Origin of the sequence: Micromonospora sp. NPDC005205, assembly GCF_040608275.1 — a bacterium.
Lineage (GTDB): Bacteria > Actinomycetota > Actinomycetes > Mycobacteriales > Micromonosporaceae > Micromonospora.
In genome coordinates this window covers 1-43,757 of the sequence record NZ_JBEXHV010000032.1, presented here as the reverse complement: position 1 = coordinate 43,757, position 43,757 = coordinate 1, and the positions used below count along the sequence as shown (strand labels likewise).

At 69.2% G+C, this 43,757-nt stretch carries 31 protein-coding genes, 2 tRNA genes and 1 pseudogene; 25 read left to right on the top strand and 9 right to left on the bottom strand.

Annotated features, from left to right (window positions below):
- The first annotated feature begins 226 nt into the window (after window positions 1–226).
- The 3 genes from ABZU43_RS32245 to ABZU43_RS32235 all read left to right on the top strand — a co-directional run bounded on the left by ABZU43_RS32245 (window position 227) and on the right by ABZU43_RS32235 (window position 2,456).
- Window positions 227–1,690: an amidase gene (locus ABZU43_RS32245; RefSeq protein WP_355010143.1), complete on the top strand. Its 1,464-nt coding sequence runs from the start codon at window positions 227–229 to the stop codon at window positions 1,688–1,690.
- A gap of 75 nt (window positions 1,691–1,765) precedes the next feature.
- Window positions 1,766–2,062 (top strand): hypothetical protein, encoded by a 297-nt coding sequence (locus ABZU43_RS32240; protein WP_196930456.1) that lies wholly within the window; start codon window positions 1,766–1,768, stop codon window positions 2,060–2,062.
- Window positions 2,049–2,456 carry a DUF5130 family protein gene (locus ABZU43_RS32235; RefSeq protein WP_355010142.1) on the top strand — a complete coding sequence of 136 codons (408 nt, stop codon included), beginning with the start codon at window positions 2,049–2,051 and terminating at the stop codon, window positions 2,454–2,456. Before ABZU43_RS32240 ends, ABZU43_RS32235 begins: the two co-directional genes overlap by 14 nt.
- A 64-nt stretch (window positions 2,457–2,520) precedes the next feature.
- Here ABZU43_RS32235 and ABZU43_RS32230 read toward each other — a convergent pair whose 3' ends face one another.
- Together ABZU43_RS32230 and pepN are read right to left on the bottom strand one after the other, a co-directional pair.
- Complete coding sequence (locus ABZU43_RS32230) at window positions 2,521–3,084, bottom strand: Uma2 family endonuclease (protein WP_355010141.1); 564 nt, start codon at window positions 3,082–3,084, stop codon at window positions 2,521–2,523.
- A gap of 83 nt (window positions 3,085–3,167) precedes the next feature.
- Complete coding sequence (gene pepN / locus ABZU43_RS32225) at window positions 3,168–5,717, bottom strand: aminopeptidase N (protein ID WP_355010140.1); 2,550 nt, start codon at window positions 5,715–5,717, stop codon at window positions 3,168–3,170.
- A gap of 221 nt (window positions 5,718–5,938) precedes the next feature.
- Between pepN and ABZU43_RS32220 the strand changes: the two genes are divergently transcribed.
- From ABZU43_RS32220 to ABZU43_RS32205, 4 genes are all read left to right on the top strand, one after another.
- Window positions 5,939–6,565, top strand: coding sequence for a DsbA family protein (locus ABZU43_RS32220; protein ID WP_355010139.1), 627 nt, complete (start codon window positions 5,939–5,941; stop codon window positions 6,563–6,565).
- Between the two features lie 180 nt (window positions 6,566–6,745).
- A complete protein-coding gene (locus ABZU43_RS32215) occupies window positions 6,746–7,261 on the top strand; it encodes a hypothetical protein (RefSeq protein ID WP_355010138.1) in 516 nt (171 codons plus the stop codon).
- 89 nt (window positions 7,262–7,350) lie between these two features.
- Complete coding sequence (locus tag ABZU43_RS32210; RefSeq protein WP_355010137.1) at window positions 7,351–8,550, top strand: DUF1015 family protein; 1,200 nt, start codon at window positions 7,351–7,353, stop codon at window positions 8,548–8,550.
- Window positions 8,551–8,637: 87 nt separating this feature from the next.
- A complete protein-coding gene (locus tag ABZU43_RS32205) occupies window positions 8,638–9,105 on the top strand; it encodes a ribose-5-phosphate isomerase (RefSeq protein ID WP_355010136.1) in 468 nt (155 codons plus the stop codon).
- A gap of 11 nt (window positions 9,106–9,116) precedes the next feature.
- Here ABZU43_RS32205 and ABZU43_RS32200 read toward each other — a convergent pair whose 3' ends face one another.
- Window positions 9,117–9,458 carry a hypothetical protein gene (locus ABZU43_RS32200; protein ID WP_355010135.1) on the bottom strand — a complete coding sequence of 114 codons (342 nt, stop codon included), beginning with the start codon at window positions 9,456–9,458 and terminating at the stop codon, window positions 9,117–9,119.
- A 139-nt stretch (window positions 9,459–9,597) separates the two neighbouring features.
- Here ABZU43_RS32200 and ABZU43_RS32195 point away from each other — a divergent pair, with 139 nt between their 5' ends.
- Window positions 9,598–10,143 carry a hypothetical protein gene (locus ABZU43_RS32195; protein WP_355010134.1) on the top strand — a complete coding sequence of 182 codons (546 nt, stop codon included), beginning with the start codon at window positions 9,598–9,600 and terminating at the stop codon, window positions 10,141–10,143.
- 172 nt (window positions 10,144–10,315) lie between these two features.
- Here ABZU43_RS32195 and ABZU43_RS32190 read toward each other — a convergent pair whose 3' ends face one another.
- Complete coding sequence (locus ABZU43_RS32190) at window positions 10,316–11,080, bottom strand: class I SAM-dependent methyltransferase (protein ID WP_355010133.1); 765 nt, start codon at window positions 11,078–11,080, stop codon at window positions 10,316–10,318.
- 70 nt (window positions 11,081–11,150) lie between these two features.
- Between ABZU43_RS32190 and ABZU43_RS32185 the strand changes: the two genes are divergently transcribed.
- From ABZU43_RS32185 to fxsT, 3 genes are read left to right on the top strand one after another with little or no spacing between them, the layout of a single operon-like run.
- Window positions 11,151–11,582 (top strand): CU044_2847 family protein, encoded by a 432-nt coding sequence (locus ABZU43_RS32185; protein ID WP_355010132.1) that lies wholly within the window; start codon window positions 11,151–11,153, stop codon window positions 11,580–11,582.
- Window positions 11,583–11,639: 57 nt separating this feature from the next.
- Window positions 11,640–12,614 (top strand): trypsin-like peptidase domain-containing protein, encoded by a 975-nt coding sequence (locus ABZU43_RS32180; protein ID WP_355010131.1) that lies wholly within the window; start codon window positions 11,640–11,642, stop codon window positions 12,612–12,614.
- The gene (gene fxsT, locus ABZU43_RS32175) at window positions 12,611–15,820 is read left to right on the top strand and encodes an FxSxx-COOH system tetratricopeptide repeat protein (protein ID WP_355010130.1); all 3,210 of its coding nucleotides are present in this window, start codon (window positions 12,611–12,613) and stop codon (window positions 15,818–15,820) included. The genes ABZU43_RS32180 and fxsT overlap by 4 nt, the downstream gene beginning before the upstream one ends.
- Before the next feature lie 25 nt (window positions 15,821–15,845).
- Here fxsT and ABZU43_RS32170 read toward each other — a convergent pair whose 3' ends face one another.
- The 3 genes from ABZU43_RS32170 to ABZU43_RS32160 form a co-directional block, all read right to left on the bottom strand.
- Window positions 15,846–16,946: an HEXXH motif-containing putative peptide modification protein gene (locus tag ABZU43_RS32170; protein ID WP_355010129.1), complete on the bottom strand. Its 1,101-nt coding sequence runs from the start codon at window positions 16,944–16,946 to the stop codon at window positions 15,846–15,848.
- A gap of 86 nt (window positions 16,947–17,032) precedes the next feature.
- Window positions 17,033–17,227: a hypothetical protein gene (locus ABZU43_RS32165; RefSeq protein WP_355010128.1), complete on the bottom strand. Its 195-nt coding sequence runs from the start codon at window positions 17,225–17,227 to the stop codon at window positions 17,033–17,035.
- Between the two features lie 144 nt (window positions 17,228–17,371).
- Window positions 17,372–19,522: a M14 family zinc carboxypeptidase gene (locus tag ABZU43_RS32160; RefSeq protein WP_355010127.1), complete on the bottom strand. Its 2,151-nt coding sequence runs from the start codon at window positions 19,520–19,522 to the stop codon at window positions 17,372–17,374.
- Between the two features lie 340 nt (window positions 19,523–19,862).
- Here ABZU43_RS32160 and ABZU43_RS32155 point away from each other — a divergent pair, with 340 nt between their 5' ends.
- The 8 genes from ABZU43_RS32155 to ABZU43_RS32120 all read left to right on the top strand — a co-directional run bounded on the left by ABZU43_RS32155 (window position 19,863) and on the right by ABZU43_RS32120 (window position 36,763).
- Window positions 19,863–26,333 (top strand): carboxypeptidase regulatory-like domain-containing protein, encoded by a 6,471-nt coding sequence (locus tag ABZU43_RS32155; RefSeq protein ID WP_355010126.1) that lies wholly within the window; start codon window positions 19,863–19,865, stop codon window positions 26,331–26,333.
- Window positions 26,334–26,716: 383 nt separating this feature from the next.
- The gene (locus ABZU43_RS32150) at window positions 26,717–32,716 is read left to right on the top strand and encodes an RHS repeat-associated core domain-containing protein (RefSeq protein ID WP_355010125.1); all 6,000 of its coding nucleotides are present in this window, start codon (window positions 26,717–26,719) and stop codon (window positions 32,714–32,716) included.
- Window positions 32,656–33,426 carry a hypothetical protein gene (locus tag ABZU43_RS32145; protein WP_355010124.1) on the top strand — a complete coding sequence of 257 codons (771 nt, stop codon included), beginning with the start codon at window positions 32,656–32,658 and terminating at the stop codon, window positions 33,424–33,426. Before ABZU43_RS32150 ends, ABZU43_RS32145 begins: the two co-directional genes overlap by 61 nt.
- 183 nt (window positions 33,427–33,609) lie before the next feature.
- A complete protein-coding gene (locus ABZU43_RS32140) occupies window positions 33,610–34,236 on the top strand; it encodes a DUF4304 domain-containing protein (RefSeq protein WP_355010123.1) in 627 nt (208 codons plus the stop codon).
- Between the two features lie 59 nt (window positions 34,237–34,295).
- Window positions 34,296–34,736 (top strand): hypothetical protein, encoded by a 441-nt coding sequence (locus tag ABZU43_RS32135; RefSeq protein WP_355010122.1) that lies wholly within the window; start codon window positions 34,296–34,298, stop codon window positions 34,734–34,736.
- 143 nt (window positions 34,737–34,879) lie between these two features.
- Window positions 34,880–35,389, top strand: coding sequence for a SigE family RNA polymerase sigma factor (locus ABZU43_RS32130; protein WP_355010121.1), 510 nt, complete (start codon window positions 34,880–34,882; stop codon window positions 35,387–35,389).
- Window positions 35,386–36,216, top strand: coding sequence for a hypothetical protein (locus ABZU43_RS32125; RefSeq protein WP_355010120.1), 831 nt, complete (start codon window positions 35,386–35,388; stop codon window positions 36,214–36,216). Before ABZU43_RS32130 ends, ABZU43_RS32125 begins: the two co-directional genes overlap by 4 nt.
- A 175-nt stretch (window positions 36,217–36,391) precedes the next feature.
- Window positions 36,392–36,763 (top strand): hypothetical protein, encoded by a 372-nt coding sequence (locus ABZU43_RS32120; protein WP_355010119.1) that lies wholly within the window; start codon window positions 36,392–36,394, stop codon window positions 36,761–36,763.
- Between the two features lie 119 nt (window positions 36,764–36,882).
- Here ABZU43_RS32120 and ABZU43_RS32115 read toward each other — a convergent pair.
- A tRNA-Gly gene (locus tag ABZU43_RS32115) sits at window positions 36,883–36,956 on the bottom strand.
- A gap of 349 nt (window positions 36,957–37,305) precedes the next feature.
- Between ABZU43_RS32115 and ABZU43_RS32110 the strand changes: the two genes are divergently transcribed.
- The 6 genes and pseudogenes from ABZU43_RS32110 to ABZU43_RS32085 all read left to right on the top strand — a co-directional run.
- Window positions 37,306–37,379, top strand: a tRNA-Pro gene (locus ABZU43_RS32110).
- Between the two features lie 138 nt (window positions 37,380–37,517).
- A complete protein-coding gene (gene tig, locus ABZU43_RS32105) occupies window positions 37,518–38,864 on the top strand; it encodes a trigger factor (protein ID WP_355010118.1) in 1,347 nt (448 codons plus the stop codon).
- A 249-nt stretch (window positions 38,865–39,113) separates the two neighbouring features.
- On the top strand, window positions 39,114–39,755 hold the full coding sequence (locus ABZU43_RS32100) for an ATP-dependent Clp protease proteolytic subunit (protein ID WP_007464111.1): 642 nt from the start codon (window positions 39,114–39,116) through the stop codon (window positions 39,753–39,755).
- Window positions 39,756–39,765: 10 nt separating this feature from the next.
- Window positions 39,766–40,428, top strand: a complete 663-nt coding sequence (locus tag ABZU43_RS32095) for an ATP-dependent Clp protease proteolytic subunit (protein ID WP_030333536.1) — start codon at window positions 39,766–39,768, stop codon at window positions 40,426–40,428.
- A 210-nt stretch (window positions 40,429–40,638) separates the two neighbouring features.
- Window positions 40,639–41,934: an ATP-dependent Clp protease ATP-binding subunit ClpX gene (gene clpX / locus ABZU43_RS32090; RefSeq protein WP_355010117.1), complete on the top strand. Its 1,296-nt coding sequence runs from the start codon at window positions 40,639–40,641 to the stop codon at window positions 41,932–41,934.
- Window positions 41,935–42,077: 143 nt separating this feature from the next.
- Window positions 42,078–42,872 (top strand): annotated as a pseudogene (locus ABZU43_RS32085) (carbon-nitrogen hydrolase family protein); the annotation flags it as partial.
- A 6-nt stretch (window positions 42,873–42,878) separates the two neighbouring features.
- On the opposite strand, the gene ABZU43_RS32080 reads toward ABZU43_RS32085, so the two are convergent.
- The gene (locus ABZU43_RS32080) at window positions 42,879–43,103 is read right to left on the bottom strand and encodes a hypothetical protein (RefSeq protein WP_355010144.1); all 225 of its coding nucleotides are present in this window, start codon (window positions 43,101–43,103) and stop codon (window positions 42,879–42,881) included.
- Window positions 43,104–43,757 lie beyond the last annotated feature (654 nt).

Below are 43,757 nucleotides of genomic sequence, written 5' to 3'. Positions count from 1 at the left end.
GGACCTACACCACCCTCACCCGAGCAGCCTGATCAACAACACATGACACATCTATCGGGACTTCCCCTTGACACATGTCTCGGGACACGACAGTTCGAGCGTGACGGAAACTGTCCAAGATCTGCGGCTCGACACGTCAAGCGTGCGGTGGGCATCCGGTTGGTCCGTTTCCGGTCTCCGGCGCGTGTCGGCTGCGCGAAGGGCCGACTGCCGGCAGGATGGCGTAATGGCCGAGCCGCACGACCTGACCGCCTTGGAACAGGCCGCCGCGATCACCCGCGGCGAGCTGTCCAGCGTCGACCTGGTCGAGCATTCCCTGCGCCGGGTCGCGGCGCTCGGCGACACCGTGGGCGCGTTCGTCACCGTCACACCGGACCTCGCCCGGCAGGCCGCGCGCGCCGCCGACGCGGCGCCTCACGAGGAGCGCGGCCCACTGCACGGCGTGCCGACCGCGATCAAGGACCTGACGCTCACCGCCGGGGTCCGCACCACCTTCGGTTCGGCCGCCTTCGTCGACTTCGTCCCGCCTGTCGACGCCGACGTGGTCCGCTTCATCAAGGCCGCCGGTCTGGTCAGCCTGGGCAAGACGACCACCTCCGAGCTGGGCTGTTCGCTCTACTCCGAGGGCCGGGTCGCGCCGCCGGCCCGCAACCCGTGGCAGCTGGCGTACACGGCGGGCGGTTCCAGCGGCGGCTCGGCGGCGGCGGTCGCGGCCGGGCTGGTCCCGGTCGCACAGGGATCCGACGGCGGTGGGTCGCTGCGCATCCCGGCGTCGCTCTGCGGCCTGGTCGGCTACAAGCCCAGTCGGGGCCTCGTCTCCGGCGGGCCGATCGGCTCCGGCGCGTTCGGCCTGCCCATCGCCGGCCCGCTCGGGCGGACGGTCACCGACGTCGCCGCACTGCTCGACGTCATGGCCGTTCCCGTCCCCGGCGAGCCCTACCTGCCGCCGCCCGCGCCGCCCGGCGGCTACCTGGCCGTCGCGCGCCGGGCCGAGCCCGGCCCGCTGCGGATCGGCCGGTTCACCACGCCGATGCTCGCCGAAGAACCTGTGCATCCCGACTGCGTGGCCGCCGTGGACCGGGCCGCCGCGCTGCTCACGGCGGCCGGCCACGAGGTGGTCGAGGTGCCGCCGCCGCTCGGGCCGGCGGTGTGGCCGCTGTTCGAGACTCTCTGGTACGTGCTGGCGCTCGCCCCGGTGCCACCGCAGCGGGAGGCGGAGCTGCTGCCGTTGACCCGGCTGCTCCGGGCCCGGGGCGCTGAACTCTCCGCCGGCACCCTGACCGCCACCCTCGGCGAGTTGCAGGCGCAGGTGCGCCTCGGTGCCCGCCGCACCGCCGGTTGTGACCTGCTCCTGTGTCCCACCCTGGCCACCCCGCAGGCACCCGTCGGCTGGTTCACCGCCGACGCTGACCCGGCCGCCGACTTCGACCGGCAACGCCGGTTCTCGCCCTACTGCGCCATCTTCAACGTCACCGGCGATCCCTCCGTCTCCCTGCCACTGGGTACCACGACCGACGGACTGCCCGTCGGGGTGCTGCTCACCGGCCGGTACGGCGACGACGCGCGGCTCATTGCTACCGCTGCGCAACTGGAGAACTGCAGTGACGGATGGGATCGGCACCCCGCAATCTGGCGGGCCGTCGACTCCGCTAACGTGAATGGTGACGGAGTCGGGCGGTCGGCAGAGTGATCGTCCATCCGACCCGGTTTTTCACTGTCGTCCTTCTTCCGCCTGGGGGCGTTGGGATTGTCTGTTACCGAGACGTTGCTGGTCTTCGTCGGCATCCCGTTGGCCGCGGTGCTGGTCATCGCCGGCCTGTCGTACGCCGGTAGCCACGGTGGTGCCACCGGCGGTGGCGGTGGTGCCAAGCGCTACCGCCCGGGCCGGCCCTTCGACTTCACTCCGGTCTGGTTCCTGGGCCGTCCGGAGCAGCTGGCCGATTCGGCCGGCACCGCGCTGACGGCGGGGGCGCAGGCGCCCGCGCTGACCAGCCACAAGCTTGAGCAGGCCAGCGTCGAGGCGCCGGCCGGTGGAACCGGAGGCGCAAGTGACCGTTGGTGAAAAGCAGGCCGGGTCGGAAAATCCGCCCGAGGTGCTCGACGGGCCGTTTTCGACCCGCCAGCTGCTGCGCATCGACGAGGCGTTGCGCCTGGCCGACAGGGGCACCGGTCTGGTCTTCTCGGTCTTCGTCGGTGGTCTCGACGAGCCGATCCGTGAGCACGCCCAGCGGCTGCACCGTCAGCTCGCCGAGCCCGACAAGTCGGTGCTGATCGCCGTGTCGCCCAACCAGCGCCAGCTGGAGATCATCACCGGGCGGTACGCCCGCAAGCGCATCCCCGACACGTACGCCAAGCTGGCCGCGCTCTCCATGGTCGGCGCGTTCAGCGGGGGTGACCTGGCCGGGGGCATCATCAACGGCCTCGACCAGCTCGCCAGCCACGCCGGCAAGGGCTGACCCACACCCACGACAAAGCCCGGCCCGCTGAACGCGGGCCGGGCTTCGGTGTGTCCGGGTTGTCTCAGCGGGGCCAGGCCGAGGGATCGAGGCGCATCGGCCACGGCTCGTCGACCTGCACCGGATCGTCCGGACCGACCGTACCGAGCAGGTTGTAGTGAACGCCCTTCACCAGCTCGTAGCGGTACACGACGGGGCCGAAGTCGCCACGCTCGACCCGCCAGTAGGCAGGGATGCCGGCCTCCGCGTAGAGCGACGGTTTGGTGAACCGGTCATGCCGACGGCTGCCCGGTGACTCCACCTCGACAACGAGTGCCACGTCCGCGGCTTCGATCCAGGTGCCGTCTCGTGGGGCTGTCGGTTTCAGCACCGTGACATCAGGGATCAGATTGCCTTCGACCGCCCGGAGCCCCGCTTCCCGGATAACCCGCCATCCCGCCGGCGCCGTCGATCGAAGGGCCGCCCGTAGCTCGTCGGCCAGCTCCTGATGCCCATAACCCGGGGGTGGCGTCGCGTGCAGGCTCCCGTCGATGATCTCGTAGCGGTTCCCGTCCTCAGGCAGGTCGGACAGGTCCTGCTCGCGCCAGCCCCGCTCCGGGGGCTGCCATTGGTAGGTCGGCTGCGCCATCACGTTCACCTCCTCTCGCAACCATAACGGCCCGTGCCGGCGAGGACTGACGTCCACGCCGGCACGGGCCGCGTACTCCCTGATCAGCTCTGCGCGGCGTCCTTCGCGCGGGCCTTCAGCGCCCGCACCACACCGTCGCGGCCCTCGGCCACCAGCCGACGCAGCGGGGAGGGGTGCCCGTCACCGGCCAGCCACGCGTCGGTGGCCGCGACCGTGTCGTCCTCCACCAGATAGGTCGGGTACGCCAGCTGGGCGAACTCCTGCGCCGGCTCGCTGTCCCGGGTGGCCCACACCTGCCCGACCGCCGCGAAGTACCGCTCCCGGTACGGGGCAACCAGCTCCACCTGTGCCGGGTGAGCGAACCCCTGCAACAGCGCCCGGTGCCGCCAGTTGGGCAGCGCGTCCGGGCCGGTGAGCAGGGCCCACACGGCGGCCTTGTTCTCGGCCGTCGGCATCAACGCGTGCGCGTACGCGGCTTCCCGCTCGCCGCTGGCCGTGCGGTCGCTGCTCAGCTCCGCCTCGATCTCGGCGGTGCCGGCGGCACCGTTGGCCACCAGCGCGGCGAGGACCGACCAGCGCAGCTCGGTGTCGACGGTCAGCCCGGCCGGCATGCCGGTGCCGTCCAGCCAACCGCGCAGCGTGGCCAGGTCTTCCTCGGAGCGGACCGCCGAGGTGAACGCACGGGCCCAGGCCAACTGGAACCCGCTGCCGGGCTCGGCGGCAGCGAGTGCGTCGCGGGCGGTACGGGCCAGGTCGGCCCAGCCGGTCGGCGCCCAGGCCGGGTCGGCGTACAGGGTGAGCGCGGTGGTCGCCTGCCGCAGGGTGGCGGTGACCAGGTTGATGTCGGTCTCCGCGGGCAGCCCGCTCAGCGTCAGCGCCACGTAGTCGCGGGCGGACAGCTCGGCGTCGCGGATCATGTCCCACGCGGCGGTCCAGCAGAGCGCGCGGGCCAGCGACGAGTCGAAGCCACCGATGTGCTGCACCACTGTCGCCATCGAGCGCTCGTCGAGGCGCAGCTTGGTGTAGCTGAGGTCGTCGTCGTTGAGCAGCAACACGTCGGCGGCCCGGACGCCACGCAGCGCGGCGAGATCCGTGTGCTCGCCGCTCACGTCCACCTCGTACCGCTCTCGACGGACCAACCGCCCGTCGGCCAGGTCGTACAGGCCCACACCGATCCGGTGGGTCCGCAGCGTCGGGTACGCCGCCGGGGCCTCCTGCCGCACCAGCACCTGCTCGTATGTGCCGTCGGCCCCGATGGTCACCTCCGGACGCAGCGTGTTGACCTGCGCGGTCTCCAACCACTGCGCGGCGAACTTGCGCAGCTCCCGCCCGGATGCGGTCTCCAGCTCGGTGAGCAGGTCGTCGAAGGTGGCGTTGCCCCAGGCGTGCTTGCCGAAGTAGGCCCGCAGCCCGGCCACGAACGGCTCCTCACCCACGTACGCGACGAGCTGCTTGAGCACGCTCGCGCCCTTGGCGTAGGTGATGCCGTCGAAGTTGACCTCGACGGCCTCCATGTCCGGCATCTCGGTGTAGACCGGGTGGGTGGAGGAGAGCTGGTCCTGCCGGTAGCCCCAGTTCTTCCGGATGGACAGGAAGGTCGTCCACGCCTCGCTGAACCGGGTCGCGTTCGTGTTGCACCAGTGGCTGGCCCACTCGGCGAACGACTCGTTCAGCCACAGGTCGTTCCACCAGCGCATGGTGACCAGGTCACCGAACCACATGTGGGCCAGTTCGTGCAGGATCGTGTTGGCCCGCTGCTCGTACTCGAAGTCGGTGACCTGCGAGCGGAACAGGTAGTGCGACTCGGCGTGCGTCACGCAGCCGAAATTCTCCATCGCGCCGGCGTTGAAGTCGGGCACCCAGAGCTGGTCGTACTTCGGCAGCGGGTAGCGCACGTCGAACTTCTCGTGGAAGAAGTCGAAGCCCTGCTTGGTGATCAGGAACAGGTCGTCGGAGTCCAGGTACTGGGCCATCGACGCCCGGCAGAAAACCCCCAGGTCGATGCCGTCGTGCGTGTCGCGCACCTCGTGGTACGGCCCGGCGCACATCGCGGTGATGTAGGTGCTCATCCGGGGCGACTCGGTGAAGTGCAGCGTCTTGAGCGCCTCACCCGCCGGCTCCTCCCGCTGCACCGGCATGTTGGAGACCGCCCGCCAGTGCGCCGGCACTGTGACGTGCCAGGTGTAGACGCTCTTCAGGTCGGGCTGGTCGAAGCAGGCGTACACCCGCTGCGCGTCGGCCGTCTCGAACTGGCTGTAGAGGTACGTCTCGCCGTCCACCGGGTCGACAGTCCGGTGCAGACCCTGACCGCTGTTCGAGTAACCGAAGTCGGCGTCGACCACCAGGACGTTGTCGCTGTCCAACCCGGACAGGGTCAGGCCCTTCTCGGCGGACCAGTCGGAGAGGTCGACGGGCGTGCCGTTCAGCGTCGCGGACCGCACCGACTCGGCGGCCAGCTCGATGAAGGTGCTCGCGCCCGGTTCGGAGCAGCGGAACCGGACCTCGGTCGTCGAGGAGAACGTGCGGCCGTCGGCCGCCAGCACGGCGCTGGACAGGTCCAGACTGATGTCATACCCCGTCACGTTGAGCAGGCGTGCCCGCTCGGTCGCCTCGACCTGCGTCAGGTTGCGCACTCCCGGCACTGTTCGTCTCCATCCCACATGTCGCCGTACGCCCGGCGGCGCCCGTTCGCCTACCGCTCGTGACGGCTGGCCCGATTCGAGTCTTCCATGTACGGGCAGCCCGCGGTGGCCGAGGTCACGCTCTCATTCGGGTGCCGGTCGATGCGCTGCGGGGTGAAGATTCTCCTGAGACGCCGACCTGTCGGCGCCACCCGTCGCGAAGGGATCTCACAGTGACCGAACGTGTCACCGCCGACATGTGGTTCGACCCGGCCTGCCCGTGGGCCTGGATCACCTCTCGCTGGCTGCTCGAGGTCGAGCAGATCCGGGATGTGGACATCCGCTTCCACGTGATGAGTCTGGCCGTGCTCAACGACGGCCGGGACGAGCTGCCCGAGGAGTACAAGGAGTTCCTGAAGACCGCGTGGGGCCCGGTGCGGGTCTGCATCGCCGCCGAGCAGCTGCACGGCAACGACGTGCTGCGCCCGCTCTACACCGCGCTCGGCACCCGGATCCACCTGCAGAAGCAGGAGCGGGGTCCGGAGCTGTACGTGGCCGCGCTCACCGAGGCCGGCCTCGACCCGGCGCTGGCCGCGGCCGCCGACAGCACCGACTACGACGAGGCGCTGCGGGCCAGCCACGAGGCGGGCATGCGCCCGGTCGGGCAGGACGTGGGCACTCCGGTCGTGCACGCGCCCGGCCCGGACGGCTCCCCGGTCGCGTTCTTCGGCCCGGTGATCACCCCGGCTCCGAAGGGGGAGGCCGCCGGCCGGCTGTGGGACGGCGTGCTGCTGGTCGCCGGCACCCCGGGCTTCTACGAGCTCAAGCGCACCCGCGAGCAGAGCCCGATCTTCGACTGAGCGACGACCACCGCGCCCCCGTCCGTGCTTCGTCAGTCGCGCGGACGGGGGCTTTCTCGTCCGCCGCCGAGGTCGGCGGTGGGTCGTGGCGTCACCGGGAGGCGGGGGGCGTCGTTTCCCTCGGTGTCCGCCGCAGCGACCCGAAGGGCCGCACGCCGCAGCTCGTGGAGGCAAATCCCGATGGCCAAGCACCGTGCGTCCGGTGACGATCAGCTGACCCGGCAGGGGGTGATCGAGACTCCCGGCGCGGATTACTGGTCCGTTGACGACTCCCGCTGGCCGGCGGTCCGCCCGGACCTGCCCGCCCACCTGGTGGATCTCCTCGCGCCGCCCATCGTGGTGGGCGTGGCGCGGGTCCCGGTGACCTCCCGGCTCACCCCGCCCAGGGCGGTAGACCCACTGCCGTCGTCCGTCGACGCGGTGCCGACCAGTGCGCCGGCGCTGGTGCCGTCGGGGGCGGCACCGGCCGAACCGGCTCCTCCGCCGCCGGCACCGGCTCCTCCGCGCCCGGTGCCGACGCCGCCGCTGAACCCTCGGCCCGTTCCCACGCCTCCTCCCGACCGTCCCGTGCCGGGGCCGCCCGCGTCGCCCCGCCGCGCCCTGAACAGCGGGCCGATCGGGACGGGTCGGCGTGGCAACGGCGGGCCGGTGAGCGCGGGTAGGCACCGCCGGGGCACCTCCGACCGCGCCGGCTGACCAGCCGGGCCCGTCCGGGCGCTTTCATCTGGTGGACGCTCCGCGGGTCCCCGTCGGCGGCGACACCGTCGCCGGTAGCGTCAGTGGGCATGACGGTCGTGCATCCGATCACCCGGGCCTGGGTCACCACTGGCGGCACCGGCGCGCAAAACTACGACGAGTTCGCCGACGACGCGGAGATCACCGCGATCATCGGGTCGAACCCGCACAGCGCTCTCGGCATCGAAATGCCGCATCGCGCCCCGCAGAGCCTGGGCAAGTCGTTCCTCGACGCGCTGCCGGACGCGGTGGCCCGCCTCGCCGAGGCCAAGGCCGACGGCAGTTACACCCCCGCCGAGCAGGTGGTGGTGCTCTACCGGATCAGCGCGCCCGGCGAGGAGCCGGCGTACGGGCTGTTCGCGATGGTGGACACCGACCAGATCTCCACCCGGGCAGACGAGCCGGGCCTGGTCATCCGCAACGAGGACGTCTTCATCGCCAAGGTGCGCGAGCGGGTGGCGCTGGCCGACGCGCTGGGGCACCTGCTCTCACCCGTACTCCTGCTCCAGACCGGTCGTGGCGACGAACTGCACGCCGCGCTCGCGGCGGCGACCGACGCGGCCGGCGCGCCCGCCGCGACGGACACCGACCAGGCGGGGCGCACGCACGCTATCTGGCTGCTCGGCCCCGGCCCGGAGCAGGCCACGCTCACGGCTCTCGCCGGTGGCGGGGACCTGGTCGTCGCGGACGGCAACCACCGCAGCCTGGCCGCCCAGACCGGTGGGCTGCCGCGCTTCCTGGCCGTGGTCACCACCCCCGCGTCGGTGGCCATCCAGCCGTACAACCGGCTGGTCAGCGAGCTGACCACCACCCCGGCCGAGCTGCTCGACCGGCTGCGGGCCGCGGGCGCCGCTGTCGAGCCGATCGACGGCCCGGTCGAGGTCCCGGCGGCCGGCGGCACCGTGCACCTCCGCCTCGACGGCCAGGGGTACGCGGTACGCCTGCCCGCCACCGCCTCCGCGAGCCTGGAAAACCTGGACCACGCTCTGGTCGAGCGGCTGGTGCTGCGCGACGCGCTCGGTCTGGACCCGGGCGACAAGCGAATCACCTACGTCGGGGGCGACTACCCGGCGAGCTGGCTCACCGGTGAGGTCGACGCCGGCCGGGCCGAGTTGGCCATCCTGATCGCGCCGGTGACAGTGGCGGATTTCGTCGCTGTCAACCTGGCCAGGGAGAAGATGCCCCGCAAGAGCACCTGGTTCACCCCGAAGGCGCGCGGCGGCCTGGTCGTCGCCGAGCTGCCGCGTTGAGCGTCATCCCCACGACCGTGTGACGAACCCGGCTCGGGGACGCCGCCCGTGTGACGTCCCCGAGCGCGGCCTGACAGACTGCCCGGTATGCGCGTCTACCTGGGATCCGATCACGCCGGTTTCGAGTTGAAGGTGCACCTGGCCAGCCACCTGGCCATGCAGGGCTACGACGTGATCGACGTCGGTCCGCACAGCTACGACCCCGACGACGACTACCCCACGTTCTGCCTGCACACGGGCGACCAGGTGGTGGCCGACGAGACGGGCCTCGGAGTGGTCATCGGTGGCTCCGGCAACGGTGAGCAGATCGCCGCGAACAAGGTCGCCGGCGTCCGCGCCGCGCTGGCCTGGAGCGTCGAGACGGCTCAGCTGGCCCGCCAGCACAACGACGCCAACGTGGTCGCCATCGGTGCCCGCCAGCACACGCTGGACGAGGCGACCGCCATCGTCGAGGCGTTCCTGAACACGCCGTTCTCCGGCAACGAGCGGCACGCTCGTCGGATCACCCAGGTGGCCGAGTACGAGCGGACCCGGAAGCTGCCCGACCTGCCCTGACCGTGCGGCGCTCAGCGCGGCGAGCGGGGCAGCTCCTCGCGGGGCACCCAGTTTCGCCGGACGACCACCACCCGGGCTTCCGCCTCGGCCAGGTCGTCGTCGGTGGGGCGGGCCGCGTCCCGGGCCCGTAGCGCGGCGCTGAGTCCCACCTGGGACGAGCCGGAACCGACCAACCCGCGCAGCCCTCGCTCGCCGTCGCGCTCGTCGCCGCCCGTGCTCCTGCGTCGCGGCGGCGGCTCGTCACCGTCGTGCACGCCCGGCGTGCTGACCGTCGGGCCGTCCGCACCCGGTCTGGCCGTTTCGGAGTCGGCGTGGTGGCGCAGCCGTCGCCGTCGTCGGTCGGGGTCACCCATCAGCCGACCGTACCCTGGCCCGGTTGGATCCGGCACTGTCGTGGGGCCGTGCGCCCCGGCCGGGGTCGGCGACCGATTTACCGGCTGGCTACCCTCGAATCAAGGCGGTGCTGTTGCCGTCGGTCAGGGGGAGGACGAGATGGCAGACCAGACGCAGCCGTGGGCGGAGCGGACCGTGGAGGTGCCACCGCAGGCCGGCGTCGGGGTGCCGCCGCAGCGTGACGGGTTCCGCCGGGGTGTCGCTCCGGTGGGCGAGCGACGCACCCCGCGTACGGAGCCGTTCCCGGTGGTCGAGCAGGAGCCGACCGGCACCGGTTGGCCCGGTGGACCGGTGCCCCGCCGCTCGCTCAGCTCGCGGATGGCGCAGCTGCGGCGCGGCGGTGAGTGGAGCTCTGGGGCAGGCCTCTTCGCGTTCGTGTGTTGGGGGATCTGGGCGCTGTCCGGCCAGGGTGACCTGAGCGGCCCGCTGTTGGTGCTGGTGCTGAGCCTGCTGGTGGCGGCCGGCCTGTTCGCCCTGTTCCGGCTGGTCGGCCGGGTGGTGCTGGAGCGGCAGCTGGGCCGGGTCCGGCGCAGCGCCAGAGGTGCGCACCTGGCGACGGCGGTGTTCCTCGTCGGCCTCGGGGTGGCATGGCTCCAGCAGACCGAGTGGGTCGTCTCGGCCTGGAACTGGATTTCCTCGAACTGACCGGGCGTGCACGGGTGGGCCGGTCCAGGACCGCCCACCCGTGCACCCGGTCGTCTCCCCACCAGGCAAGGTCGCTGCTTACCCGGCCGGCCGCTGTTCATCCGTGGCCGGCCGCTCCGACCGGTACTCCTTCGTGGGCTTGCGTGATCCCGATGTCGTGGAGCCGTTCGTCTCAGCGCTGGGGCTTGTGCGCCCGGACCAGGATGCGCTGGGCGTGGGCCACGAACGGCCCGTGGCGACGGATGTGGTCGTGCAGATCGGCGAGCCGGGCCCGGTAGCGGTCCACGGTGAAGTCCGGCACCGTCCAGATGACTTTGCGGAGGAAGTGCACCACCGCTGCCACGTCGTTGAAGGTGGTCGGCAGCGCCTCGTGCCGCAGCTCGTCGATGACCAGGCCGGCGGCTCGCGCGTCGGCGGCGGCGCGGGCCGGGCTGCGTTCGTCACTGATCTCGCGGGGACCGGTGAGGAACTGGGCCAGTTCCCGGTTGGACCCGGGGCCGATCTGCTGGGCCAGGTACCGCCCGCCGGGGGTGAGCACCCGTGCGATCTCGTCCCAGAGCACGACGTTGGGATGCCGGCTCACCACCAGGTCGAACGTCTCGTCGGGAAACGGGAACGGAGCATTCTCGGCAACGTCGACCACCCGTACGCCGCGCGGTTCGAGCGCGCGTCGAGCCAGCCGGAGGTTGGGCGGCCAGTGTTCGGTGGCCACTGTCAACGGGGGGAATGCCGGCACCTCGGAGAGCACCTCGCCGCCGCCGGTCTGGATGTCCAGCGCGGCGCGGGCAACCCTCATCTGGGCTGTCATGAGTTTCAGATATCCCCAGGACGGCCGCTGTTCTGTCGCGCGGCCGTCGAACCAGGAGAAGTCCCAACCGTCCACGGACGCGTCGACGCCTTCTCGGAGCAGATCCTGGAAGGTCGCCGTGTCCTGCATTGCGTCAGGCTGACAGGCGGCAGTGGTGATGGCAAGCGGATGTGTCCCGTGTCGGCGCAGGGTGCATGCAATGACTCCTGTCAGTGATCTGACACCAATTCCGAACGATCTTTCGGTGAGAATTTGTCACGTGGCGGATCTCCTTCGTTTCGAAACTGATCAGGGCGTTCTCCTCGTCGAGGAACACGCTGGCACCGATCTGGAACGGGTCGGTCTGCTCGACCGGATCCGCCCCGCCCGGGAGACGCTGGAAACGGCACTGGCCCACATCAAACCCGCGCTCGACGCGGCGCTGGGCGTGGTCCGCGGGGTGGCGGTGCGCCCCGATCAGGTGGAGGTCGAGATCGGCGTCACCCTCACCGCGGAGGCTGGTGCCGTCGTCGCTCGCACCAGCGCACAGGGCCACCTCAAGGTCAAGCTGATCTGGACCTCGCCCGTCCCCGCACTGCCGTCGCCGGATGAGGACGGGGCCGACGCGCAGGAGAACGCCGCCCATGACTGAGCACAACGTCGGCCTCCGCCCGCCGGCCGCCCCGGCCGAGCGGTTGGCGGAGCACGGATGACCGGCACCCGGTCGCTCGCCGGCCGGGTGCGGATACTCGGTGGCCACTCCTCGTCGGTCGTCGGCGCGGGCATCCAGTTGACCACTGACCTGGTGCTGACCTGCTGGCATGTCATCGATGACGGCACCGGGACCGGCCCGCCCGGGGTGCTCGTCGACACACCGAGCCACCCCGGCACCCGGGTCGCCGCCGAGGTGACCTGGTCCCGGGGCGTCGGCCCGGCCGGCGACGGCGACCTGGCGGTCCTGCGCTGCACCACACCGCTGCCGTCCGCCCCCGCCACCCTGGCCGATCGTGGCGACGACGAGTTCGACGTGCGGATCGTGGGCTTTCCGGCCAACACCCCGGCGTCCGTCATGGTGCTGGCGCGGGCCGTCGGTCCGGTCGACGTCGGCACCGGATGGCGTCAACTCGACCGACTTTCCCCTGCCACGGCCGGAATCGACAGGGGGTTCAGCGGTTCCGGGGTGTACGCGCCGGATGGCGCCGTGGTGGGCATGGTGCTGGCCCGCGCGAGCGTCGGCCAGCAGCTGGTCGGCTGGATGTCGCCCGTCGGGCAGTGGCGCGCCCTGCTGCCGCCCGGCCTGTTGCCGCCTGCCCTGTTACCGCCCGGCCCGCTGGCAGCCGACGCCCGTGCGACGCCCCGACCGGCGCCCGCGTCGCTCTCATTCGCGCAGAAGATGGCGCTGGCCCGACTGCTGGAGGAAATCCCAATACTCCGGCACCCCGACAGCCGTCAATTGGTCATTCAGTCGCTGCCGCCGCACATCGGTCGGATGGTGAGACCATTCGGGCCGTTGGGTCTCGACATGTTCGGCCTGATTCGGACGGGCTTAGAATACGAGGACGGGATCGCGGCTCTCTATCGCGTCCTGCTGTTGACGGAAGGGCCGGCGAGTACGCCACTGCGGGCCTTCCGCGACCTTGCCGAGAGCCTCGGTCTGCTGACGGGTACGGAGGACAATCGGTGACGACGCCCCGGATGCCGAGCGCCCAGGTGCAGGCCATCTGCGACGCACTGCTCTCGATGAGTTCGATCAATGACGGGAACACCCGTTCGCTCTACCTCGACGAGGTCGAGGGGGAGCTGCGCAAGCGACTGTCGGTGCCCCGGCACTCCGAGGTCCGGTACGACGTCTACCGCATCGTGCGCGCCTGCGCCCAGGAGCCCCGAGGCGTGTCGATGCTGTTGCAGGTCATCGCCAACTTCCATCCGGGCGCCAGCGCTGTCACCTCTGCCCAGCAGATCTACCTCTCCTGGCTCCTCGCGCAGTTGCTCGCGGACGTCCCGCCCGAGGTGCTGACCGGGGCCGTCGCGGCAGTCACGGCAGTCGCGGATCATCCGCTGTCAGCGGAGGACCTGCCCGACCTGGTGGAGGCCGTCGGCTGGCAACCGGTGGGTGACTGGCAGGTCCCGGCCGTCGTGGCGCTGGCGGGCCTGGTCCTCGCCGGCATCGAGTCGGACAGCAAGCCGCTCGAGCAGTGGTTGCGGGAGGCGGCGGCGGTACTTCGGCTCAGCACCACCGACCTCGACGATCTGCGCGTGGCTGCGAAGACGCACTGGACGTCGCTACGATCCCCGCACCAGGCGGCACCGGCCGAGGCCGGTGGAGAGGAACCTGAATCCGACATGCGCAGGACGATCATCATCGAGGAGACGACGCCCCAGCGATCCCGAACTCTCATCCGGGGCGGCGTCCCACCGCGCAACCTGTACTTCACCGGCCGGGAGAAGCAGCTCGTCGCGCTCGACGAGCTGCTGTCGTCACAGCACCGGGCCTCGGTGCTGCCGGAAGCGGCGCTGCGCGGTGTCGGTGGGGTCGGCAAGACCCAGCTGGCTGTCGAGTTCGCCTACCGGTACGCGGACCGTTACCAGCTGATCTGGTGGATGGCCGCGGAGGATCTCACTGCGCTGCGTACCTCGATCGCGGCCCTCGGCGAGCGGCTCGGCCTGGCCGCGAGCGCCAGCCTGGAGCAGACCGTGCGGACGGTCCTCGACTCGCTGTCGACGAGTTCGCTCAGTTGGCTGCTGGTCTACGACAACGCCGACGACCCGCACGAACTGGCTCCGCTCATGCCCTCGTCGAACCTCGTCGGCGAACGCGGCCACGTCCTCGTCACGTCACGGAACATGGCCTGGTCGGCGAGCGCCCTGACCCTGGACATCGACGTGTTCACCCGAGCCGAGAGCGTGGAACTGCTGCTCAAGCGGCGTCCCGCGACCAGCCCCGACGACGCCCGCCGGCTCGCCGCCGAGCTCGGCGACCTGCCACTCGCCCTGGAACAAGCCGTCAGTTGGCTGCTCACCATGCTGTCGTCGGTCGACGAATACCTCGTCGACCTCAAGGAACACGCTCGGGAGCTGCTGGGCGAGGGGCAACCCCGGCAGTACCGGGGCACCGTGCTGACCGTGGTGTCGATGGCGCTCGCCGCGGTACGCGAGCAGAACCCGGCCGCCGCGCAGCTGATCCAGCTGCTCGCCTTCCTCAGCCCCGACCCGGTTCCGATGCGCCTGCTCTGGGAGGGGCGCCGCGCCGGGTTGGACGAACCGCTGCGCACGAGCCTCCAGGAGCGCAACGACATAGCCCGGGCCATCCGGCAACTGGCGTCGCTCGGGCTCGCCAAGGCGGACAATGCCAGCCGGCACGTACAGGTGCACCGACTGGTGCAGGCGGTCATCCGGGAGGGGCTCGCCGAGCAGGGCGACGACAGCCCGCTGACGAACGCCCGCCGGCTGCTCGCCGCCGCCAACCCGGGCTTCCCCGACGACCGGAGCACCTGGCCCCGCCATGCCGACATCGCGCCACACGTCCGTGTCGCCGGTCTGATCCACGGTGACATCGACGCCCGCCGGACGGCGATGGACCAGCTGCGCTACATCTACAACCTGGGTGACTTCGAAGGCTGTCGGGACTTCGCGGAGGAGATCCTGGCCGCCTGGGACCAGCCCGGTCCGGACGGCCAGCGCAGCGGCGATCCGCTGACCCTGCTGGCGATGCGACGGTACGCGGACGCCCTGCGGCTGCTCGCCGACCCGCGCGCGGCCACGTTCGGCCTCGAAGCGCTGGAACGGATGCGGACGAGCCTTGGTGAGGAACACGAGTACACACTGGGCGCGGCGAACAGCGTCGGCGCGGACCTGCGGCGCCTCGGCGACTTCGCGGCGGCGGCCGACCTGGACGGGCGCAACCTCGACGTGCACCGCCGGGTGCTCGGCGACGGGCATCCGAGCACGCTGCGGGTGATGAACTCGATGGCGATCAACCTTCGCCTGAGCGGTGACTTCGAAGGGGCGTACGAACTCAACCTCGAAGTGGCGCGGCACGCCGGTGCGGCCGCGGAGGACGGCACCTATTCACTGGTGCTGGCGCAGGAGGCTCAGGCGCGCGACCTATACCTCCTGGGCCGGTACGCCGACGCGCTGGCACTGCTGGACACCTCCCTGCCGGTGCAACGATCGCTGCTGGGCGCGGAGCACCTCACCGTGCTGCGCGCCACCTGCATCCACATCGCCTGCCTGCGCAAGACCGGGCGGCTCGACGCCGCCGTGGCCGAGGGCGCGGCCAACTACCGGCTGGTGACCCGCCGCTTCGGGACCGATCACGTGCTGGCCGCGGAAGCGGGCATGACCTGTGCCAACGCCATGCGCGCGGCGGGCGACGCGACCCAGGCGTACGCCCTGGCCGCCCAGGGGCACGCCACCTTCCGAGCCGTCTTCGGGGAGCGCCACCCGGTCACGCTCTGCGCTGCTGTCAATCTCGGGGTGATCCTGCGGGCTCGCAACTTCGACCGGGAGGCGCGGGAGTTGGGTGCGGCCACCTTGCAGGCGATGGGCGAATCGTTGCCGCCCACCCATCCGTACCTGCTGAGCGCGCGCTCCGCGCAGGCGATCAACCTGGTCCGGTCACACCGGCTGGAGCAGGCGCAGGTGCTCTCCGAGGCGATCCTCGAGGATTCACGTCGCCTGCGTGGTCCGGGGCATCCGTACACGCTCTACTGTGCGGTCAACGCGTCGGTCGACCTGATCGAGGTGGGCGAGGAGGCTCGGGGCCGCGAGCTGCTCGACGAGGCTGTCGCGGCGCTGGAGGCGTTGTTCGGGCCCGACCACCCGGAGGTGGACGCCGCGCGCGGTCAACGGCGCATCGAGTGCGACATCGAGACCGTTGGGCTGACCTGACGCCTCACCCACCGGTGGCGGCCGTTCATCCGGTGGGGATCGTCGGTCGGCGGGCGCGCTCGGCCTGCGCCACCTCCCGCCGCCCGGCGGCGTCCGCGGACGCCGGGACCGGCACGGCGGCCAGCCGGCCGATCCGTTCGGCCAGGCGATCTGCCCAGAGCCGCCCGGCCGAGGTGAGACTTCCCGCCCGGGCGAGTTCGACCAGGGCGCGCTCCAACTGCGCGCGTACCAGAGCGAACCGCGCGGTGGCCTGGGCCGCCAGCTCCGGATGGGCGCGCAGCGCGGCCCACACCTCGGCGACGGCGGTGAACGCGTAGGTGCCGTGCAGCAGCCCGCCGATCGGACGCGGGTCAGGACGCCAGGGCGCGAAGTACCGCTCCGGGTCGGCGGGTTCGTGCAGCCGGACCAGACCGAGGACAGCGTTGAGTTTGCTGTGTTGCAGCTCGTGCACCATCGTCACGGCCAGATCCACCGGGTCGAGGTTGGCGTCGGCGGCCAACGCCCCGAAGGCGTCGGCGTGCGTGACACTGTGCCCACGCTCGGTGCCGTCGGCCAACGGTACGAAGGTGCTGATCCCGGCGGCCACCTCGGCGGCGTGCGTCGGGGCGTACCCGACGAGCAGGTGCCAGGCGTGCCCGACGGACCGTTCCAGCTCCGCGGCCTGCGCCGCGGAGAGCCGGGCGGCGACCGGCAGCCCGAAGCAGTCGCGGTAGGGGTCCAGGTCGTCGACGCGGAGGTCGAGGGTGACCGAATGGTCGGTGAAGCGCCACCAGCGGGTGGGCGTCCACCGGCGCCCGTTCAGGTGGGCCGGCGTCACCGTCGTGCTGCCACCGTGTCGACGCAGCACCCCGAGGCCCGGCACCGGCACCAGGCCCGCACGCGGCGTGACCTGCACCGCCGCGTCCGACAGTCCGCTGAGGGCGGCTGCCGCGAGCGCCGCGAACGGAAGGTAGTCGGGTCGGCCGGTGGCACCGTGCCGGACCCGATCGATCGCCCAGACGGCCAGCCACGGATGGTCGAGCAACACGTTCGCGGCGGCGGGGTCTAGGCGGTGGGCGTGGCCGAGCAGGTGCGCCGACGCCGCCAAGGCGTCGTCGGTGTCGGCGAGGCTCTTGAGAACGAGCATCGTTCGGTTGCGTTGCGCGCGCCGCAGAGCGCGGACGGCAGCCGGGCCAGCCCCACCGTCGGCCAGGCGGGTGAACTCCGAGCGGGTCAGCTGGAGTCGGCGCCGGGGTCGAGGAAGCTGTTCCAGCCGGTCAGCGTCGCCTGCCGGGGACTCTTCAGTGTCGCGACCAGTTCCTCGATCCATCGGGCCAGTTCCGGATCCTCGTCGCGTAGCAGGTGGCTCAGACCCTGCGTCAACACGTCGACCACAACGAGGTGATCAGGTGCGGGTTGCTCAGTCATCGATGTCCCGGGTCGGCGCAGGCGTGCTGACATGAAAACACGTCAACGTCTGTGATCACCATCGGCTTACCGTCCGTCACCGCGGGTCGCGTCATGGGCCGTACCGCCGCCGGCCGATGCCGGCGGCGGTACGGGACCCGCGGGTCAGCCGGCGGCCGCCTCGGCAGCGGCGTAGTCGCGGGCCACCCGGACCATCTCCACCAGCCCGTGGGCGTACTCCTGGGATTCGCCGTGCGCCTCGTCGAACGGCGGCTGGAAGCCGACGCCCTCCCACTGGTTGGTCGCCGGGTTCCACAGGTCGTTGCCGACCTCGAAGTCCCAGGCGAAGATGCCCAGCTCGTAGTAGAGCTGGTCGGCCGAGTTGCCGGCGGCGGAGTAGAGCACGTCGGCGACCGGTCCGGTCTGCGACGGCCAGGTGACGGTGCCGCGCTCCTGGGCGATGGCGCCGACGATCCGCCGGGCGCTGTTGAGGAACAACGTCGACTCGTCGATCGACGGTCGGGGCAGGGTGACCCTGCCGTCGGCCCGGTACGCCCCCGGCGGCCACATGAAGTACCCGCCGTAGGAGTGCACGTTCATCGCGAACTTGATGTTCGGGTGGTCCTGGGCGAGCGCGATGACGTTGCCGCTCTCCGCCTCGGACAGCTCCGACGTGCCGGCGTAGTTGCCGGAGAGGCAGTTCGCGCTGGCCCCCACGTAGCCGTCGAAGTACGACCCGACGGTGTAGTTGCGGTTGACGTCGACGCCCCACGAGGTGCGGTACTTCGGGTCCCGTGCCGATCCCTCGCAGTGGTTGACCAGGTTCTTGCGCTGGAAGTTGTAGTCGTTGAACGAGTAGTTCGCCCCGTCCGGGTTGACCACCGGGATGACGAAGATGTCGACCTGCTCCAGCAGCTCACGGGTGGCCGGGTCGGTCCGGGCGTTGGCCAGCATCCGCTCGGCGAACTCCAGCGTCACCAGCGGGGTGGCCCACTCCCGGGCGTGTTCCTGGGAGTACGCGAGCACCCCGACCCGGGAGCCGTCCCGATGTACGCCGAGGCGCAGCGCCTGCACCGTCCACGGCCGTGCCGGCACCTCGGTGCCCTGGAGGCCGTCGTCGAGTCGGGTGGGGCCGGCGACGGGCATCGGCAGCCCCGCCGAGCCGTCCTCGACGGTGGCCCGGAACCGGTCCGGTTGACGGGCGTTGATCGCCGCCGCGACCTCGTCGGTGGTGCTCACCGTCTTGCCGGCGGTGTCGGTGGCCAGCGACACGGTGAGGACGCGGTCGCGGTAGCCGACGGTCAGTGGGCGGTTCGCCCGGCCCGGGTCGACAGTCCGCACCTGTACGCCGTTCATGTTCTGGTCGCCGAAGCGGACCGACTCGACGACCAGGGCGGCCACCGCCGGGTCGCCCAGGTAGCCGGCCGCGTTGCGTCGGTATCCCTGGGTCTTGTTCGGGAGTTCGACCACGTCCACCAGGTCCCGGTACTGGCGGGCCAGCCGCTTGATCCGCGCCTGGATGTCCACCGGCGTCAGGTACGCGTCGATGAAGTCCTTCTGGTAACCGGCCGGCAGCGGCGGCGGAGAGGCATTCGGCCAGAGCGTCGGGGTGATCGCCCTGCTGACCCCACCGAGGCTGGAGGTGGCGCTCAGCTGAACCGGCCGGCTCGGCACCGGCTGGGGAAGCGCGTAGTGGTACTGGTACTCGCCGGAGTCCTCGAACCGGTACAGCGGGAACGAGCCGGTGGCGCCGTCCGCCGTACGCCAACTGACGGTGATCTCCACGTCCGGGTCGTCGGTGGCGGTGGTGGCCACCTGGGCCTGCAGGAAGGTCTGTCCGGTCGTGGTCCACCAGTACGCCTGCTGCACCTGGAGGGTGTCCACGGCAGTGGCGCTGGCGGTGGACCGCTGACCCGCAGCCGGAGCGCGCAGCCCGGCGGCGGTGCGGGCCTGGGCCGCGCGGACGCTGTCGGTGTAGTGCCGGTTGCCGTCCCCGGCGCGCTGCACGACCTGCACGGCCGTCGCGCCCTGCGCGGTCAGTTCGCCGAGCTGCGTGCCGCTGAGCACCAGGTCGGCGATGATCCGGCCGTCCCGCGTCCGGGGCCGGTTGGCCAGGTCCGCGCCGGTGGCGACGAGCCGGTCCAGCTGGGCCTGATCGCGGAGCTGAACTCGGACCACCGCGGTTTCGGTGGCGCTCAGGGAGATCGGGGCGGCCGGGGTGGCGGGTGCCGCCGCGCCGGAAGCCGGATGGGACAACACTGCGCTGAACAGGATCACTGTGGTGGCGGCAGCTGTCCACCGTCGTCGGACGATCATGTGCCCTCCTGTGACGGACGTCGATGTGTCTGGTCCTTACACCAGTGCACAGATCGACACCTGTCAAGATGGCGTGGTGCCTCGCCCTGCGGCGGGGGTGACCGAACGTGAGCGCGGTCAGCCAATTAGGTCAGATGTCCTGCTTGTTCTCGCAAGTTGTGACCGCTCTTTACAGTGCTGTCTCTCGATCCCTAGTGTTCGGCCCACTATCCGGGCTTGATCACGGGGGTTGCTGATGCCTGGTTGGCTTTTGCCTGCGCGCTCTACGCGGAGTCGTTCGGCGACTCCCCGACGTTCGATCGCAGTCGCCCTGGCCGCGGCTGTTGTCGGCTCGCTGCTCGTGGCGCCGGCCACCGCCGCCTCGGCGGCGCAGCCACCGATCGGCTCCTGCGCCGATGAACAGCCCGACGCGAACGCCGCACGGCGGATGCTGACGGTCTGCGGGCGGCGTGTGGAGAACCTCTCGAAGCGTACGGAGTGGTCGCAGACGTTCCTCAACGTCGACGGCTCCGAGACGTTGGAGCAGACCATCGAGCCGACGCGCGTGCGCAAGGGCCAATCCTGGGTCCCGGTGGACACGACGCTGAAGGTGACTCCCGAGGGCGTGGTGCCGAAGGCGACCATCCTGCCGATGGTCTTCAACAGCAAGGGCGGCGATGGTGCCTTCGCGCGGCTGCGTGACGGGTCGCGCGAACTCGCCGTCTCCTGGCCCGGGAAGCTTCCCGCGCCCGTGATCGAGGGATCCACGGCGACGTACCGCGACGTCCTTCCGGACGTGGACCTTCAGGTCACCGCGCAGCCTCTCGGCTTCTCGGAGGTCCTGGTGGTTCGGTCCCGGGCGGCGGCGGCGAACCCGAAGCTGGCCTCCCTGCGATTCGGCTTGCAGGCCAAGGGCGTCTCGGTCGGTGCCGCCTCCGGCGGTGGGCTCGCCGCTCGGGACAGCAAGGGCGGCACTGTCTTCGCCGCGCCGGCGCCGCTGATGTGGGACTCCTCGGCGCCGGAGGACATGGCGGGCGGGGCAGCCGAGAAGGACAAGAAGGGCGAGCGCTCCGCGGAGCCGCAGCGCAAGCCGGCTACCAAGGCCGAGGCCGAGGCCGCGTCCGGGTCAGCTCGGGCCGCCGAGGTGGCGCCCGACCGGGATTCGGTGCCGGAGGCGGCCCGCCGGGCCGTGATGCCGGTCCGGGTCGACGCCGACGCACTGACACTCATCCCCGACAAGGCGATGCTGGCCGACCAGCGGACGAAGCTACCCATCTACATTGATCCGTCGTGGACCGGCGGTATCGCGAGCAACGCGTGGACCTCGGTGTGGAGCAAGTACAAGTCGAGCTCGTTCTGGCAGAACTCGTCCGCGTTGAGTAACGGCAAGACGGTGGGGTCGGCGGGCGCAGGGCGCACGGAGGACTGCTCGGGCTGTGCCGATCACATCATCCGGTCGCTGTTCCGGATGAACACCTCCGGGGTTGCCGGTAAGCACATCCTCAGCGCGCAGTTCCGGGTGGAGCAGCGGTGGTCGTGGACGTGCAGCCCGAAATCCAACGCGAAGTTGTGGATGACCGGCGCCATTTCGTCCGGCACGACCTGGAACAACCAGCCCACCTGGTACAGCGCCTACACCGCGCAGGCCGTCGGCAACCGCAAGTACGGCTCCGCGCACGGCTGCCTCGGCACGGGAACGATCGAGTTCAACGTCAAATCGATCGTGGAGAAGGCGGCCGCGAGCAAGTGGTCCAACGTGACCCTCGGCCTGCGCGCGATCGACGAGGGCACCAAGAACCAGTGGAAGCGGTTCAACCACTCCTCACCGAAGTTGGCGATCACCTACAACACCGACCCGAACGCGCCCTCGGACCGGAAGTCGGACGGCAAGGCATGTGCCACGGGCACGGCCCGGCCGTACGTGTTGACCACCACGCCGGTGCTCTCCGCGAAACACTCCGACCCGGACAGCGCCCAGCAGTCGCTCACCACCGCCTTCTACTGGTGGCCGGTCGGTGGCGCGCGCAACGAGACCAACAAGGTGAACCAGGCCTCGGGTAACCCGTCGGCCGTGTCGCAGACCATCCCCTCCGGCAGGTTGACCGACGGCGTGAGTTACGTGTGGCAGTCCCGGACCTGGGACGGCAGCCACTACAGCGCCTGGTCCGGCACCTGCGAGTTCACCGTGGACGCGACGCCGCCACCGCCGCCGGCGAGCGTTGCCTCGACCACCTACACCAACAACGGCGTCCCGAAGGGCGGCGTCGGCCTGGCCGGTGCCTTCACCATCACCGCGCCGACCACCCGTCCCTACGAGGTCAAGGAGTACGCGTACAGCCTGGACTCCGGCGTGCTGACCGCTGCGGCGACGGTGCCGGCCCGGACGACGACGGACTACGGCGCCTCCATCACGGTCACCCCCCTGCACGACGGGGTCAACGTGCTCTACGTCTGGTCGAAGGACCACGCGGGTCGATTCTCGTCGCCGGTGACCTACACCTTCAGCGTCCGTGCCGGCTCCGGGCCGGCAGGCGAGTGGAAGTTCGAGGAGGCCAGCGGCACCAGCGCTGTCGACGCCTCCGGCCACGGCAACACGCTGAGCCTCAGCTCGGGGGTCACCCGTGTCGCCGGCCGGGCCGGGGTCGGCACGGCAATGAGGCTGACGGGCAGCGGTGCCGCAGCCAAGTCGGGCACTCTCAACTTCCCGCACCCGGACACGCTCGTCTCCACCCCGGTGCGAACGGACGCCGACCTGAGCGTCGCCGCCTGGGTGAAGCTGGACTCGTTGACCAGCGGCGCCGGCGCGCAGACCGTCGTGAGCGCGAACGGGTCCCGTAGGGCCGCCTTCCAACTCGGGTACGTCCTCGGCAATCAGCGATGGCGTTTTGCCATGGTCTCCGCCGACGCCGACAACTCCACGATGTACAGCGTGGAATCCAACGCTGTGCCGGTCGCGGGCAAGTGGACGCATCTGGCGGCGACCTATGACGCGGCGACCAAGAAGCTGACCCTGTACGTCAACGGTGTGGCGCAGACGGCGACGGCGACGCTGACCGGTGGGTTCAATGCGACCGGCGACTTCTCCGTCGGCAAGCGCAGGTGGGACGGTGCCATCGACGGCTTCTTCTCGGGCACTGTCGACGATGTGAGGTTCTACAACTTCGTGGAGACGTCGACGAACCTGGCGAAGCTTGCCGTTCCGTTGCAGCCGAAGATCACCTTCCCGAACGGGTCCCAGGTGACCGCCGGCGGCCAACTCACCGTGCGGTTCGACGCTGGTGGCGACACGAACGTCACGAAGTTCAAGTACAGCGTCGACGGCACCGGTCTGGGCACCACTGTGAATGCCACGTCGGTGGGTGGCACCGCGACGGTCACCGTCGCGGTGGGCAGCACCACCGGCAAGCGGCCGGTGTACGCGGTCGCGGTGGACGACGGTAACCGGACCAGCGGGATGAACCAGGGCGAGTTCGCCGTCGCGCCCTCGTCGAGCCTGGCCGGCACCGTGTACGACCCGAACTGGCTTCCCCAGGCCGGGGCGGTCGTTCGGCTGCAACCCGGCGGGTACCAGGCCACCTCGGGTGCGGACGGCAGCTATGCGCTGAGCAACTTCCCACCCGGTTCCTACACGGTCACGGTCACCTTCGGCGGCCGATGTGGCTCAGCCTTCAGCCAGGCGATCGACATCGACGGCCAGGGCCTCAACCTGGATCTCTTCCTCATCGCGCTCAGTGACGACCTGGGTCACACCTGCAGCGAGCAGACCAGTGCCTTCACCGCGGCGTCGACAGTGCTGCCGCTGACCGGTGACGACGCTGTCGCGACGGTGCAGCTGCCGTTCGCCTTCCCGTTCTACGGCGGTGCGTACCGCAGCGCCTGGGTGGACACCAACGGTGTGCTGTCGTTCACCGACCCGGGTGGCTCACACCCGTACACCGGTAATGGGCAGTTGCCCGCACCGGCGGACCCGAACGCCCTGGTCGCGCCCTTCTGGGACGACCTCGTGGTGGACAGCTCCGCCAGCGTGCGGACGGCGACCACCGGCACCGGCACCGCGCAGCGGTTCGTCGTCGAGTGGCGCAACGTGCACCGCAAGGGCGACACGACGCAGCGGTTGTCGTTCGAGGCGATCCTCGCGCCGGACGGCACGGTGACCACCAACTACGACGGGTTGGACAACGCCGCCGAGAAGGGTGACAACGCGATCGTCGGCATCGAGGCCGCGGCCGGCGAGGATGGCCTGTCCTACTCCATCGGCGATCCGGTACTGGCGAACACTCAGGCGATCACCTTCGTCCGCCCGGATGTCGCCGGCGGGTTGGAGACCTACAACCTCTCCGGCGTGCTGACCAACGCGGCCGGCACCCCGGTCGTCGGTGCCACTGTCACCCTTGATCCGAGCGGGCTGACCGCCACCACCGGCACCGGCGGGGCGTACAGCTTCACCGCTCTGGTCGCCGACAGTTACAGCGTCTCGGCCAAGCTCGCCGGCCGGTGCGGTGTCGCGGTGCGCAGCCAGGTGGAACTCTCCGCCAACACTGTGCGCAACCTGCAGCTCGGTCCGGACTACGGCGGTCTCGGGTACGCCTGCGCCACCGGTACGTCCGGCTACGTCGCGGCGTCCACGGTGCTCGCCCTGACCGGCGACGACGCCACCACGTCGGTGGCGCTGCCGTTCCCGGTGCAGTTCCACGGGCAGACCTACTCCACCGGGCGGGTACACACCAACGGTCTGGTCAGCTTCGGCAGCGCGTCGGGTGAACCGGACACGTGGGCGAACCCGACGATGCCGACGGCGACGGCCCCGAACGCGGTGGTGGCCCCGTTCTGGGACGACTTCGAGGTGGACGCGTCGGCCAGCGTCCGCACGCAGACGCTCGGCACGGCCCCGAACCGGTCCTACGTCATCGAGTGGCGCAACGTCGGGTTCCGCCCGACGAACGCCGAGCGGCTGACCTTCGAGGTGATCTTCCACGAGGACGGGCGGATCGCGTTCCACTACGGCGCGATGACGACACCGGTGCAGCAGGGTGCCGGCGCCACCGTCGGCTTGGAGAACGCCTCCGGGTCGGTGGCCGCGCTGTACTCCTTCCAGGAGGCGGTGCTGACCGCCAACAGCTCGATCACCTACACCCCGGCGCCCGCGGGCACGGTCACGGGTGTGTTGACCACGGCCGTTACCGGTAACCCGGTCGCCGGCGCCACCGTCACCCTGAACCCGGGCAACCGGAGCGCCACGACCGGCGCGGACGGCAGCTACCAGTTCAACACCGTGCCGGTGGGCGAGTACGCCCTGGCCGCCTCGACCGGTGACAACCGGTGCGCGGGGCAGTACGCCAAGGAGGTCGTCAACCACCCCGGTGGGACCTCGGACGTCGACCTGTCGGTCATGGTCGACGGCGACGAGTTCGGCTACAAGTGCACCACCGGCGCACAGACGTTCGTGCCCGGTGACGTGACCGAGGGATGGAGCGGCGACGAGACGGTGTGGCAGAAGAACCCGCCGTTCCCGGTGAAGCTCTACGGCGAGTCGTACACGTCGGCGTGGATCAGCGCCAACGGCCTGATCAGCTTCAAGGACCCGGCGTACTTCGGCTGGATCGGGTCCATCCCCGGCACCCTTCCCTCGCCGGCCGCCGAGGGCTCGCCCAACGCGACCGTCTACGTCCACTGGGACGACTGGGTGGTGGACTCGCAGGCTCGGATCGCGACGAAGATCAGTGGCAGCGCGCCCAACCGGCAGTGGGTGGTGGAGTGGCGCAACGTCCACGCCTATGGCGACACCAACACCCGGGCGACCTTCGAAGTCATCTTCGCCGAGGGCGGTGACATCACCCTCGCGTACGCCGACATCGACCCGACGAAGCCGGTCGAGCGCGGTGGCGAGGCCACAGTGGGTATCGAGAACGCCGACGGTTCGATGGGCTTCCAGTACCTGCACCGGGAGAACTGGCTGGCCAGCGGTCAGGGCGTGACGTTCAAGCCCAACCCGCCCGGCCAGGGCAGCGTCGCCGGCACCGTCACCTGCCAGGGCACGCCGGTGGCCGGGGCGAGCATCGCGGTCGCCGACAAGACGGCCACCACCGCCGCCGACGGCACCTACCGTGTCGACGCCGTACCCGCCGGCTCCTGGGCGGTGATCAGCACCGTGCCGAGCGGCACGTGCAAGGGCTCCGACGTTCGGCAGGTGGTGGTCGGCACGAACACGCAGGTGAGCGCCGACTACGCGCTGGCCGCCACTCCGACCGGCGGCGGTTACACGCTGGTCGAGCAGCCGGTCCCGTACACCCCCGTCAACACCACGGTGCTGCCGGTGACCGGGGACGACGCGTACGCGTCGGTGGCCCTGCCCTTCCCGGTGAACCTCTACGGGCAGACGTACAACACCGGCTGGGTGGACAGCAACGGTCTGGTCAGCTTCGTCGACCCCGGCGAGACCTCACCGGACGCCTGGCCCATCCCGTCGCCGGACAGCCCCGAGGAACCCAACGCGGCCCTCTACCCGTTCTGGCACGACTGGGTGGTCGACAGCAACGCCAGCGTCCGCACGGGGGTGCGGGGCAGCACCGGAAGCCGACAGTTCGTCATCGAGTGGCGCAACGTGCACTCGTTCGAGGACCCGCTCACCCGGGTGACCTTCCAGGTGATCCTCGACGAGGCCGGCGGCTACAGCTTCGCCTACACCGACAACGACGGCACGTTCCTCGAACGCGGTGGCGCCGCCACCATCGGCATCGAGAACGCCAGTGGCACCAGCGCGATCCAGTACGCCTACCGCCAGCCGGTCCTCCGGCCGGGTCTGGGGCTGCGCTTCAACCCGCCAACCTCGTAAGCGTTCGCGGTAACGACGGAGGTGTCGTCTCGCAGGGGACGGCACCTCCTACGGCCCTCACTGTTTTTGATCATTCGACCTTCCGGAGGAATCTGGTGTCGTTAGCCCGCCCACTGCAATCAATGAAAGTAACTAGCCAGCGACGGGGTGCACGCCTTCGTCGGCGGGCGACGGTCGCGGCGGCCCTCGCGGCGACCCTCGTGGCGGGCGTCCTTCAGGGGCCTTCGGCTCAAGCGGCGCCGGTTGGCTACCAGCGACCGTCGTCCAAGCCGATACCCACCATTCCGGTGAAGGCGGTCACACCGGCTGCGACGCCAGCGGCGAAACTACCATCGGCGGCGTCCGCGAAACCGGCCCCGATCTGGCCTGCAGCCGGGACAGCGGTGGCCGACCTCACCGCTTCCGAGACTGGCGGGCCAGTCCGCGCCGGCACCTTGCCGGTACGGATCGCTCGCCCGGCTGCGACCTCGCGGGGCGCTTCCGCCGGCCGGGTGCGGGTCGAGGTGCTCGACCAGACTGCTTCGAGCCGGGCGGGAGTACAGGGCCTGCTACTTCGGGTTGGCGGGGCGGGCACCGCCGCCAGCGGGAATGCCGATGTCACAGTCGACTACCGGTCGTTCGCCACCGCCTATGGTGCTGACTGGGCCAGCCGACTGCGCTTGGTCTCCATGCCGGCCTGCGCACTGACCACTCCGCAGAAGAAGCAGTGCCTGGGTACTACTTCACTGAAATCCCGCAACGATCTCCGATCGGGCACAGTCACCGCCAGTGTCACGGTCGGCGCGTCGGAGAGCTTGCTGGCGCTCGCGGCAGGGGCTTCCGGCCCAGCCGGTGACTACAAGGCCACGTCTCTCCAGCCCTCCTCCACCTGGAGCGCCGGCGGCAGCGCGGGGGCCTTCACCTGGTCGTACCCAATGCGAGTGCCGCCGGGTGCCGGCGGCCCCGAGCCGAAGGTCGAACTGAGCTACTCATCGCAGTCGGTCGACGGCCGGCACGCCGCCTCCAACAACCAGCCCTCGTGGATCGGTGAGGGGTTCGAGGGATGGCCAGGGGGCTACATCGAGCGCACCTACCGAAACTGCTCGGACGACATGGGTGGCTCGGCCAACAATACCGAGAAGGCCACCGACATGTGCTGGGAGACGGACAATGCCACGATGTCCCTGGCCGGGCATTCCGGTGAGCTGATCTACAACTCCAGCGAGGATCGTTGGCATCTGCGTAACGACGACGGTTCGCGGATCGAGCGCAAAACCGGCGCGGCCAACGGGGACAACAACGGCGAGTACTGGGTGCTAACCACCACGGCTGGAACGCAGTACTGGTTCGGCCTCAACCGATTGCCCGGATGGGCCTCCGGCAACGGCGAGACCAATTCGACCTGGACGACGCCTGTTTTCGGCAACGAGCCGGGCGAGCCGTGCAATGCCACGACCTTCGCCGCTTCCGACTGCACCCAGGCGTGGCGGTGGAACTTGGACTACGTCGTCGACCTGCACGGCAACTCGGCGTCGTACTGGTACGGCAAGGAAACGAACAAGTACGCTCGCAACCTCGATACGAACGATGACGTTAGCTATGTCCGTGGTGGCTGGCTGGACCGGATCGACTACGGCACTCGACGGGTGAACGGCGTCGACTCGGTGCTCAGCACCCCGGCGCCGCTTCGCGTGGAGCTCACCGAGGCCGACCGCTGTCTGAGCAGCTGCACCACGCACGACGAGGCGCACTGGCCGGACACTCCATGGGACTCCGAATGCACCGGGACGTCCTGCGCGGACGACTACGCACCGACCTTCTGGACCACCAAGCGGCTGTCCACGGTTACCACCCAGGTCCGCACCGGTAGTGCCTACAGCGACGTCGAGCGGTGGACCCTCACCCATACGTTCCCCGATCCCGGTGATGGCACGCGCGCGGGCCTCTGGCTATCCAAGATCTCGCACGCCGGTCTGAGCGGCGGCAGCACCAGCGTCCCGGACATCGAGTTCACGCCGGTACAGCTTTCCAACCGGGTCGACACCGAGGACTTCGCAGCTGCGATGAACTGGATGCGGATCACGAAGATCCGTAACGAGGCGGGGGGAACGATCAGCGTCAACTACTCCGCCCAGGATTGTAAGGCCGGGCAAACCATGCCGACGCCGCAAGCCAACGGCCGGCGGTGCTACCCGGTGATCTGGGAACCGGAGGGCTACAGCGACCCCGTGACCGACTGGTTCCATAAGTACGTTGTGACCACCATCTACGAGAACGACAACACCGGTGGCGTGCCGCCGCAGGGCAGCCCTCGTACGGTCTATTCGTACAACTACCTCGACGGAGCCGCCTGGCACTACAACGACGACGACGGGCTGATTGACAAGAAGCGCAAGACCTGGTCCGACTTCCGTGGGTATGGCCGGGTGGGCGTCACCGTTGGTGATCCGGGTGAGCAGACCTATACCGAGAGCCGTTACTTCCGCGGCATGAACGGAGACCGGGCCACCCCCACGGGTGGAACCAAGTCGGTCACGATCGACGGGATACCGGATGAGGACTGGTACTCCGGAGTCGAGCGGGAGACCACCGTCTACAACGGCCCAGGTGGGCCGGTCGTTTCCCGTGTGCGCAACGTCCCATGGGCCTCAGCGGCGACCGCTACCCGAACGATCAACGGCGACACCGTCACCTCGAGGTTCAACGGGATCGGCACGACCACCACGCACACCACGCTCGACGCTGGGCGCGCCGAGCGGGTCAACAAGACCGTTACTACGTACGACAGCTTCGGCATGGCGGTCGCCGTGGACGACCTGGGCCAGGACGGCGTCGCGGGTGACGAACGCTGCACGAAGACCGACTACACCCCGAGGAATACAACCAGTTGGTTGATGGACCGGGTACATCGGGTGCAGACGTACGCAGTGAAGTGCTCAGACACGGCCACTCCCGCCTCGCTCAGCGAAGACGACGTGATCGGCGAGACTCGGACCTCGTACGACGATCACGCCTTCAAAGCCGAGCCGACGCGGGGTTTGACCACGCGGCTTGAGGAGATGGCGACGTGGAACGCCGGCGCGCCGACGTTCACCACCGTCGCACGGTCGGCCTACGACAGCCAGGGCCGCGTGACCTCGGTCTGGGACGCGAACAACTACGAAACCAAGACCGCCTATACCCCCGCGACCGGTGGCCCGGTGACCAGCAAGACTGTCACCAACCCGGCGCTACACGTCTCCACCACGACCCTCTCGCCGGGCTACGGCACGGAAACCGCGGTGGTGGACGCCAACGGCAAGCGCACCGACCTGGCATATGACGGTCTCGGCCGCCTCACCTCGGTCTGGCTTCCCAACCGAAACAAGGCCACCCAGAGCGCGAACATGACCTTCGCCTACACGGTCCGGACGGACGCGGCGACCGTCGTGTCCGCGTCGAAGCTCAACTCCGCGGGCGGCTACTCCACCTCGTACGCGCACTACGACGGGATGATGCGGGAAAGACAGACCCAGTCGCCTTCGATATCGGGTGGACGCCTGATCACCGAGACGTTCTACGACACGGTGGGGCGCAAGGCCAGGAGCTTCGGGACGTACCACGCGGTGGGGACGGCCGGTGCGACCCTGGTGACCACCACCGAACGAGCGTTGGTACCGAACCAGACGCGGACCGTGTACGACGGTGCCGGACGGACGACAGCTCAGGTCTTCCAGCCCTACAACGCCGAGCGGTGGCGCACCTCGACCTACTACGCGGGCGACCGCACCGACGCCACGCCGGCGGCCGGCGGCACGGCCACCTCGAGCATCGCGGACGCACGGGGGCAGCTCGTGGAGCTGCGGTACTACCACGGCGCCACCCCCACCCCCGGCGCGGCGGGCAGCTGGGATGCCACCAAGTACACCTTCAACCGCAAGGGACAAAAGACGGCCGTCACCGACTCCCGCGGCAACAAGTGGACGTACACCTTCGACCTACGGGGCCGGCAGACCGAGGTCGTCGACCCCGACAAGGGCAAGGCGGTCTCCACGTACGACAATGGCGGTCGGGTCGCCAGCCTGAGCGACGCCCGAGGTAAGAAGCTGGCCTACCTCTACGACTCGCTCAACCGCAAGCGGGCGGTCTACGAGAACCAGGTCGGTGGCACCATGCGGGCCCAGTGGGTCTACGACACCCTGGCAAAGGGTCAGCTCACCCAGTCGACCCGCTTCGTCGGCAGCGCGGCTTATCAGGTGAAGGTCAACGGCTACACGGACACGTACCTGCCAACCGGCAGTTCGGTAGTCATCCCCAGCGCGGAGACCGGACTGGCCGGGACCTATACCTTCGACACCACCTACAACGTGGACAACTCGGTGGCGTCGCAGAGCATGCCGTCGACGAACTCGGGCCTGCCGGCGGAGACGCTGCTGTTCGACTACAACAGCTTCGGGCTACCGAGCGGCCTCCGGACGTTGTACGGGAGCGTCAACTCGTCGTACGTCGCCGACACCGATTACAACGCGCTCGGCGAGATCGACCAGGTGGAGCTGTACACCGGTACCGGTGGACGGGTTTTCCAGAAGTTCACGCGGGAGCTTGAGACCGGCCGCCTGACCGGCATCCGGACGGACCGCGATTCGGTGGCGCCGAACATCCTTTCTGACGTCCGATACAGCTTCGACCAGACCGGCAACGTCACCAAGGTCACGGACGTCGCACCCGATCCGGTCGACGACACCCAGTGCTTTACCTACGACCATTTACGCCGGCTCTCCCATGCGTGGACGCCGTCGTCGGGTGACTGTGCTGCGGCGCGGTCGGCCACCTCGCTGGGCGGTCCCGCGCCATACTGGCGGTCGTGGACTTTCGACAGCGTGGGCAACAGGCGTTCGGAGGTGGTCCACGCCGCCGGCGGGGACACGACGACCACCTACAACTACCCGGCCGACGGCTCGCCGAAGGCGCACAGCCTTACCTCGACGACCGGTGGTCAGGTGGGCAACTACACCTACGACGAGACGGGCAACACGCTCACCCGACCCAGCGGTTCCGCTGGCACTCAGACGCTGACCTGGGACTTCGAGGGACACCTAAACACGGCGACCGACTCGACCGGGCAGACCAGTTTCATCTACGACGCGGACGGCAACCGGCTGATCCGCCGGGACCCGGCGGGCAAGACGGCGTATCTGCCCGGGCAGGAGATCCGATACAACTCCAGCACTCAGACGACCACCTGCACCCGCTTCTACTCGCACAACGGAGCCAGCGTCGCCTCCCGGACGGCCGCTGGCCTGACGTGGCTGACCGGTGATCACCATGGCACCGCCGGAGTCTCAGTGAACGCCGCCACCCAGCAGGCGGCGATCCGCCGGGAGACGCCATACGGCCTGCCCCGAGGTGCCACCCCGGTCTGGCCCAACGACAAGGGCTTCGTCGGTGGCACCAAGGACAACACCGGCCTCACCCACCTCGGGGCGCGGGAGTACGACCCACTGATCGGTCGTTTCATCAGCGTCGACCCTGTGCTGGACCTGTCGGACCCGCAGCAGATGAACGGCTACAACTACAGCAACAACAGCCCGGTAAGCACCAGCGATCCCACCGGCCTGAAGCAGTGCGGCAACGACAGTTGCACGATGTACACAACACCCACACCGGACGGCGAGATTGTCCACGAGCCGGGCGGAAAGAAGACCAGGATCACGAAGTCCTGCTTCGATCGCTACTGCATCGGCAAACCCAGGAACCCCACGAGACACGGCCCGTGGGACGATGAATTCGTGTACAACCCGGAGGCCGTCATCACTCCCGCCGATGTTGCGAGCTGGGCCAAGTGGCAGGCCAGACGCTATGCGTGCATCGCCTCGCAGAAGTCAGGGGTGGGCCAGTGTGCCAGTTGGGGCGAGGCGCCGTACTTGTACGACCGATACATGGAGAATAGCGGGGAGCCCTATGTATTCGACTTCGCTCCGGGCTACGACGGGGACCCGTATATTCGGCAGGAGGTCAACGACGAGATCTTGGCTGCGCAGTCCGCCGCTGAAAACCTAATGGGTAAGTCCGGCAGTACTACCTTTGACATGACCAGTATCGGCCGCAACATCAGGGACAATCCGACCACTGAGCGCTGGCAAAAGACGCTCGGCTCGTACGACATCTGGGCTAGTGCCGAGGTGACCGTCACCGGTGACACAGTGGCTATGCGGATCACCATTCATGCCGAGGACCGGTGGAACTTCAACAAAGATGCAAATGATCTTGGTACCGATATTTCCGATAACGAAAACGGGCGCTTCGCCGAGTTGGGCAGGGCGCAGGGCTTCAACTCATCAGGGTCGATGGTGAAGGACGTAGTGTGGAAAGCCGGTTCGCCAAGGAGCGCAGTCGTGACCGAGCCGTACCGGCAGCGTTGGTGACCAGGTTCGGCCGGCTGTTGCTCACCCTGGTGGCCGCGGTGGGGCTCGTCCTCACCGCGGCCTGCGGGGGCGGCTCCGGCACGCCGCCGGCAGCCGGCCGGAGTGGGCCGCCGGCCGGTGGATACACCATCGATCCGTTCGCTGATGGGTTGCAGCCGGTCTTCGACATGGACCCTGAGCTTGCGGACCAGGTCGGCAGGGTGCTGATCGGGTCGACGCCGGACATCGATGGTCTGAAGGTCGTGCCTCAGCAGTCGCCCTATGCCGATGGCGTCCTCTCGTCCGTCTGTGGGATGCGTAGAGGCAACGGCGTCTACGGCACTGCTTTCGGGCAGCAGCGTGAGTGGGAGGCGCCGGATCTGCGGGTCATGCAGCTCGCCGGCGCCTGGGGTGTGACGTCGGGTGCGCAGGCCGTCGAGCAGGTTCGCGGCAAGCTTGGTTGTGGCACCTACCGTGATCGCGAGGATCGTTATCGCGTTCTCGGTGAGACGCAGCTTCCTCGCCTGCCTGGTCTGGATGGGCAGCTGATGTACTGCGAGGTGATCGATGGAGCGGACCGCTCGGTGCCGACCCATATCTGTACCTTGCTGTTGGCCCGGGGTGCGCTCGTTTCACGGATCCGGACGCTCGCTCTGGACACTGCCACCGCTGAGCGGGTGACCAAGCAGTTCAGCGTGCTCGCGGCTCAGAGCCTCACCGCCATCTCCTGAGAATCGACCTGTTGGCCATCCCGCCGGGCGCGGTGACCGCCCCGGCGGGATGGCGCGGGCGACGGCAGTGCGGCGGACCTGTGCGGCGTCGAGGTCGGTCCGATGTTATGAATCGCCAGCGCGATCAGGACTAGGCAGCTGATCTGTTCGTTGCCGTCCCGGCCGGTTGGAAGGACCATGTCGATGTCTCTGCAAACGTTGTTCAATGACTTCGTCAGGGGCGTGGCGGAGCAACGGGCCGGGTACGGCTTCAAACAGGGGATGGGCTGCGTCTTCCGTCGGTACTCGGCGGCGGGCGACGCCCTCGTCATCGAACTGCAGATGTCGGACCACTCCACCGCGACCGAGAAGATCTTCTACATCAACGTGGGTCTGGTGTTGGCGCCGGCGTGGGAGGCTGCCCGGCAGCGCTACCGCCTGCCCGCGTCCGAGCAACCTCGGCCGCTGTACGCCATCTGGAAGCACCGCGTCGGATTCACCACCCTCTCCGGCGGGGACCAGTGGCGGATCGCCGACGAGGCCACCGCCGCTGAGGTGTCGGCGCAGGTGCGCCGGCGGCTTGACGAGACGCTGGCGGAGTTGCTGCCGCTGCTGGACCGTGAGGCGTTCCTCGCGGTCGCCGACAGCCGGGAGTTCCTCGGGGCCGGCGGCTGGCGGGTACGGGCCTGGTTGCTGGCGGAGCAGGGGCCGTCACCGGAGCTTGAACACCTGCTGTTCACCGAGCGGCCCGCCCACACGCACAAGTCGGCGATGATCCAGAACATCTGGACCTATGCGAACAGCAGATCCAGTGCCGAAGGCTCGCGGTGACGTCCCGCACCAGGGCCATCTTTGGCCGGCAGAGACATGGCAGGAAGGACAGCACGACGATGACACAGCACGTCGGCAACCCACTCGCGCCGCAGATCTGGAGGGTCTCATCGCTCGGTCGGTTCGGCGTACTCGCTCTGGTCCCTCTGGCCGGCCTGTTGTCGTGGCTGGCTCTTGGCTCCGTGCTCGCGAGCGCTCTCGCCATCGTCGGTGCGCTGCTGAGTTGGTGGAGGTTCGCCTGGCGTCCGGCCGTGATCCTCACGGACACTGAGGTGATCTTGCGGAATCCCAACGCCTCCCAGCACATCGCGCTTCGCGACGTCAGGATCGTCGACGCGGGTTACGGGGGCCTGACCATTACGACCTCGACGAACGAGCGTGTGGTCGCCTGGGCGGTCCAGAAGTCCAACCTTGCCAAATGGACTGGTAGGCATACTCGGGCCGATGATGTCGCGGCGTCGATCACCCGTGCCAGCCGGAGTTACGCCGAAACGTCGTAATCAGCCTCATCGACGCCGATGGCCACGTTTGTAGCCTCCGGACGTCGTTCGGCGTTGATCCCCGTGACATCTGCGCGAGTTCCGGAGCAACCCTCCGGGCCGGACCCCGCGTGACTATCTCGAAACGGGGATCGGAGGCCTGAATGAGCGATCGCGACGAGGCGTTCGCCGAGTACTTCACGGCAAGGTCCGGTGCCATGCGCGGCACCGCGTACCTGCTGTGCGGCGACTGGCACCGTGCCGAAGACCTGGTCCAGACCACATTCGTCAAGCTCTACCGCGTCTGGAACCGGATCTCCCGGCACGAGGTGCTCGACAGCTACGTGCGCCGGATCCTGATCCGGACCTTCCTCGACGAGCGCCGCCGCGGCTGGTGGCGGCGTGAACGGGTGGGTGGCGAGGACGCCGAGCAGGTGGCCCCGTCCGACTTGCCGGAGAGCCGACTGGTGCTGCTGCAGGCGCTGGCCCGGGTGGCGCCGCGTCAGCGGGCCGTGCTGGTTCTGCGGTACTGGGAGGACCTGTCGGTCGAGGACGTCGCGGCGTTGCTGGAGTGTTCTCCAGGGACGGTGAAGAGCCAGGCGGCACGCGGGCTCGACACGTTGCGCGGCCTCCTGGCACCCACCTACAGCGGGATCGAGATGGGGGAGCGATGAACGAGCAGGAGTTGCGCGAGGGGCTGCGCAGCGAGATGGCGGAGACAACCCCGCCACCACCATTGAGTACGACAGCCGCGCTCGGCGCGGCACGGCGGACGCACTTCCGCCGACGGGCGCTGTTGGCGTCCCTCGGTTCGGCGGCTGTCGTGCTGGCCGTCACCGGCTTCGCGGCCGTCGCCACCCCGGACGGGCACATCTACCAGCCGGCGGGCCAGGGGCCACTGGCTTCTCAGGACACCAAGGAACCGTGGCCGACCGGGCCGGACGGGCAACCGCAGGAGGACCGGACCGCGCGGGCCGGGTCCAAGTACGACCAGGGGGTTCACCTGCTCACCGAGGCTGTCTCGGTCATACCCTCCGGCTACAGCACGCCAGATGACCCGCCGGGCCAGTCCGCCGAGGAGCGGACGCTGCGGACCCACCAGGCGCAGTTCGAGGACAAGGTGGACGGCGTCGACGTGTGGAGCTATTCGTCCTCGGTTGCAGTGGCCCAGGGTGAGGGCACCGGGCGCGTGATCGTCGAGGTGCACGCTGCCGGCAACCCGCTGCCGACCGAGCCGTGCGACCTGGCCCAGAAGTTCTGGGGCATGAAGGGCGAGTGCCAGGTCGAGACCGTCGGAGCCGTGCGGGTCGGCGTCGTGGTCCGACCGAGCAGCGACGACCGGCTCGACCAGTGGTCGGCGTACCGGCACCCGGACGGCGTGGTGGTCTTCGTGGCGCAGGCCGCGCGGCTGGACGAGAGCCGGCCGGGGTTGACGAAGCTGCCGTTCTCCGTGCCGCAGTTGGCTGCCCTCGCGGCAGACGAACGGTTCCACCTGAAGTGACACGGCGACTCGGCCTCGCCGAGTGGGCCCAGGTGCCGCCACCGTGTGGGCCACCTGGGCCTTCGTGCGTGGAGTGGACGACGAGAATCGAACTCGCGTAGTCAGTTCGCGAGGACGAAGCTCACCGCCGACAGGGGCCGTACTGTGGACCCGGCGAACGGTTACGCTGCGCGACATGCGTGTCGGTTTCGGTGTGAGCGTCTCTTCGCAGGGGGAGACGATCGACCCCACGGATCTCCTGTTCGCGGTGGCGCCGTTGGTGCAGAGCCGCGGCATCGAGGTGCATCGGTCGGGCAACGTCCTGTGGTTCACCGGGCCGCAACTGTCGTCACTCGTCGAGCTCGCCGATCCACTGGCAAGGTGGTGGCAGGACGCAGTCCGGGTCGTAGATCATCAGGTGGACTTCCGATTCGTGGGTCCCGCCGGCCTCGACACCATCTCCTACTGCCAGCCTGACCTTGCACCCGAGCTTGTTCGCCACTTCATCGAGCACAACAGTGGCCCGCCGTCTGACACCAGCTCCGCCAGCCTGCATCGCGTTTTCTAGCAGTCCCCATCGGTCGGCAAGGCGCCGCACCGGCGTCGGTCGTGCGGGTGGGGAAGGCTGGACTGAGGGAGAAGCGAAAGGCCCAGGTGCCGCGTGCGGTCCACCTGGGCCTTCGTGTGTGGAGCGGGCGACGAGAATCGAACTCGCGTAGTCAGTTTGGAAGACTGAAGCTCTACCATTGAGCTACGCCCGCGTGCATCCCGCCGAAACGGGACGCGCCCCTAGCGTACCCAATGCTGTTGCCCGACGCGTAACCGCGTCACCGCCCCGCGGCGTCGCGTCGTCCGCGACCCGGCGGCACCGCGACCCGGCGGCACCGCGACCCGGCGGCACCGCGACCCGGCGGCACCGCGACCCAAGATCCGCGCAACATCCGGGATGTAGCGGCCTCGCCGCGCGCGGAGACCACCAGATCCGTGAAGTTGTGCGGATCTTGGCGGTGCGGGAGTGGGGGCTAATGGTAGTTTTCGGGTGATGTGTCCGGGTGGGGGATGCCCCGGCACCGACTGAGGCGTGGCGACGGCATAGACTGCACGTCGCCACGGGGTGTGGCGCAGCTTGGTAGCGCACTCGCTTTGGGAGCGAGGGGCCGTGGGTTCAAATCCCGCCACCCCGACTGTCGTCCGCGGCCGGGCCGCCCCGGGTGCCGCCCAGTGCGGCTCCCGGGCGATGCCGGAGCGTCAGGCCGGCTCGCCTACACTCGATGGGCTGAATCACGCCCAGACTCAACTGAGATCCGTCAAGGAGTACGCCTGTGAAGAGCACCGTCGAGACTCTGAGCCCGACGCGCGTGCGGCTCGCCATCGAGGTGCCGTTCGTCGAGCTCGAGCCGAGCCTCAAGAAGGCGTACCGGGAGATCGGTTCGCAGGTCCAGGTTCCGGGCTTCCGCAAGGGCAAGGTGCCGACCGCGGTCATCGACCAGCGGGTGGGCCGGGGCACCGTCCTCAACGAGGCGGTCCAGGAGGCCATCCCGGAGAACATCCTCGCCGCGGTGCGCGAGCACGACCTGAAGACGCTGGGGCGCCCGGAGGTCGAGATCACCGAGTTCAACGACGGTGACTCGCTCAACTTCACGGCCGAGGTCGACGTCCGCCCGGAGATCACCATCCCGGACGCGAGCACCATCGAGGTGACCGTCGACGAGCTGCAGATCGACGAGAGCGAGATCGACGAGCAGGTGAAGAACCTGCGCGAGCGTTTCGCGACCCTCAAGACCGTCGAGCGGGCCGCCGCCGAGGGCGACTACGTCCAGATCGACCTGAACGCCACCGTCGACGGCGAGGACGTGCCGGGCGGCCAGGCGAGCAACATCTCCCACGAGGTGGGCAGCAAGCAGCTCCTGCCGGGCCTGGACGAGGCCGTGGTCGGCCTCGCCGCCGGTGACGACACCACCTTCACCACCCAGCTGGTCGGCGGCGACTTCGCCGGTCGCGACGCCGACGTGGCGGTGACCGTGCGCACGGTCAAGGAGAAGGAGCTGCCGGAGCTGAACGACGAGTTCGCCCAGATGGCGAGCGAGTTCGACACGATCGAGGAGCTGCGCGGCGACCTGCGCAACCGGGTCACCCAGGGCAAGCAGGTCGAGCAGATCTACGCCGCTCGGGACAAGGCCCTGGCCCAGCTCGTCGAGGCCGCCGACATCCCGGCCCCGGAGGGTGTCGTCCGCGAGGAGGTCGACAGCCGCAAGCAGGCGATGGTCGACCAGCTCGAGCGGATCGGCGCCTCGATGGAGGAGTACCTCGCGGCCGAGGACAAGACCGAGGAGCAGATCGACGCCGAGCTGACCGAGGCGGCGACCGAGGGCGTCAAGGTCCAGCTCCTGCTGGACACGCTGGCCGACGCCGAGGACGTGCAGGTCTCCGACGACGAGTTCGGGCACGAGATCGTGCACCGGGCGCAGCGCGCCGGGATGGCCCCGCAGCAGTACTACGACCAGCTGGTGCGCTCCGGCGCGGCCGCCGCGGTCTTCGGCGACGTGCGGCGGGGCAAGGCGCTCGCGGCCGTCATGGAGAAGATCACGATCAAGGACTCGGCCGGCAACGGGATCACCCTCGACGCGCTGCGCGCCGCCAACGAGGCGGAGCACAACCACGACCACTGATCGTCGGGTGCGGCCGCCGTCCACCGCTCAGCGGCGGACGGCGGCCGTTTCCCTCCCGGGTCCGCCCGGGCAGCAGGCACTGCCGGGTCCGCCCGGGCATGCAAGGCACTGCCGGGTACGCCCGGAAGCCCGCGCCGCGGGTACGCCCGACACAGCTGCGCTGAGAGCGAACACTGCCCCGACCGGGACTCTGCCGCCCCGCACAGCGGTTAGTGTCGGGAAAGACGGTACGGAGAGCGAAGGGCTGCCATGACCGACATGCACATCCCCAAGAAGTCGCTCCGGGCGATTGACGCGCGCGGTGGCGACTCCATTGGCAACCTCGACGACTCGGTCTACAACCGGTTGCTCAAGGAACGCATCATCTTCCTGGGCAGTGAGGTGACCGACCAGGTCGCCAACCGCATCTGCGCGCAGCTGCTGCTGCTCGCCGCGGAGGACCCGGACCGCGACATCAACCTGTGGATCAACTCGCCGGGTGGCTCGGTCTACTCCGGCATGGCGATCTACGACACCATGCAGTTCATCGACAACGACGTGTCGACCGTGGCGATGGGCATGGCTGCCTCGATGGGTCAGCTGCTGCTCTGCGCGGGCACCAAGGGCAAGCGGTACGCCCTGCCCCACGCACGGATCATGATGCACCAGCCGTCCGGTGGTCTGGGCGGCACGGCGTCCGACATCGCCATCCAGGCGGAGCAGATGCTCTACACGAAGCGGATGTTCCAGGAGCGGGTCGCGCACCACACCGGCCAGAGCCAGTCGCAGATCGAGGCCGACTCGGACCGGGACCGTTGGTTCACCGCCCAGGAGGCCATGGACTACGGCTTCATCGACAAGGTGATCATCGGGGCCGCACAGGTTCCGGATGGCGCCGGGACCCTGAGCTGAGGAGCTGACGATGACCGATCTGAGCCTGCCGCCCCAGTTCGCGGCCGTGCACAACCGCTACGTGCTGCCGTCGTTCGTCGAGCGCACGTCGTACGGGGTCAAGGAGTCGAACCCGTACAACAAGCTCTTCGAGGACCGGATCATCTTCCTCGGCGTCCAGGTGGACGACGCGTCGGCCAACGACGTGATGGCCCAGCTGCTGACGCTCGAGGGCACCGACCCGGACCGCGACATCATCATGTACATCAACTCGCCGGGTGGTTCGTTCACCGCCATGACGGCGATCTACGACACCATGCAGTACGTCCGTCCGGACATCTCGACGGTCTGCCTCGGGCAGGCGGCGAGCGCGGCGGCGGTGCTGCTCTCGGCGGGCACTCCGGGTAAGCGGATGGCCCTGCCGAATTCGCGGATCATCATCCACCAGCCGGCCACCGAGGGCGGCTACGGGCAGGGCTCGGACATCGAGATCCAGGCCCGGGAGATCCTGCGGATGCGTACGCAGCTGGAGGACATGCTGTCCCGCCACTGCAACCGCCCGATCGAGCAGGTTCGCAAGGACATCGACCGTGACAAGATCATGACGGCCGAGGAGTCCAAGGAGTACGGGCTGGTCGACACGATCCTGACCAGCCGCAAGAAGGGTTTGCTGGCGGCCAACGCCGCCCGCTGAGCCGTACCGGGTCAGAGGTTGGCCGGGGCTTTCGTTCCCGGCCGACCTCTGACACACCCGTTTTGGGGGTCGGAGAATGCCCCGCCAGCGGGTAACGTCGGGTCCGTACCGCTTCGCCGGCTGGGCTGGCGGCGCGAACCAAACCGGGCGGCGTGCAACGTCCGCAGGTCAGGGCCGGGTCTCCGGCCGATGAGTGCAGGGAGAACGTAGGTGGCACGGATCGGTGACGGCGGCGACCTACTGAAATGCTCCTTCTGCGGCAAGTCGCAGAAGCAGGTCAAGAAGCTCATCGCGGGCCCAGGGGTCTACATCTGCGACGAGTGCATCGATCTCTGCAACGAGATCATCGAAGAGGAGCTGGCCGAGTCCGGCGAGGTGAAGTGGGAAGAGCTTCCCAAGCCGATGGAGATCTGCCAGTTCCTCGACACCTACGTCGTGGGTCAGGATCAGGCCAAGAAGGCGCTCGCCGTAGCGGTCTACAACCACTACAAGCGGATCCAGGCCGAGGCGGCTGGCGCGCCGGGCTCCGGCAGTGACGCCGTCGAGCTGGCCAAGTCCAACATCCTGCTGCTCGGCCCGACGGGGTGCGGCAAGACCCACCTGGCGCAGACCCTCGCCCGGATGTTGAACGTCCCGTTCGCCATCGCCGACGCCACCGCGCTGACCGAGGCGGGCTACGTGGGCGAGGACGTGGAGAACATCCTCCTCAAGCTGATCCAGGCCGCCGACTACGACATCAAGCGCGCCGAGACCGGCATCATCTACATCGACGAGGTCGACAAGATCGCCCGCAAGTCGGAGAATCCGTCGATCACCCGGGACGTCTCCGGTGAGGGCGTGCAGCAGGCGCTGCTCAAGATGCTCGAGGGCACGGTGGCCAACGTGCCGCCGCAGGGTGGCCGTAAGCACCCACACCAGGAGTTCATCCAAATCGACACCACGAACGTGCTGTTCATCTGTGGTGGGGCGTTCGCCGGCCTCGACCAGATCATCGAGTCCCGCACCGGGCAGGGCGGCACCGGTTTCGGCGCCCGGCTCCGGTCGGTCTCCGAGCGGTCGACGGACGACATCTTCAGCCAGGTCATGCCGGAAGACATGCTCAAGTTCGGGTTGATCCCCGAGTTCGTCGGCCGGCTACCGGTCATCACCAACGTTCGCAGCCTGGACCGCAGCGCCCTCGTTCGGATCCTCACCGAGCCGCGCAACGCCCTGGTCCGGCAATACCAGCGTCTGTTCGAGCTGGACGGTGTCGAGCTCGAGTTCGACGAGCCGGCGCTGGAAGCCATCGCCGATCAGGCGATGCTCCGGGGCACCGGTGCACGTGGTCTACGGGCCATCATCGAGGAGGTTCTGCTCTCCGCGATGTACGAGGTGCCGAGCAACCCCGACGCCGCCCGCGTGCTGATCACCCGCGAGGTTGTCCTGGAGAACGTCAACCCGACCATCGTGCCGCGTGAGTTCACCGGGCGCCGGGCTCGGCGCGACCGCGAAGACAAGTCCGCCTGATCCTTTCCGCGTCCCGCCGGCCGTTCGATCCTGAGCGGCCGGCGTGATCGTGTTCGGCGCCGTTCGCCAGTGACGACCGCCCGCCCGAGTCGGTCAGGCCGTCGCGCTGTCCGTGAACGGGTCTCCAGCCGTACCCTGGGCTCATGCGTGTCGCCGTCTGCCAGCTGAACGCCCGGGACGACCGTAAGGCGAATCTGGCGGCCGCTGAGGCCCTGCTGGAGCGCGCCGCCGCCGGCGGCGCGGATCTTGCCGTCCTTCCGGAGTACGTCGACTACCTGGGTCCTGCCGGTGGGCTGCCCGAACCGGAGCCGGTCGACGGGGAGGTCGGCAGCTTCTTCGCCGGGGTGGCCAGGCGGCTCGGGATCTGGGTGGTGGCCGGTTCGTTCCATGAGGCGGGTCCGGACCCGGACCACACGTGGAACACCTCGCTGGTCTTCGACCGTTCCGGCAGTCTGGCCGCGAGCTATCGCAAGATCCACCTGTACGACGTGGAGATCCCCGGTCGGGTCTCCTATCGGGAGTCGACGAGTGTCGCGCCCGGGGCCCAACCCGTGGTGGTCGACGTCGAGGGGCTACGGGTCGGCCTGTCGATCTGCTACGACCTGCGCTTCCCGGAGCTCTACCGGCTGCTCGCGTCCGATGGCGGCGCGCAGCTGCTCGTGGTTCCGGCAGCGTTCATGATGCACACCGGCCGGGACCATTGGGAGGTCCTGCTGCGGGCCAGGGCGATCGAGAACCAGTGTTTCGTGGCGGCGGCCGGTCAGACCGGCGACCACGAGCCAGGTCGCACCTGCTTCGGGCGCAGCATGGTGGTCGACCCGTGGGGGACGGTCATCGGCCAGGTGCCGGACGGCCCGGGGGTCTCCGTCGTCGACCTGGACCTGGAGCGGCTCGACACGATCCGCGCCGAGCTGCCCAGCCTGGCCAACCGCCGGCTCGGAACCTCAACCCTCCAGCAGGACGCCGATCACCGCGAACCCGGCGATGACGGCGGCGGTGACCAGCAGCGCCGTGGTCATCCGGGACCTGCCACGTCGGGCCAGCCGTCCCACCGAGAGCACAAGCACGACCAGCACGACCGCGCCGATCACCACCTGCCAGAACGGCCCGATGAGGCCGAGCAGCGCCTGCTCGGCGAACACCCTGGTGCCGTGCCCGGACTCATCCATGATTGACACTCTGGCACGTCGAGGTGGCCCGCGTCCTCGGCTGTCTCGGGGAGTCGAGGTTGCTGGCAGTTCGGCGGCGCCGGGAACCGGCGGGCGCTCTTCGTCCGAACCAGTGATGAACCCTGATTTGCCTTCTCCGGGCCGTCCGCGTAACTTTCTCTCTGCACGGGGGAGGCCGGACAAACCGGCCGAGAACGGGCGCCAGGCTCGTGGCGGGAACGCCGAGCGGGACTGAGGATCGGGCGGTGCGGAACACTCCGGAAACGGGGTTGCGAACGCGAAGCCGACCGGGTAGAGTTTCGAAGCCGGCAGGAGCCGGGCGGAGAGCCGCGAAGCGGCGATCGGCCGGTCTGCGGCTTCCCACGACAGAAACGAACGTTGGCAACGACGTGCGTCATCGTGGACTCGAGCAAGCAAGACTATCCGCATCACCGGATGAAGCATGACGAACCGCGAAATATCGGTTTGACAGGGCGGAAACGAGCGGGTAACGTAGTAAAAGTGCCTGGCGCTGAAAGCGCGGGGCGCGGGGTGTGGAAAAGCCCCGTGATGGGTGCCACTGAGTGTGGTGCTTTGATCGGTGTGTGGTTGTTCTTTGAGAACTCAACAGGGTGCTTGTAAAGCCAGTGCCAATTATGATTTATACCCCGGACT

Coding starts and splice junctions, on each gene's coding strand:
- ABZU43_RS32130 (WP_355010121.1), top strand. CDS start 34,880: ATGAGCGATCGCGACGAGGCGTTCGCCGAGTACTTCACGGCAAGGTCC.
- ABZU43_RS32125 (WP_355010120.1), top strand. CDS start 35,386: ATGAACGAGCAGGAGTTGCGCGAGGGGCTGCGCAGCGAGATGGCGGAG.
- ABZU43_RS32230 (WP_355010141.1), bottom strand. CDS start 3,084: ATGGCGCAGCCGACCTACCAATGGCAGCCCCCGGAGCGGGGCTGGCGC.
- ABZU43_RS32195 (WP_355010134.1), top strand. CDS start 9,598: ATGGCAGACCAGACGCAGCCGTGGGCGGAGCGGACCGTGGAGGTGCCA.
- ABZU43_RS32200 (WP_355010135.1), bottom strand. CDS start 9,458: ATGGGTGACCCCGACCGACGACGGCGACGGCTGCGCCACCACGCCGAC.
- ABZU43_RS32170 (WP_355010129.1), bottom strand. CDS start 16,946: ATGCTCGTTCTCAAGAGCCTCGCCGACACCGACGACGCCTTGGCGGCG.
- ABZU43_RS32160 (WP_355010127.1), bottom strand. CDS start 19,522: ATGATCGTCCGACGACGGTGGACAGCTGCCGCCACCACAGTGATCCTG.
- ABZU43_RS32080 (WP_355010144.1), bottom strand. CDS start 43,103: ATGGATGAGTCCGGGCACGGCACCAGGGTGTTCGCCGAGCAGGCGCTG.
- ABZU43_RS32095 (WP_030333536.1), top strand. CDS start 39,766: ATGACCGATCTGAGCCTGCCGCCCCAGTTCGCGGCCGTGCACAACCGC.
- ABZU43_RS32185 (WP_355010132.1), top strand. CDS start 11,151: ATGACTCCTGTCAGTGATCTGACACCAATTCCGAACGATCTTTCGGTG.
- ABZU43_RS32190 (WP_355010133.1), bottom strand. CDS start 11,080: ATGCAGGACACGGCGACCTTCCAGGATCTGCTCCGAGAAGGCGTCGAC.
- ABZU43_RS32205 (WP_355010136.1), top strand. CDS start 8,638: ATGCGCGTCTACCTGGGATCCGATCACGCCGGTTTCGAGTTGAAGGTG.
- ABZU43_RS32140 (WP_355010123.1), top strand. CDS start 33,610: ATGTCTCTGCAAACGTTGTTCAATGACTTCGTCAGGGGCGTGGCGGAG.
- ABZU43_RS32180 (WP_355010131.1), top strand. CDS start 11,640: ATGACCGGCACCCGGTCGCTCGCCGGCCGGGTGCGGATACTCGGTGGC.
- ABZU43_RS32100 (WP_007464111.1), top strand. CDS start 39,114: ATGACCGACATGCACATCCCCAAGAAGTCGCTCCGGGCGATTGACGCG.
- ABZU43_RS32165 (WP_355010128.1), bottom strand. CDS start 17,227: ATGACTGAGCAACCCGCACCTGATCACCTCGTTGTGGTCGACGTGTTG.
- ABZU43_RS32210 (WP_355010137.1), top strand. CDS start 7,351: ATGACGGTCGTGCATCCGATCACCCGGGCCTGGGTCACCACTGGCGGC.
- ABZU43_RS32120 (WP_355010119.1), top strand. CDS start 36,392: ATGCGTGTCGGTTTCGGTGTGAGCGTCTCTTCGCAGGGGGAGACGATC.
- ABZU43_RS32245 (WP_355010143.1), top strand. CDS start 227: ATGGCCGAGCCGCACGACCTGACCGCCTTGGAACAGGCCGCCGCGATC.
- ABZU43_RS32215 (WP_355010138.1), top strand. CDS start 6,746: ATGGCCAAGCACCGTGCGTCCGGTGACGATCAGCTGACCCGGCAGGGG.
- ABZU43_RS32135 (WP_355010122.1), top strand. CDS start 34,296: ATGACACAGCACGTCGGCAACCCACTCGCGCCGCAGATCTGGAGGGTC.